Source organism: Streptomyces sp. NPDC050085 (assembly GCF_044460595.1).
In the GTDB taxonomy this organism is placed as follows: Bacteria; Actinomycetota; Actinomycetes; order Streptomycetales; family Streptomycetaceae; genus Streptomyces.
Genome location: NZ_JBITJZ010000007.1, coordinates 338,336 through 391,810, shown reverse-complemented (window position 1 = coordinate 391,810; position 53,475 = coordinate 338,336). Strand labels below are relative to the sequence as shown.

The following is a 53,475-nucleotide window of genomic DNA, read 5'->3' as shown; positions in this document are numbered from 1 at the left end:
GTTCCTCACCGACGCGGCGCTCGACACCATCGGCCCGAGTCTCGGCCGGATGGCCGCCGGCTTCGTGCTCGCCGCCCTCCTCGGGATCGCGCTGGGGGTGGCACTCGGCCGCTCCCCGCGGGTGTACGCCCTGTGCGATCCGGTGCTGCAGTTCGCGCGCGCCGTGCCGCCGCCCGCCCTGGTCCCGGTCTTCGTCGTGGTCCTGGACTTCGGTACGCCGATGCAGGTCACGTCGATCGTGTTCAGTGCGGTGTGGCCGGTGCTCCTCAACACCGCGGAGGGCGCGCGGGCCACCGATCCGCTGCGCCTGGAGGTCGCCGCCGTGCTGCGGCTCACCGGGGCCGAGCGCCTCTGGTACGTGATCGTGCCGTCCGCGCTCCCCCGCATCTTCGCCGGACTGCGGCTCAGCCTGTCGCTCGCGCTGATCCTGATGGTGTTCTCGGAGCTGCTGCCGGGCACGGAGAACGGGATCGGCTTCACGCTCACCGACGCCCAGTCCCGGTCGGACCTGCTCACCGTGTGGGCGGCGCTGACGCTCCTCGGCGTCCTCGGCTTCGTACTCAACACGTGCCTGCTGGCGCTGGAGAAGCGGCTGCTCGGCACACGGAGGACGGCATGACGACAACGACGGTCCTGGAAGCGGTCGTCCGGCTGCTGCGCGCCACCGGCATGACCACCGTCTTCGGCAATCCGGGCTCCACGGAACTGCGCATGTTCCGCGACTGGCCCGACGACTTCACCTACGTCCTCGGGCTCCAGGAGTCCACGGCGGTCGCGATGGCCGCGGGGCACGCGCTCGGCACGGGGCGCGCCGCGTTCGTCAGCCTGCACTCGGCGGGCGGGGTCGGACACGCGCTCGGTGCCGTCTTCAACGCGTACCGCGACCGGGTGCCGCTGGTCATCGTCGCCGGTCAGCAGGCACGCTCCCTGATCCAGCTGCGGCCCTTCCTCGGCGCCGACGAACCGGACCGGTTCCCGCGCCCGTACGTGAAGTTCGCGCGGCAGCCGGAGCGGGCCGCCGATGTGCCCGCCGTCCTCGCCGAGGCGCACCGCATCGCGATGACCCATCCGCGCGGCCCGGCGTTCGTGTCCGTTCCCGAGGACGACTGGGACCACGCGGCGCAGCCGGTCGAACCCCGCGCGGTGCACGGCGGGTTCACCGCGGAGCCCGCCGCGCTGGCCGCGCTCGCCGCCAGGCTCGACGCCTGCGCGCGGCCCGCACTCGTCGTCGGCCAGGGCGTCGAGGACGAGGCCGCGCTGCCCGAGGCCCTCGCGCTGGCCGAGCGGATCCGTGCGGGGGTGTGGATCAGCCCGCTGTCGGGCCGCTCGGGCTTTCCCGAGTCGCACCCGCTCTTCCAGGGCTTCCTGCCGCCGGTACCGGGGCAGTTGGCCGAGCGCCTGGAGCCGTACGACGTGGTGGTCGCGCTCGGCACCCCCGTGTTCACCTACCACGTGGCCGACGACGGCCCGCTGCTCGCGCCCGGCACCGAGCTCTTCCACCTGGACTGCGACCCGGCGCAGGCGGCGTGGCTGCCCACGGGCACGAGCCTGGTCACCACGCTGCGCCCCGCGCTGGCCCAACTGGCCGCGCTGGTGGGCCCGTCGGACCGCGAACCACCACCGCCGCGCGGCACGCCCGCGCCCGTCGCCCCCGCCGACCGGCTGACTCCGGAGCTCGTCCTCGACCAGCTCCACCGGCGGCTCCCCCACGACCGGGTGCTCGTCGAGGAGGCCCCCAGCCATCGCGCGGCGCTGCACGCGCGCGTGCCGATCGATCTGCCGGGCGGCTTCCTCACCGCGGGCAGCGGCGCGCTCGGCTGGGGCCTGCCGCTGGCCGTCGGGCGCGCGCTCGCCGACCGGCGGCGCGTGGTCTGCGTCCTGGGCGACGGCTCGGCGCTGTACTCGGTGCAGGCCCTGTGGACGGCGGCCCGGCACCGCGCACCGGTCACGTTCGTGATCCTCGACAACGGCGGCTACGGGGCGGTGCGTGCGCTCGGTCGCCGCATCGGCATCCCGTCGGTGCCGGGCACGGACATCGGCGGCATCGACTTCGCGCACCTCGCCGCGTCGTTCGGCTGCGCGGCCGACTTCGCGGACCGCCCGCAGGACCTCGGCAAGGCCCTGGACCGCGCGGTGACGTCGCTCGGCGACGACGACGGCCCGCACCTGCTGCACCTGCGCGTCACCGGGACCGAGGGCGTGCTCTACGAACCCTGGGCGGGGTGACGTCACGGCATGCTCCGACTCGACTCCGTCAGCCAGTCCTACGGCGAGCGCCGCGTCCTGCACGACGTGTCCCTGACCGTCCCGGACGGTCAACTCCTGTGCGTCGTCGGCCCGTCGGGCTGCGGAAAGTCGACCCTGCTGCGGACCGTCGCCGGACTGCTGCCGGTGCGCGCGGGCACCGTCACCGTCGACGGCACCGTGGTCACGGGCGTCCCCGACCGGCTCGCCGTCGTCTTCCAGGACTACGGCCGCTCGCTGCTGCCGTGGCTCACGGTCCGCGACAACGTGGCGCTGCCGCTGCGCCGCCAGGGCCTGCGCCGGGCCGAGCGGCACGCCGCGGCCGAACGCATCCTGGAGCGCGTCGGACTGCGCACCTCGACGCGCAGCCACCCCTGGCAGCTGTCCGGGGGCATGCAGCAGCGGGTCGCGATCGCCCGCGCCCTGGTCGTGCGGCCCTCGCTGCTGCTCATGGACGAACCCTTCGGCTCGCTGGACGCGCAGACCCGCGAGGACCTGGAGGACCTGCTCCTGGAGGTGCACCGCACCGACGGCACGACGATCGTGTTCGTCACGCACGACATCGACGAGAGCGTCTACGTCGGCGACCGCGTCGTCGTCCTCTCCCCCGGCCCCGACTCCCGCGTCGTCCGCGACCTGGCGGTCGAACTCCCCGTGAAACGCGACCAGATCGCGACGCGCGGCCTGCCGGAGTTCGTCCGCCTGCGGGCCGAGGTCGGCCGGGCGGTACGCACCCCGGACCGGCCCTGACGCCTCACGACAGATCGGACCGCCCCCACCAGGAGGGCTTCACCGGCACACCGTCGTCGTACCGCGCGACGGGCTCCGACGGAACGGTGTCCTCCGGTTCCGGCTGCGGCTGCGGCTGCGGCTGCGGCTCCGACTGCTGCTCCGGTACGGGCGCGGGCGCAGGCGCCGCGGAGTCCTCGACGAGCTCGGCCAGCGTGAACCGCGTGGTGAAGGACTGCCACGCGCCGTCGACCACGAGCAGGAACCCGTCGCCGTGCCGGTACAGGCGACGCCGTTTCGGACTGAGCGGGTGCGTCGGCCGGTACGCGGACGCCTGCCGCCGCAGCTCGGCGAGGGCGTCCTCGCGGGCACCCCGCACGTGGGCGAGCACCCGGCCCTCGATGTGCTTGCGGTCCCCCGACCCCACGGTCGTCTCGACGACCAGCCCCCAGTCCGCCATGCCCGCCCCTCCACGCCGTCGACCCACTGCTCCCGACCACCTTCGCATCCGGCTGGAACCCGCGGGGGGCCGCGGAGTTGATGGGCGGGCACTTCGCACGCCGGTTCCGCGGATAAGCTGGTCGGCGGGCCGTGACTGGCGCTGGGGTGGAGTACCACCGGGGAGCGGCCTGACATCGGTCGGATGCCGCGCGCCTGGGCGACTCGTTCGACCCCGGGAGTACCCCATGACCCACCCGTCCCCCACCGCCCGTCCCATGGACGGCACCGCGCTCGCCCGGCGCATCACCGAAACGGCCGCCGCCGACGCCGCGGAGCTGCAGCGGCGTACCGGAACCTCGCCGTGCCTGGCGACCGTGCTGGTCGGTGAGGACCCCGCGTCCGTGACGTACGTACGCATGAAGCAGCGGCGCTGCGAGAAGGCCGGGATCCGCTCGCGTCACGTGGCGCTGCCCGCCACGACGACGACCGAGGAGCTCGTGGCCACGATCACCGGGCTCTCGCAGGACCCGGACGTGCACGGCATCCTGCTCCAGCACCCCGTGGGCCCGGGCATCGACGAGCGGGCCGCGTTCGAGGCGATCGCCCCGGACAAGGACGTCGACGGGGTGACCATGCACTCCTTCGCTGCCATGGGGTTCGGCCTGCCCGGCTTCGTGTCCTGCACCCCCGGCGGCATCATGCGGCTGCTCGACGCGTACGACGTGGACCTCACCGGCAAGCACGCCGTGGTGGTCGGCCGCAGCGCCATCCTCGGCAAGCCCGCGGGCCTGCTGCTGCTCGGCCGCGACGCCACGGTGACGTACTGCCACTCGCGCACCGCCGATCTCTCCGCGCACGTCCGGGCGGCCGACGTGCTGATCGCCGCGGTCGGCAGGCCCCGCTTCATCCGGGGCGCCGACATCAAGCCGGGCGCCGTGGTGATCGACGCCGGCTACAACCCGGGCAACGTCGGCGACGTCGACTTCGACTCCGCCGTCGAGCGGGCGAGCCTGATCACGCCGGTGCCGGGCGGTGTCGGCCCGATGACGATCGCCGTACTGCTCGAGCAGACGGTACGGGCGGCACGGCAGCAGCTGGGGGTGTGAGCCCGCCGGAGCGAGGGACCGTGTATCGCGGGCGTATCGAAAACGGCATACGCCGTCGCAACAGCCCTCCGTCTCCAATGGGTTCATGAACCACGAGGTACCCCTGTCGCCACCGCCCCGCCGCACGCACGCGATCACGCTCTTCGGGCCGGCGCTCCTCGTCCTGGCGGGCGCCCTGTTCGTCGTACGGGGGCCGCTCATGATGGCCGCTCCGCAGTGCGTGCAGGGGCGGTGGCACGGCTGCTACGACACGTTCAACGGAGTCGTGCTCATGACCGTGGTCGCCGTGCCGCTGTCCGCGCTGCTGGTGTGGCTGCTGGCGCGGCGTCGGCGCGCCGCCGGTGTCCCGGACGCGACGCGGCGGTCGCTGGCCGAGGTCGGCATGGTCCACGGCACGGTGCCGTTCCTGTGGCTGACCCTGATGCCGGGATCGGCGCCCGGCACGGCCCCGCTCCGGGTGAGCCTGGTGCCGCTGCGGGACCTGGCCACGATGGGGACGCTCGGCATTCTCGGCAATCTGCTGGTCTTCGCGTCACTGGGCTTCTTCGCCCCGATGCGGTGGTCGGCACTGGCGTCCTTGCCGCGGATCGTGGCGCTCGCGGCGGGCTCCTCGATCCTGGTCGAGACCGCCCAGTCCGTCCTGCGTCTGGACCGGGTGTCGTCCGTGGACGACGTCCTGGTCAACACGGCGGGCGCCGTGCTGGCCGGTCTCGCGTCGCGCCGCTGGTGGCGCACGTCGTCGCCCACGTCGGCGACGTGTGCCGCTGCTTGACCTCCTCCCCCGGCGCCCACCGAGGCGCTCCTGCGGCTCGGCGGGAACTTCCGGAAGTCCGTGGGCAGAAGCAGTGGTTCGCACGTGACGCCGCTGATTCGCGCCATATTGTCGATCACGAAGACTCCGGGTGATGCTGTGGGCATCCATTCTGAGGAGGCGATGGTGCTCGGACGGGGCACAGGGTTGTTCGCGGGTGTCATGGCCGTGCTCTGCGTGGTGCTCATCGGCCCCAGCGCGCCCGGCGGCGCCCTCATCGGCAAACCGCTGCCGGCCGGCGCCGTCCAGGCCGTCGTCCCGAACCGGGTCATGACGTGGAACCTCTGCAACCCCTGCACGGACAGCGGGTTCAACCTCGGCCGGGCGGCGGACATCGCCACGTACGCGCCGCAGGTCATCGGCATGCAGGAAGCGTGCGTGCGGGACGTCGAGGAGATCCGGGGCTATCTGCGGAAGTTCTACGGCCTCGACTACCACGTCACGTACGGGTCGGTCCTGCAGAGCCTCGGCCGTTGCGGTGGCTGGCCCTGGAACCCGGGCGGTTTCGGACAGGCGATCCTGTCCGCTGCGCCGATGACCGACCGCGTCACCGCGGAGTATCCCGACGGCGGGTCGGAGGACCGCGGGTACATCGCCGTCACCACCGAGGTGGACGGCCGGCCCGTCCGGGTCTTCAACACCCACCTCGCCCAGCGCCGCCAGGAAGCGGTCCGGGCCACGCAGGTCGACGTACTGGCGCCCGAAGTCGCCCGGCACGAACGCGCGATCGTCCTCGGCGACTTCAACGCCGTGCCGGACACGTCCGAGCTCGACAAGATGTGGACGGTGGCCGCCGACGCGGACCCCGACTGCGGCCCCGCCGCGGTCGGTACCTGCGAACCGACCACCGACTGGGAGAGCAAGTTCGACTACGTCTTCCTGCGCGGCATCACCGCGCGCGCCGCCCATGTGCATCCCAGCGACTACTCGGACCACCATCAGTTCTACGCCGACCTGGACGTGTCCCGGCCCGCCCGCTAGATCGGGTCGTCCGTGAGCCAGCGCGCCGCGACCGTGGTCGCCGAGATCCGTCCGCAGCGGCCGCAGTCCACTATCGCCCGCGGCGGATGCTCACGGAACGGCGCCGTCTGCTCCGACAGCCACCGCGGGACCGTGACCTTCTCCCGCAGTCCGGCCTGAATGGCCAGCACCCGTACGTCCTCGTCCTTGCAGTACAAGCAGCACGGCCCCGCTATGTCTGCTGCCATGGGGAGCGCTCCTCACCTGGGGAGTCTTCACACTAGGTGGCCCTACGGCGGAGCGCTCGGCAAGGAGTCCGGGGCCGGTACGTCGCGCATGCGGCGCAGCGGCGAGAAGAACACGAACCAGCCGGCCGCCCAGGAGCCGATGAACGCCACCCAGAGCGCGGGCCGCACCCCGATCAGGGTGCCGAGCGCCCCGCCCAGGACGGCGCCGAGCGGCAGGGTGCCCCACACGACCCAGCGGACGGCCGCGTTCATCCGGCCCATCAGCTCCGGCGGCGTCACCGACTGCCGGTAGCTGAGCTGGGCGACGTTGTAGACCATCCCGGAGAAGTACGCGATGCCGCAGCCCAGCGGGAAAAGCAGCACGCCCCAGCCCTGCCACGCGGCCGCAGCGACGACCTCCGGGGCGTCGAAGACCAGCATCGACACCCAGATGATGCGGGCCGTGCCGATCCTCCTGGCGAGCCGGCCGGCACACACTCCCCCGGCGATCCCGCCGAGCGCCGCGCCCGCCATGATCAGCCCGGTCAGCGCGGGACGCACATGAAGGACGCGGACGAGGAACACCATGGACAGCGCCGTGGACATGCCGCCGAACAGGTTCGCGGTGGCCGTGCACGCCACGATCCTGCGCAGGATGACGTGCCCGAAGACGAACGTGAGGCCCTCGGCGATCCGACGCCGCATCGTCTCGTCCGGCGCCCGCGCGGGCGGCGGCTCCTCCCGGGCCCTGATCCCGAGCATCGACAGGGCCGAGACCGCGTAGGAGGCCGCGTCGGCGGTCATCGCGCCCGCGGCCCCGAACAGGGCGACCAGGCCTCCGCCCAGACTCGGCCCGCCGAGCTGGGCGAACGCCTGGGTGGTGCCGAGCTTGCCGTTGGCGTCCATCAGGTCGTCGCCGCGGACCAAGGACGGCACGTAGCTCTGGTACGAGACGTCGAAGAACACCGAGCACACGCCCGCCGTCACCGCGACGACGTAGAGCTGCGCAAGCGTCAGGGCGCCGAATGCCGCTGCCAGCGGGACCGAGCCGATGATGACCAGTCGCAGGACGTTGCAGGCGATCATGATCGAGCGCTTGGCGGCGCCGTCCACCATCGCGCCGGCGGGCAGCGCGATCAGCACGAACGCCAGCGTGGTGGCCGCGGTCAGCAGTCCGACCTGGAGCGTGCTGGCGTCGAGCGCGACGACCGCGAGCAGCGGCAGCGCGACCTCGGTGACCGCCGTTCCCGTCTCGCTGATGGTCTGGCCGCTCCACAGCAGCATGAAGTCCCGCTGCCGCCACAGGCCCGGCCGGCCGGTCCCCGAAACGACCTCCGGCACGTCCTTCGCCACTTCCGTCACCGCCGCGCCCCCCTCCCCGTCACTCAGCCCAGCGCGACCGGCAGCTTCGCGTCGCAGCCGGTCAGCAGCGCCCGCTCCCGCTCGGTCGGGGCGCGCCTGCCGGTGCCGATGAGCAGGGCGTTCTTGTCGCTCAGCTCGGCGGGCAGCGGTCCGCCGGCGATCCGCTCCAGCAGCGTGCGGGCGCCCGCCAGGGACGCGGCGGGCGGTTCGCCGGCCGCGGGGCGATGGGCGACGAGGTCCAGGTGGTGCAGTGTCCATTCGAGTACGTACGCGGACAGGTAGTCGGCGACGGTCAGTGTCTTGCCGGCGGTGCTGACGCGCGCGGCGGGGTCGGCGAGCTCCGCGGCCCGGCCTGCGGCCGCACCCAGGTCGTCGAAGTGGAACTTCAGCCAGCGCGGCTCGCCGTACGCGGCGGCGAGCCGCGGCACGAGTGCGTCGGGCGGGCCCTCACCGCCGTCGGGTTCGTCGTCGATCCAGTAGCCGGCCGCGTCCGCGGTGGGTGCGCCGTCGGCGGGCGTGACCAGGGTGATCAGTACGTCCTGCGCGCCGATGACCAGGTGGCAGACGAGGTCGCGCACGAGCCAGCCGGCGCAGCCGGAGGGCCGGTCGAAGTCCTCGTCGGGGGTGTCGGCGACCGCGGTGCGCAGGGCCGTCCATGAGCTCGGGAAAAGATCCACGACGGCACGGTAGTGGCAGCCGTACGGCCTTGTCGCGGGAGTAATGCCGCCCTAAAGCACACCTTTGACAGCCCATAACTCAGCCTTATGACCCCATAGATGCGACCCGCCTGCCAACTAAGGCTTGCCTTACTTTAAGATCGCTTCAGCACGTCGACGTCATTCGAAGGGAAACTGCACATGCCTCGCCCCCTGCGGGTCGCCATTGTCGGAGCGGGCCCCGCCGGCATCTACGCCGCCGATGCCCTGCTCAAGTCCGCAGCGGCCGCCGATCCCGGCGTCTCCATCGACCTGTTCGAGCGCATGCCCGCCCCCTTCGGCCTGATCCGCTACGGCGTCGCACCCGACCACCCGCGGATCAAGGGCATCGTCACCGCCCTGCACCAGGTGCTCGACAAGCCCCAGATCCGGCTGTTCGGCAACGTCGACTACCCGCGCGACATCGACCTCGACGATCTGCGCAGCTTCTACGACGCGGTCGTCTTCTCCACCGGCGCGAGCGCCGACCGGGCCCTCGACATCCCGGGCATCGGCCTCGACGGCTCGTACGGCGCGGCGGACTTCGTCTCCTGGTACGACGGTCACCCCGACGTGCCGCGCACCTGGCCGCTCGACGCGGAGAAGGTCGCCGTGCTCGGTGTCGGCAACGTCGCGCTCGACGTCGCGCGCATCCTGGCCAAGACCGCCGAGGAGCTGCTGCCCACCGAGATCCCGCCGAACGTCCACGAGGGGCTCAAGGCCAACAGGGCCCGGGAGATCCACGTGTTCGGCCGCCGGGGTCCCGCGCAGGCGAAGTTCAGCCCCATGGAGCTGCGGGAGCTCGACCACTCCCCGAACATCGAGGTCATCGTCAACCCCGAGGACATCGACTACGACGACGGCTCGATCGCGACGCGGCGCGGCAACAAGCAGGCCGACATGGTCGCCAAGACCCTGGAGAACTGGGCGATCCGCGACATCGGGGAGCGCCCGCACAAGCTCTTCCTGCACTTCTTCGAGTCGCCGACCGAGATCCTCGGCGAGGACGGCCGGGTCGTCGGTCTGCGCACGGAGCGCACCGAGCTCGACGGGACGGGCAACGTGAAGGGGACCGGCGCCTTCACCGACTGGGACCTCTCCGCGGTCTACCGCGCGGTCGGCTACCTCTCGGACGAACTGCCCAAGCTGCCCTGGGACATCGCCTCGGGAACCGTGCCCGACGAGGGCGGCCGGGTCATCGAGGAGTCCGGCGGCCACCTGCAGTCCACGTACGTCACCGGGTGGATCCGGCGCGGTCCGATCGGCCTGATCGGTCACACCAAGGGCGACGCCAACGAGACCGTCGCCAGCCTGCTGGACGACCACGCGGGCGGCCGTCTGCACACGCCCGCGTCGCCCGCGCCCGAGGCCGTCGACGCCTTCCTCGGCGAGCGCGGTGTCCGCTTCACCACCTGGGAGGGCTGGCACCGGCTGGACGCCGCCGAGAAGGCCCTCGGCGCACCGCAGGGCCGCGAGCGCGTCAAGATCGTGGAGCGCGACGAGATGCTCGACGCCAGCGGGGCCTGAGCACCCCGCCGCAGGTCAGGCGATACCGCCGTTCGCGTACAGGACCTGGCCGTTGATCCAGCGGCCGGGTCCCGCGAGGAACGCCACCGTCTCGGCGATGTCCGCGGGGGTGCCGAGGCGCTCGAGCGGGGACTGCGCGGCGAGCCGGGCCACTGTCTCCTCGTCCTTGCCGTCGAGGAACAGGGTCGAGGAACAGGGGCGTCGCTGTCGGCCCCGGCGCCACCGCGTTGACGGTGATGTCGCGGCCGCGCAGCTCGCGGGCGAGTACGAGCGTCATCGCCTCGACGGCGCCCTTGCTCGCCGCGTAGGGCGCGTACGCGGGGAACGCGAGACGGGTCACCGAGGTGGAGAAGGTGACGACGGCGCCGCCGGCGCGGACCCGGCGCGCCGCCTGCTGGGCCACCACGAACGTGCCCCGGATGTTGGTGCGGTGCATCCGGTCGAGCGCGTCCGGATCGAACTCGGCCACCGGGCCTGCGTCAGGGTGGGCGCGTCATCCGGGGACGTTCGGAACAGCCGGAGCAGCCGGAGCAGGAGGCCGCACACGGCGGAGCGAGTACGGCGGGGGCGGGGGCGCAGGCCCGCCGGCGAGGTGCGCGCTGACGCGCTGGACGCGGCCGGCACGCTGCTGCTCGACCGGGGCATGGGCGCGTTCACCTTCGAGGCCGTCGCCGAGGCGGCGGGCGTCAGCAAGACCACGCTCTACAAGTGGTGGCCGTCGAAGGGGGCGCTCGCCCTGGACGGCTATTTCCACGCCGTCGAGTCGGCGTTGACCTTTCCCGGCACCGGCGACATCGAGGCCGATCCGACAACGCAGTTGCGCGCCGACGTCGATCCCCGGGTCCTGGTCGACCAGCTCTGGGACGCCTGCTGCCACCGGCTGCTGCTGCCGGACCTGCCGGTCACCGAGGAGTTCACCCGAAGTCTGATCGACACCCTCATGCGGGGCGTACGCGCCTGAAGTCCGGAGCCCGGAGCCCGGAGCCCCAGAAAACCTCAGGCCCGCTCGTCCACGTACGGAGTGAGGCGGCGATAGGCGGCGCGCGCGTGCAGGACCCGCCCGGCGACCGTGCCGACCACCGCCGCGCTCAGCAGGCACGCCATCCACCCGGCGTCCCGGTGTCCGGCCCAGGACAGCTCGCCGGTCGGCTCGGTGCCGAGCACGTTCAGGCAGGTCCAGCAGAGGAACGCGGTGCCGGGCGCCGCGATGAAACGCCCCCGCATCCCCAACAGACCGGCCAGCAGGGAGAGTACGAGGAGGGCGAGGCCCGTCCGGTCGAGGACCCCGAGCACGTCGAAGAGTCCGACGAGGGCGAAGGCGCCCACGTACGCGGCGGTCCACACGAGCGGTGTCGCCCAGGGCTGCGGGACCTGCCGGGCGCCCCGGCCGACCCATCTCCACTCCACCACGGCAGGCTCCCTCCCACGCGCCGCATCGGACCCGGGCGCCCCGGCCGGTCCCCTCGGCCGGCGCCCCGTCGCAACCTAGTCGGTGGCCGCCCCGGCCCGCCGCGGCAGCTTCCAGTTCGGGCGGGGGAAGTGGCAGGTGTATCCGTCGGGGTAGCGCTCCAGGTAGTCCTGGTGCTCGGGCTCGGCCTCCCAGAAGTCGCCGAGGGGTTCGACCTCGGTGACCACCTTGCCCGGCCACAGGCCGCTGGCGTCGACGTCCGCGATGGTGTCCAGGGCGACCTCGCGCTGCGCCTCGTCGGCGTAGTAGACGGCCGAGCGGTAGCTGCGGCCGATGTCGTTGCCCTGGCGGTCCTTGGTGGTCGGGTCGTGGATCTGGAAGAAGAACTCCAGCACGTCCCGGTAGCCGGTGACCGACGGGTCGTAGACGATCTCGATCGACTCGGCGTGGTCGCCGTGGTTGCGGTACGTGGCGTTCGGGGTGTCGCCGCCGCTGTAGCCGACGCGCGTGGACAGCACGCCGGGCTGCCGGCGGACGAGGTCCTGCATGCCCCAGAAGCAGCCCCCGGCCAGCACGGCCTTCTCGGTTTCCTTGGTCATGCGACGCTCCCTGGACACGGTGGTAAGGCCGTTCCATTCTGCCGCGTCGCACGGGCCGGAGGCGAGGCGGGTCCGTGCCTCACGCGTCACAGGATGTGGATGCGCTCCAACTCGCCGTCCGGCGTACGGATCATCAGCTCGTGCCCCTTGGCCCGCTCGCGCTCGACGAATCCGAGCAGCAGCACGGCCCGGTTGATGACGTCGGCCTTGCTGACGCGCCCGGTCTCGGCGAGTTCATTGACCGCGACGACGGCCGGGGGCACCAGGGTCACGGACATGCGCTCGCTGGCGGGGTGTTCGGGGTGCGCGGCTGCCATGGTGCTGTCTCCTGTCGTACGACGGGTACGGGATCCCTTCGAGTGAATCACATCCACACCACTAGCGCACCACATCTGCACCAAAGCCCTTGCGCCGGGCTCGTCATTTGCGGTGGAGCAGTCCGTTCAGGTCGGAGAAGTCGATGCCGCCCGCGACGGCCTCGTAGGTCCCGGATCCGAGCAGTTCCTCGGCGGCGCGCCGCGCGGCGGCGTAGGCGGCCTGGGCCACGGCGGAGCCCAGGCTGACGCGGGCCGCTCCGGCCCTGCCCAGGTCGGCGACCGACGGGGCGCCCGGGCCCGCCATCACGTTGAGGGGTACGGGGATCGCGTCGGCCAGCGCCGCGATGACGTCGAGGTCGACGACGCCGGGCACGAAGATGCCGTCCGCTCCGGCGTCGACGTAGGCGCGGGCCCGCCGCTGGGTCTCCTTCAGCCGGTCCCGCTCCGCGCCGAGGCCGAACAGGTAGGTGTCGATGCGGGCGTTGAGGTAGAGGTCGACGCCCTCGGCCGCGGCGGTGCGGCGCGCCGTCGCGAGGCGCGCGGCGAGTTCGGCGGGCGGGCGCCGTCCTCGATGTTGACGCCGACGACTCCGGCGGCGATGACCTGCCGGACGGTCTCGGCGACGGCCGCCTCGTCGTCGCCGTAGCCGCCCTCGATGTCCGCGGTCACCGGGACGTCGACGGCGGCAACGATCCGGGCGATCGCGGCCATTGCCTCGTCGCGGGTCAGGGCGTCGCCGTCGGGACGCCCCAGCGACCAGGCGACGCCCGCGCTGGTGGTGGCGACGGCGGGGGCGCCCGCGGCCTCGACGATGCGGGCGCCGGCCACGTCCCAGGCGTTGGCGAGGGCGAGCGGGCGGGTGGTGCTGTGCAGGTCACGGAAGCGTCGTACGGCGTCGTCGTGGTGCGCAGCCGTCGTCGTGGTCGTCATGAGAGGAGTCAACACCGGTCCTCGCCGGGGTTCTGGCAGGAATCCGACATGTACGTGGACAGGCAGACAGATGGAGAGGTGGACAGGCGGACAGGCGGACAGGCGGACAGGACGAGGGGGACGGGCCGGAACCCGTGCGGCTACCCCTGAGTAGGATCTCGGCTGTCGTGCTCCACTCCGTTCCAGTGTCGCCGGGAGGCCCCGTGCCTGCGTCCGTCCGGATCCAAGTCGGTTCTGTCGTCGAGGACTTCACACTGCCCGACGAGACGGGCACGCCGACCTCGCTGTCCTCCCTGCTCGCGGACGGACCGGTGGTGGTGTTCTTCTATCCGGCCGCGATGACGCCGGGCTGCACCGCCGAGGCGTGCCACTTCCGGGATCTGGCGGCCGAGTTCGCGGCGGTCGGCGCGCGTCCCGTGGGCATCAGCTCGGACGCCGTGGACCGCCAGCGCGAGTTCGCGGGGCGGCACACCCTCGGCTTCCCGCTGCTCTCGGATCCCGAGGGCGTGGTGCGCGGGCAGTTCGGGGTGGCCCGCGGGTTCGGTCCGCTGCCGACGAAGCGGGCCACCTTCGTGATCGGGACCGACCGTCGCGTCGTGGAGGTCGTCCGCAGCGAGTTCCGGATGAGCGCGCACGCGGACCGGGCCCTGGCGGCGCTGCGCACGGCCGCCCGTTAGCGCCCGCGCTCCGCTGCACAGCCCCCATCCGGGCCTTTGCCTCAGAGGCAATGCTTTCGCCATAACCTTCAACAGTTTGTTTATGATCAGCGGACCCTGCCCCGCCCTGCCCGGAGTCCGTATGTCCACGCCCCCGCCCGCCGAGCGCCCGCACCCGCTGCACGTCCTCAGGGCCACCACGTTCGCGATCGGCGCCCTGCTCCTGCTCGTCGCCGTGGGCGTCCTGCTGCACCAGCCGCTGCTCATACCCCCGCTGGCCGCCAGTGCCGCGCTCGTCCACGGGGCGCCCGGTCTGCCCATCTCGCAGCCGCGCAATCTCGTCGGGGGTCAACTCCTGTCCGCCGTCATCGGGTTCGGCACCCTCGCGGTGGCCGGGAGCAACGGCTGGGCCGCGGCCGTCGCGGCGGGGCTCTCGCTCGGCGCGATGATGCTCACGCACCTGTCGCACTCCCCCGCCGCGGCGACCGCCGCGATCGTCGTGCTGCAGGCGCCGCACCCGCTCCCGTTCCTCCCGCTGCTCGCACTGGCCACCACCCTTCTGGTGGCGATCGGGCTGCTGCCGGGACGGATCGGCGGGCATCCGGTGCGCTATCCGCTGAGCTGGTGAACGCGGCCGTCCTCCGGCGCGCGCGGTGGCGGGGTCAACCGCCGTGCACCACCGTGTCGTTCACGCCAATCGACGGCCCTTTTCACGCTTCCTTCGAGCCGCAACGTCGCGTTAACCCACCGATCACCTTTGCACAGCTAATCTTCTTCTTGACCTTCGGTTGACCAACCGTTGGCTCGGGCTTGACGCGTGAGGGTATGAAGGGAGGGCGCATGTTCCAAGGTGGGACGGTACGTATGCGGGTCGCCTTCGTGCTCGCCGCCCTGTTGACCCTCCCTCTGCTCTCGTGCGCGCACACGTTCACTCCCGCACACGCGTCCGAGCGCGGGCAGGTGTCCGCGTCCGGTGGGCGCGCGCCCGCCGCCGCTCCCGCCGACCGTACGCATCCTCAGGACCCGGTCGACGCACCGCGCGGCCGGCACTGCCGACGCGCGGGCCCCGCAGGCACCCAACTCCCGTGCCCCGCACCGCTGTCACCAGGGCAGCGGCCCGCCGTCGCCCATCCGTCGAGCCCGTCCGCCGACATCACCGGCCGCCCGGGCAGATCCGTTCCGGATCACACCCCGGCCGCTCTTCAGGTCTTCCGCTGCTGACAGGGACTCCGCAGTCCCTTCTGTCCTGCCGGTCCGACGCGTCCCCCACGACGCGCCAGGAGGAATCACCATCATGCAGCCCCTCATCGACCACGCCCGCAGCTTCGGCCGACGCCCGGAGGAACTCGCTCCGCTCGCTCGAGGCCAGTGGCCCGAGGTCCTGTTCATCACCTGTTCCGACTCCCGGGTGGTGCCCGCCCTGATCACGGGCGCCCGTCCCGGGCAGCTCTTCGAGCTGCGCACCGCGGGCAACATCGTGCCCGCCCACCCCAGCGGCCTCCCCAGTGGTGAGGCCGCCACCATCGAGTACGCCGTCGACGTGCTCGGCGTCCGGGACATCGTCGTCTGCGGGCACTCGCACTGCGGCGCGGTCGGCGCGCTGGTGCGCGGCGACGACCTCGACGCGGTGCCCGCGGTGCGCGACTGGCTCGCGCACGCCGCCGACCTGCCGGAGCACCACGACGCGGCGGACCCGACGGTCGCCGCACCCGTCCAACAGCACGTCCTCACGCAGCTGTTGCGGCTGCGCTCGTACCCGTGCGTCCAGTCGCGGCTCGCCGACGGGCGCGTACGCCTGCACGGCTGGTACTACGAGGTGCACACCGGCGTCGTCCGTACGCACCGCACGGACACCGACACGTTCGAGGCGCTGTGAGCGCCGCGCCGGCCGGGATCCCGCGGATCACCGCCAAGTACCCCCATCTCCGGGCCGACTTCACCGCGTCCCTCGTCGTCTTCCTGGTCGCCCTCCCGCTGTGCGTGGGCGTGGCGGTCGCCTCGGGCGTGCCCGCCGAGCTGGGCCTGGTGACCGGGATCGTCGGCGGCGTCGTCACCGGCCTCATGCGCGGCAGCAGCCTCCAGGTGTCGGGCCCCGCCGCCGGGTTGACCGTCCTCGTGTACGAGGCGGTGCAGCGGTTCGGCCTGCCGGTGCTCGGCGTCGTCGTGCTCGTGACCGGACTGCTGCAGCTCGGCATGGGCGCACTGCGCCTCGGCCGCTACTTCCGTGCCATCTCGGTGTCCGTGGTCGAGGGCATGCTCGCCGGCATCGGCCTGGTGCTGATCGCGGGCCAGTTGTACGCCGTCCTGGATGCGAACGCACCCGAATCGGGGCTCGGCAAGATAGCGGGGCTGCCCGAGGCGGTGGCCGGTTCGCTGGACAGCTCCGCCTCGCTCGCCTCCCTGGCCCTCGGGGCGGGCACGGTCGCGCTGCTGGTGCTGTGGAGGCGCGCACCGCGGCGGCTGCGGGTGGTCCCCGGCCCGCTGGCCGCGGTAGCACTGGCGACAGGTGTCACCGTCCTGCTGGACGCACCCGTGGCCACCGTCGAGGTGAGCGGACTGCTCGACGCGATCCAGCCGCCGTCCCTGGACGCCTTCGGCGAACTCGTGGGCGTCGGCCTGCTGGGGACGGTCGTGGCGTTCACGCTCATCGCGTCCGCCGAGTCGCTGTTCAGCGCGGCCGCCGTGGACCGGATGCACGACGGGCCCCGGACCTCGTACGACAAGGAACTGCTCGCGCAGGGCGCGGGGAACACGGTGTGCGGGCTGCTCGGCGCGCTGCCGATGACGGCGGTGATCGTGCGCAGCGCCGCCAATGTGCAGGCCGGGGCGCGCACCAAGGCCTCGCGGGTGCTGCACGGCGTGTGGCTGTTGCTGTTCGCGGCGCTGCTGCCGGGCGTCCTCGCGTACATCCCGCTCCCGGCGCTCGCGGGGGTGCTGGTGCACGCCGGGGCCAAGCTGGTGCCGGTGCGGGCGCTCGTGACGCTGTGGCGCGAGCACCGCGGCGAGGCGCTGATCCTGGTGGTGACGGCGGTGTCGATCGTCGCGGTCAGCATGTTCGAGGGGGTGCTCGTCGGGGTCGCGCTGTCCGTCGTGAAGACGGCCTGGGACGCCTCGCACGTGAAGCTGGAGGTCATAGACAAGGGGGCGGGCCCGGTGCAGGCGTACCTGTCGGGCAATGCGACGTTCCTGCGGCTGCCGAAGATCCTGGACAGTCTGGAGGCGCTGCCGCGGGACCGTCCCGTCGAGTTGCATCTGACGGGCCTGCACCATCTGGACCATGCGTGCCGTACGGCGCTGGAGAGCTGGGCGCAGCGGCACAGTTCGGCCGAGACGGCTCCGGTGAAGGTCACCACGCAGTGAACCCCGGACACTGAGCCCCGGACACTGAGGTCCGGACACAGAGGCAGCAACGGACCCAACCACCGTGCTCTGCGCGGTGGTTGGGTCCGTTTCGGCTACTCGTCGAGCACGGCCGCGACGGCCTCCACCTCGACGAGCTGGTCACGGTAGCCGAGCACCGTGACGCCCATCAGGGTGCTCGGCACGTCGTGCTCGCCGAAGGCGTCGCGCACCACCTGCCAGGCCGTCACCAGGTCCTCCTGCCGCGTGGACGCGACGAGCACCCGGGTGCTGATGACGTCCTGCAGGTCCGCGCCCGCGGCGTCGAGGGCCGTGCGCAGGTTCTCCACGCACTTGGCCGCCTGGCCCGCGTAGTCCCCGGCCGCGGCGGTCGAACCGTCCTTCTCCAGCGGGCAGGCCCCGGCGAGGAAGACGAGCCGGGCCTCGGCCGGAGCCGTGGCCGCATACGCGTACTCGGCGACGTCGGACAGGGCGGCGGAGCGGATGAGCGTGACGGCGCGAGGCACGACCTGGGCATCCCTTCGGACGGGAACGACGGACGGTGAAGCCCGGTCATGCTGTCACGGTTGCCCGGGCAGCGCTCCGCAATTCGACGCCGCGGGCTCGCCCGCGAGCCGGTCGGTGAGCCAGTTCACGGCGCTCCCCTGGTCGGTGAGCAGCGGTGCGAAGTGGTTGAGCAGCGCGCGCCCCACGTCCGGCAGCCGTACGGCCTTGTACGTGACCTGCGCACCGCGCCCGCACCAGTCGACGGCCAACTGGCGTGCCTGGCCGTGCGGGACGAGGTTGTCGCTGACTCCGGTGGCCACCCGCACCGGGCTCGCCGGCCTCATCGTGCCGATGCGCTGCTCCGCGAGGAACGCCTGCAGCCTGGGCTCTGCCTGGATGATGTCCGCGAGGGACGTGCCGTCCTTCGTCCAGGACGTGCTGCGCGCGGAGGAGTAGGCGAGGAGGGCGTCGCCGACGCACCGGGTCGAGAGGTCCTCGAGCGCCGCCTTCCCCTTGTCGTTGAGGTAGGCATCGGCGATGGGCCTGAGCTCCGGGTCGGACTGCAGGAATCCGTTGAGGGACCAGCCGAGGGCGCCCGCGAGATCGCTGCCGTCGATGGCCTTCGTGGTCTGTGTCAGATCCGCGGGCGGCGCGCCCGCGTACGTACCGGAGAGGGTGACGTCGGGCGCGTAGGCGGGCTGGAGTTCCGCGGCGGCCGCGGTCGCTCCGCCGCCCTGGCTGTAGCCGAAGAGCCCGACGCGGGAGGCGGTGGTGACCGTGGCGCCCTTGAGGGTGCGGGCGGCGCGGACGGCGTCGAGGACGGCGTGTGCCTCGTCGAGCCGGTTGACGTAGGTGTGCAGGCGGTCGGTGGTGCCGAGGCCGATGTAGTCGGTGACGACGACCGCGACGCCCTTGGCGAGGAAGCGGTAGATCGCCAGGTCCTCGTAACCCACCGACACCGTCTGCCCGTTGAGCCGCAGCGGGTGTTCGAGGCCCATCGAGGCGGCGCACTGGTCGCCCTGGCCCATGGTGCCGGGGGCGAGCGCGACGAGCGGGCGCGGGCCCGTGCCGCGCCACTTCGCCGCGGGCTCGAGGTAGGCGCCGGTGGCGGCGGCCGGGCGGCCGCCGGAATCCGTGGTGCGGTACATGATGCGGGTCGCGGTACCGGGCAGCGGGCCGTGCAGCGTGGGCAGGCTCAGCGCGAGGGGCAGGGGTTCGCTGCGCACCAACGCGCCGTTGGTGTCGGGCAGTTCGGCGGGCGGGTTGTAGAACGCGGGGATGGTGACGCCGCGCGAGACCTCGTGGTCCGTGCCGGTCGCCGCGGCGGCGGGCAGGGCCTGTGCGCCGAGGCAGGCGGCGACGGTGACGGCGGCGGCCAGCAGGCGGGTGGGGGCGGGCATGGCAAACCTCCTGAGTGCAGGCGGAGTTCGCGCTCCGTACCTGGCGTTCAGCGCGGACGACGGCCGGTGTGCGGGCAGGCCGACGAGGCGTGCGGGCGGTCGTCCCACCGCCCCCACGCGCCGCCGGGACCGTATCCAGCACCGCGTTACCGCCGGTAGCACTCGGAGGTTACGATCCAGTAACTTGCCGTTCCTGCAGGCTGGTTCAGGCGTTGACGTCGAACGGCACACCCGAGGGCAGCGCGGCCGCGAGATGACTCGGGAAGCTCGCGTCCTTCAGGCCGAAGTTGGCGCTGCCGAAGTCGTACGCGCTCAACTTGTCGCGCAGGCCCGCCGGGTAGCCGTTCCAGCCGACCAGCGCCGGGAACTGCCAGGTCCCGCGGTGGTTCTCCGGCGGCTCGTCGTTCGCGGTCGCCGGGCGGAAGCAGTGGGTGCTGATGCCGTCCTTGTGGTAGACGACCTTCGGGTGGGTGCCGTCCCAGCGGATCTGGTCGCGGGAGTAGATGTTGAACTTGCCGTGGGCGGACGTCGCCACGTACTGCGCGGTGCCGTCGTGCACCCAGACGACGACGTGCTCCCAGTCGTGCCGGTGGCCCCCGAGCCCGCTGCCGGCCACCGCCTGGTCCTTCTCGAAGTACAGGCCGTACAGGACGGCGCACCAGCCGTTGTTGCACTTGGAGCGGGCGTAGCCGTTGGTGTTGTCGAGGTCCGGGGCGTCGTGGCACTGCCCGTTGAGGGCGCCGCTCGGGTTGAGGCCGCCGTTGACGGTGCCGTCGGGGCCGATGGCCGGCGTCGGGTAGCAGCCGTCGGTGTCGTAGTCGTAGGCGGGCTGGTACGTCTGCTCGGTCGCGTCGGCGTTGGCCGGCAGCGCGGCGGGCGGGGCGGCGAGGGCGGAACCCGCGAAGGCCACGACGAGGGCGAGGGCGCCGCCGGTCGCGAGGGCGGATCTGCGGAGGACTCTGGTCGGATTCACTGGCTTCTCCTGCGTCACTGTGGGGGCATGCCAGTGATGTCATGCCCGCGCCATCCGCAAGGGACGCGTACGTGCAACATGCGTGAACCGCAAGGGAATTGAGGGCGCGCGACGCGGGACGGATGGTTACGATCACCGCATGTCCACCCTCGTGCCGGTGACCGTCGTCGACGCGTGTCTGCGTGCGGGGCGCGGCGGCAGTCCGACCGCGGTCGTCGACGCCACCGGGCTCGCGGATGCCGAGCGGCGGCGCGTGCCGGTCCTCCTCGGGACCTCGCACGCCGTGTTCCTGCGGGCGGACGACGCCCGGGACGAGGTCGGCGTGCGCTTCTTCACGGCCACAGGGGAACTGCCTGCGTGCGGGCACGGCACGGTCGCCGCGCTGGCGGTGCTCGCCGGGCGTGCCTGCGCCACGGAGTACCGGACCGTGCTGCGCACGCGCACGCACGCCTTCGCGGGGCGGGCGACCCGGACGGCGCTCGGCATCGACGCGTCGTTCGAGACCGCGGCGGTGCGCGTGCGCGAGCCGGTCGCGCGGGAGCGGCGGCTTCTCCCGTCCGCCCTCGGCCTGGCCGCGGACGTACTCGCGCCCGGGATGTGCGTCGCCGCGCTCGGCCGGGAGCGGGTGCTCGTCCCCGTCGTCTCGCGTGCCGCGCTCGACGCCGTCGCGCCCGATGCCCGGCGGCTGCGGGAGGTCTGCGACCGGCTCGGGCTGCTCGGGGCGTACGTGCACACGATGCCGGACGCGGACGGGCGCGCGGCGGCCCGGATGTTCGCGCCGTCGATCGGTGTCCCCGAGGACGTCGCGAACGCCAACAGCACCGCGTGCCTCGCCGCGCGCCTGGGCCCGCTGGGCGTGCGGGACATCGCGGTGGACATGGGCGACGGGCTCGGCCGGCCGGCCACGCTCACCGCGGGGGTACGTTCGTCGGCCGCGGGTCCGCTCACCCACGTCGGCGGGGCGGCGCGCGTCGACCGGGTCGTTGCGCTCGACCTGTCGTAGTCGTCGGGGTCCGGAGAGGTTCAGAGAGCTCAGAGAACTCAGAGAGTTCAGAGAGCTTCAGATCCGGGCGCGCAGAGCGAGGGCGAGGCGGTCGGCCTCGTCGGCCGTGACCTGCTCCTCCTCGGGTCGGCGCAGCAACTCGAAGACACCGGGCCCTCGTTGGGCCACCGTGAGCCGTTCGGTGCGGGGCACGACGTGGAAGTGGACGTGCGCGAAGCCCTCCGCCTCCGCGAACTGGACAACGTACGTCTTGGCGCATCCGGTCACGTCGCGCAGCGCGCGGGAGAGCCCGACCTGCCAACGGCCCAGCGTCGCGGCCTCGGCGTCGGTCAGCTCGTGCACGGCGGTGACATGGCGGCGGGGCAGCAGCACCAGCCAGCCCGGCAGGGCGCTGTTGTACGCGTGCGCGACGCGCCAGTGCGCGTCGCAGGCGATGCGTTCACGCGGCGGGAGTTCGGCGAAGCGGGCCTCGGCATCGCAGGCGTGGCAGAAGGGTGTCATGGGTCCACGATCCACCCCCGGTTCCTGCTTAGGGTGCGGCCATGAGCGAGAGCATGGCGGCGAAGGCCGGATCGCACGCGGACGCGGACGTGTTGCGCGAGCGCTTCAAGGAACGGATCTACGCCTCCCTCTCCCTGCTCGCCGTCCTCGTGGGGCTGGCACAGGGCGGGCACCCCACGCACGTGGGCGCCGCGGTCTCGGTCGCGGTCACCGCGCTGGGCCTGTGGCTCGCGACCCTCGTCGCCGATCTGCAGGCCCATCCCGTGGCGCACGGGCGGATGCCCCGGCTGCCGGAGATCCGGCACACGTTGTTCACCAGCAGCCCGCTGCTGACGAGCGCGGCGGGCCCACTGCTCCTGATCGGCCTGTCGGCCGTCGGTGCGCCGGAGCTCACCACGGCGTTGTGGATCTCGGTGGGCAGCGAGGTCGCCGCGCTGGCCGGGTGGGGATTCGCGGGCGGGCGCCGCGTCGGCGCGGGCCTGCTCGGCTCGTCGGTCGCGGGCGTGCTCAACGCGGTGATCGGGGCGGGCGTGGTCGCGGTGAAGCTGCTTGCGGGGCACTAGGCCCCTTGATCCGCAGGGTGGTTGACGCGGGTGGTGGGTTCCCGCAGTTCGAGTGCGGCGACCGGACAGTGCTGCCGGCGGGCCTACGGCTCGTACAGGGGGATGAAGTGAATGACCGCTTCCTCGTACGGGTGCGCATCGCGGACCGCTTGCTGGACGGCGCGGGCCTGGTCCGCGTCGCAGACCGATTCGATCCTGCACTCCTCACCGTGCTGGACGACGCCCACCTCGCCGTCGTACGGCTGCGAGCCGGGCAACGGCTGCCAGTTGCCGGTCACCCGCCACACGCTGGAACACCGCGCATACGCGCCGACCCGGCCCGCCCCTGCCCCGTGGAGCGCCTCGATCACTGCATCGGCATGGCTCTCCGGGACGGATATCTCGATCTTCAAACGCACCATGGCCGGACCCTAACAACCCACCGACCAGCATTTTCCGCTGCGCCGGGCCCCGCCCGCCTGGCAGCATGATCGGATGACGACGGTGATGCGGGTGCGGGCAGAGGTGCGGCGGCTCGATCTGGGGTATTTCGTGCGGCCGGCCTCCGAGGTGGGCGGGCCCGCGCCGCGCGTGGAGCCCGTGCTCGCCTATCTGGTGCGGTACGGCGACGAGGTCCTGCTGTTCGACACGGGGATCGGCGACGCGGGTCCCGAGACCGAGGCTCACTACCGGCCGCGGCGCAGACCGTTGCGGGCCGCTCTCGCCGCCGCGGGCCTCTCCCCCGCCGACGTCTCCATGGTGGTCAACTGCCATCTGCACTTCGACCATTGCGGCGGCAACCCGCTGTTCGGGGGCACCCCCATCGTCGTACAGGCGGCGGAGTTGGCGGCCGCGCGGGGCGGCGACCACACCGCGGAAGCGCTCGTCGACTTCCCCGGCGCGTCGTACGTGGAGCTCACGGGCGAGGCGGAGCTGCGGCCCGGCATTCGTGTGGTGCCCACGCCCGGACACACGGCGGGGCACCAGTCGCTGGCCGTCCGGCAGAGCGACGGGACGGTGGTGCTGGCCGGGCAGGCGCACGACTTCGCGTCCGAGTTCGCCGCGGACCAGCTGGCGCTGCGGGCTGCCGCGGACGGGGTCGAGCCGCCCCTGCCCGACTGTCGGCCGTGGCTGGAGCGGATCCTCGAACTCGACCCGCGCCGCGTCCTGTTCGCGCACGACTGCTCGGTGTGGGAACCCGCCGAGGGGCGCTGAGCGGACCGCGTCTCACGCGTCGGCGGGCAGCCCCAGGACCTCGCGGACCGTGCGGACCACACCGTCCTGCGTGTTCGACGGGGCCCGGTGGCGGGCCCGGCGCGCCACCTCGGGGTGGGCGTCGGCCATCGCGTACGACCAGTCGGCGGCGTCCAGCATCTGCAGGTCGTTGAGGTAGTCACCGAACACCATGGTCTGGGCGGCGGTGATGCCGAGTTCGCGCTGCAGCCCGCGGACGGCGACGCCCTTGTTCGCCGTGGGGTTCATGACGTCGATCCAGTGCTCGCTGGAGACAACGACCTGGTGCGAGGCGGTGAGGGGTGCGAGGGCGGGTGCGGTGGTCGTCTCGGCGTGGCCGAAGTCGAAGAGGGCGACCTTGATGATGTCGTCCTCGACGGCACCGGCGTCCTCGACGATCTCGTGCCGGTGGTAGTACTTGCGCACCTCGGTCATGAACGCCTCGTCGGAGCGCTCCACGTACGCCGACCTCTTGCCGCAGACGACGACGCCCGCGTCGACGCCGTCCTCGACGAGGCCGCGCACCGCCTTCACGATCCAGCCCGCGACGCCGGGGTCCAGCACGTCGGAGCTGATCTCGGTGCCGCCGCGCACCACATAGGTGCCGTTCTCCGCGATGTAGACCATGCCGCCGTCGTCCACGGCGGCGAACTGGTCGGCGAGGGTGGCGTACTGGCGGCCGCTGGCGGGGCAGAAGACGATGCCGCGGCGGTTCAGTTCCGCCAGGAGCGGCCACAGGGTGCCGGGGATGCGGCCGTCGCCGTCCAGGAGCGTGCCGTCCATGTCCGTGACGACGAGGCGGATGTCGGGCCGGTGGTGCGTGGTCAAGATCGTTCCTCGGTGGAAGTGGACGGGACCGGCGGGGGCGGGGCCCTGCCGCCCATTGTAGTAAGGGTCCCTGCCCATTACGTCCCTTGATCACCACGGGGGACGCGGCCTACCGTGCGGCCACGGGACCGGCGGTGAACGACCACGTCAGGAGTGCTTCATGAACCAGTTCACGGTGGACGGCGCCGTTCTGCGGTACGACGACCTCGGTCCGGCCGACGGGACCGCGGTCGCGCTGGTCCACGGGCATCCCTTCAACCGGACGCTGTGGCGGCCGCAGGCCGAGGCGCTGGCCGGGGCCGGGTACCGGGTGCTGACGCCGGACCTGCGCGGGTACGGCAAGAGCGAGGTGACACCGGGCCGTGTGCTGCTCGCCCGGTTCGCCGACGACGTCGCCGCCCTGCTCGGCCACGTCGGGGTCGAGCGGGCCGTGGTCGGCGGGGTCTCCATGGGCGGGCAGATCGCGATGGAGTTCCATCTGCGGCATCCCGGGCGCACGCGCGCCCTCGTCCTGTCCGACACGTCCGCGCCCGCCGAGACCGCCGAGGGCCGGGCCTTCCGGAACGGGCTCGCGGACCGGCTGCTCGCCGAGGGCATGGGCGGATACGCGGACGAGGTCATCGACAAGATGCTCGCCGCCTACAACGTGACCGCGATGCCGCAGGTCGCCGAGCAGGTCCTCGGCATGATGCGGGCCACCGACCCGCGGGGCGCGGCGGCCGCGCTGCGCGGGCGCGCCGAGCGGCCCGACTACCGCGACAGCCTCGCCGCGGCCCGGGTCCCGGCGCTCGTCGTGGTCGGCGCCGACGACGTGTACACGCCGGTCGCGGAGGCCGAGTCGATCGCGGCCCTCGTGCCGGACGCGACACTCTGCGTGATCGAGAAGGCCGGGCATCTGCCGGGCGCCGAGCAGCCCGAGCGGTTCAACGCCGCGCTGCTCGCGTTCCTGCGCACCCACTGCCCGGTCGCGTAGGCCCCGGCGGTGACGCGCTCGGCGGCCGACCGGCTGCTCGACGTGCTCGGCGCGTTCGACCAGGCGCATGCGGCCCTGACCCTGACCGAGGTGGCCCGGCGTGCCGGTCTGCCGCTGCCCACCGCGCACCGGCTGGTCGGCGCGCTCGCCGCGTGGGGTGCGCTCGAACGGGACGACGCGGGCCGCTACCACGTCGGGCTCCGGCTGTGGGAGATCGCCGCGCTCGCGCCCCGCGGGCTCGGCCTGCGGCAGGTCGCGCTGCCGTATCTGGAGGACCTGTACGAGGCGACGCACGAGAACGTGCATCTCGCGGTGCGCGACGGCCGCGAGGTCGTCTACATCGAGCGCCTGTCGGCCCGTTCGGCCATCGGCGTGCACTCCCAGGTCGGGGCGCGCTGGCCGCTGCACGCGACGGGCGTCGGCCTGGTACTGCTCGCGCACGGCGGCCTGGAGCTCCAAGAGGCGTACGGCGACGGGGAGTTGGCCGCGTTCACGCCGTACACCGTCACCGATCCCGAGCGACTGCGGCGGATGCTCGCCGACGTACGGCGCAGCGGTGTCGCGGTGAGCGACCGTCAGATCACCGACGACGCGCTGTCGGTGGCGACCGCGGTGCGCGGGCCGCGCGGCGACGTCGTCGCGGCGGTGTCCGTCGTGGTGCCGGCCGCGGGGGCACGGACACCCGCTCTGATTCCGGCGGTGCAACTGGCCGGTCGTGGCATCTCTCGGGCCCTGGGCTGGCAACCCGTCTCGCCCGCGCCCCGGGCTTCCGCCTGACGGAAGTCCCGTTGTGGGCGGTGACCGCCCGTCACCAATCTGGGGGCGACGCGCGGCGACGGTGCCGCGCGGTGACAGGAGGGACGCCTGCCATGTCCACACCCCCGGCCCGCTCGGACTTCGCCCGCAACCAGTGGTACGTCGCCGCCTGGTCGTCGGAGGTCGGCCGCGAGCTGCTCGGCCGCACGATCCTCGGGGAGCCGATCGCCTTCTACCGCACGGAGGCGGGCGATCCGGTCGCCCTCGCGGACCGCTGCGTGCACCGTCGCTTCCCGCTGTCGGCGAGCGGCCTCGACGGGGACCGGGTGGTGTGCGGCTACCACGGGTTCACCTACGACACGACCGGCACCTGCGTGTACGTGCCCGGGCAGAAGCGCATTCCCCGTACGGCGCGCGTGAGTTCGTACCCGGTGGCCGAGGTCGACGCGATGGTGTGGGTGTGGATCGGGGACCCCGAGGCGGCCGACACCGCCGCGATCCCGCGCGCACCGCACCTCGCCGAGGACGGCTGGGTGACCGTGCAGGGCATGGAGCCGATCGACGCGGACTACCTGCTGCTCGTCGACAACCTGATGGACCTGTCGCACGAGACGTACCTGCACGGCGGCTACATCGGCACGCCCGAGGTCGCCGAGACGCCGATCACCACGGAGGTCGACGAGGCGGCGGGCATCGTGCGGGTGTCCCGGCACATGAAGGACGCCGCGTGCCCGCCGTTCTACGCCCGCTCCACGGGGATCGAGGGGCGCATCCAGCGACTCCAGGACATCGAGTACCACGCGCCGTGCCTGTACCTGCTGCACAGTCGCATCAGCCCGGCGGGCGCCGACGCTCCCGTGTTCCGTACCGAGATCACGTATGCGATCACGCCCTCGACGCCCGGCACGGTCTACGACTTCTGGGCGGTGTCCCGGAACTTCGCGGTCGGGGACGACGAAGTCACCGCGTTCCTGCGGGACTTCAACCACACGGTGGTGATGCAGGACGTCGACGCGCTCAACCTGTTGCAGCGCACCCTGGACACCGAGACCGCCGGCTACCAGGAGCTCAGCATCAACATCGACACCGGCGGTCTCGCCGCCCGCCGCATCCTGGGGAAGCTGGCCGCCGGATGAGCGGCGACGTGTTCCGCATCGACTGGCTCCCGGGGACCGACCTGCTCGACGGGCGCTGCCACTGCGGCGCCCGGCACACCTGCCAGGACCCGGTCGCGATGTGGGAGTGGATGCTCGCCCACCCCGATCACGCCCATCACCACGATCACCCCGATCACTCCACCACGGAAACGGAAGAGGACCGCGTCTCGTGACCGCACCGTTCGAGCTCGTCGTCGCCGAACGCCGCCAGGAGGCCGCCGACGTCGTCTCCCTGCTCCTGCGCCGCCCGGACGGCGCTCCGTTGCCCGGGTGGGAGCCGGGCGCGCACATCGATCTGCTCCTGGGCACGGGCGCCGAGGGCCTGGAGCGGCAGTACTCGCTGTGCGGGGGCGACGACCGCTCCTGGCGGATCGCCGTCCTGCGGGAGGCCGCGGGGCGCGGCGGTTCGGCCCGGGTGCACGCCGAACTGCGGCCCGGCAGCCGGGTGTCGGTGCGCGGCCCGCGCAATCACTTCCGGCTCGAGGACGCACCGGCGTACCGGTTCGTGGCGGGCGGCATCGGCATCACGCCGATCGTGCCGATGCTGGCGGCGGCCGGGCAGTGGTCCCTGTTCTACGGGGGCCGGTCGCGTCAATCCATGGCGTTCGCCGGGGAGTTGGCCGACCAGTACCCGGCCGAGCGGCTGCACCTGCGGGAGGGACCGCTCGATCTGGCGGCCCACCTCGCCGATCTGCAGCCGGGCGAGCTCGTGTACGCCTGCGGCCCGGAGTCCCTCCTGGCGGCGGTCGAGGCGCTGGTGCCGCCCGGGGCGCTGCGCACGGAGCGGTTCACTCCGGCCGCGGTGGACACCGGTAGTGACCGTGCGTTCGAGGTCGAACTGGCCCGTTCCGGCCGTACGTTGACGGTGGCCCCGGACCGCTCGATCCTCGCCACACTGCGCGACGCCGGGGTCGAGGTGCTCTACTCCTGCACCGAGGGCACGTGCGGCACCTGTGAGACGGACGTGCTGGCGGGCGAGGTGGACCACCGCGACAGCGTGCTGACCGAGCAGGAGCGGTCCTGCCACGACACGCTGATGGTGTGCGTGTCGCGGGCCAGGGGTGAGCGGCTCACGCTGGATCTGTGACCGCCGCGACCGGCGCCGTGCCGCGCGCCGCCCGGTGCAGCAGCGTCGCGGCGACGAGCCCACCGGTCAACACGGCGGCCGCGCCCACGAGTTGACCGGTTTCCAGGGCCGAGCCGAACGCCCGCGTCACGGTGCGGCGTTCGGCGGCCGAGTCCGCGGCGGCGAGGGCCGCGGGCAGGGAGGCGGCGGCCAGCGGGGCGAGGGCGGAGAAGCGGGCGCTGAGCACGGCGCCGAGGACGGCGACGCCGAGGCCGCTGCCGAACTCGGTGACCGTCCCCTCGATCCCGGCGCCTGCGCCCGCCTTCTCGCGGGGGATCGAGCCGAGCACGGCGACGGCCATCGCCGGGTTGGCGAACGCGCAGCCGACGCCCATCAGGACGAGCCCGGTGAGCAGCCCGCCGTACCCGTCCACGACGCGCCCGGCGACGGCCACCGCGGCGAGCCCGCAGGCCAGCAGGGTCATGCCGAGGGCCACGGCACCGGGGATGCCGAGCCGGGCGCTCAACCAGGCGGACACGCCGGTGAAGTTGAGCAGGACGACGGTCAGGGCGAACGGCGCGGTGCGCAGGCCCGCCTCCAACGGGCCGTAGCCGAGCACGAATTGGAGCTGCTGTGTCAGCAGGTAGAGGGCTCCGCCGCTGCCGAAGGTGATGAGCAGGGCGCCGAACACGGCTCCGGTGAAGGTCCGGTCGCGGAAGAAGCCCATGTCGAGCATCGGGTCGGGGAAGCGGCGTTCCCAGCCGACGAAAGCGACGAGGGCGAGGGCTCCGGCGGCCGCGCCCACGCGTACGTACGGCGACGTCCAGCCGTGCTCGGGCCCGGACACGACGGCGTACACGAGCGCGGTCATGGCGAGGGTCGACAGCAGGGCGCCGAGCAGATCGGGGCGGTGGCTGCGCTCGGCCCGGCTCTCCGGGACGAGGAGGGCGACGGCGCACAGGCCGAGGGCGACGACGGGCAGGTTGACGAGGAAGAGCGCGCCCCACCAGAAGTGGTCGAGCAGGACGCCGCCGACGAGGGGGCCCGCGGCGAAGCCGAGGGCGTTGACGGCGGCCCAGATGCCGATGGCGCGGACCCGCTCGTCCTCGTCGAAGACCTGGACGGCGACGGCGAGCGTGGTGGTGAGCAGCAGGGCGCCGCCGACGCCCATGCCCGCGCGGGCGGCGGTCAACTGGGCCGCGCTCTGGGCGAGTCCGGCGGCGAGCGAGCCGGCACCGAAGACGGCGAGGCCGGTCAGGAGCAGGCGCCTGCGGCCGTAGCGGTCGGCCGCGGCGCCCGCGGTGAGGAGGAGTCCGGCCTGCACGAGGACGTACGCGTTGATGATCCACTGGATGTCGGCGGTGGTCGCGCCGAGGTCGCTGGTGAGGGTGGGGACGGCGACGTTGAGGATCGTGTTGTCGAGGATGACGACGAGTTGCGCGAGGCAGATCACGCCGAGGATCAGCCAGCGGCGTGGATCCCGGGGCCCGGCGGGGGCGAGTGCGGGCGGCTGCTCGGCGGCGGGCGTCGCCGTCATGCGGGCTCCTTCGGGGACGGGCGCGGCCCAACGAGGAAGCGACCCCGCTGGTTAGGTAACCCTAACCTGACGGGTGTCCGGGTCCGCACTGCCCTCGAGCGCTCCGCCCCGCCCTACAGCGCCCGGTGCATGACATGCAGCCCGACCCGGCCGTGACGCGGGTGGTCGAAGGCGTCCGGCACGGTGCCGAGGATCGTGAAGCCGAGCGAACTCCACAGCCGTACGGCCGGGTTGGTCTCCACGACGGCGTTGAACACCATCGCGCGATAGCCGTCCGCCCGGGCCTCGGCGAGGACGTGCTCGGCCAGGGCCCGGCCATATCCGTGGCCGCCGCGGTCGGGGTCCACCATGAATCCGGCGTTGGCGACGTCCGCCGCGGCGCCGCCGTAGTTGGCCTTCACAGAGGCGCTGGCGACGATCGTCCCGGCGTCGTCCTCCACGACGAACACGCGCCGGCCCGGACCCGTCCACAGCGCGCGGGCCTCGGGCTCGGCCGTGTCGGTGTCCCAGGTATAGGTCTCGCCGGCTCGCACGATCCGCCGCCAGAACGGCCAGATGCGCTGCCAGTCGTCGTCCCGGGCGTCTCTGATCATCATGGGCCGGAGTCTGGCACGGGGCCCTGTGCCGCCCCTCCCTCACGGTCGTCGAGGTGGTACTGCGCCAGCCCATGACCGAACGACCAGTCGATCGAGGCGTTCTCGGTGAGCGTGACGAGGATGTTCCGGGGCTCCGTACCCGTGTACGCGTGGGCGAGCTCGGCGATCCGCCGGTACAGGGCGCGCTTCTGGCCGGGCGGGCGGCCCGCGCGCAGCGTGATCCCGACGAACACGACGTCGTCGTCGCGCTCCACCCCGAGGTAGTCGTCGTACCGCAGGGTGCTGCGGACCCCGTCGTGGGCGGTCAGCACCTGGAACAGGTCGTCGGGCGGGAAACCCATGGTCTCGCCGAGCGCGTCGTGCACGGCGCGCCCCAGGGCGTGCAGCCGGGCGCTGTCGGCGGTGAGGGCGTCGATCCGGACCAATGGCATGGGGGCGAACTCCTCGATCTTTGCGGTGCAGGAGGCGGTGCAGGAAGCGGTACGGAAAGCAGTACGGAAGCAGTACGGGAAGCAGTACGGGAAACGGTTCGTACATACTAGTAGTTACAGTGGAGAGTGTGGCGAGGATGACATGGGCGCACCCCGGCTGGCCCTCGCCGGGCGGCGCCGCGTAGGGTCCCCCTTTGTCCCGAACGACCAGGTGGCGTCCACGCCACTCAGAGCAGGAGCAACGCACCGTGCCCGCACCGTCCACCGCCCCGGCGCCCATCTACGACCGTCTCGTCGACGAGCAGGGCGACGTCCTCGCCGACGTACGCGAAGCGGCGCAGCAGACCGAGCGCACCGCGGAGGACGTCCTCGACTTCGGGCACGCGCGGGACGACTCCGCACAGACGGGCTGAGCCCTCCCCCTCCTTCCGCCAGGTCACCACCCTGCGCACGCCTATTGACTCGTTTTCGAACTCGTCGGTAGCTTCAATCGTCAGCGCTGAACTCTCCTGTCTCATACGGAACTTGGCCATGAGCCGAGCCGGTTTCGAAGGAGCACCAGATGGCGATTCGCGCGTTCAGGAAGCGGCTGGCGGCCGTCGCCGTGGCGACGGGAGCGGCAGCTCTCGGCCTCGGCGCACCGGCGCAGGCGACACCGCAGCCCCTCCCCTATGTCGCGCTGGGCGACAGCTACAGCGCCGCTTCCGGGGTGTTGCCGCTCGACCCGTCCGCGAGCCCGCTGTGCGCCCGCTCGACGGCGAACTACCCGCACGTGATCGCGCAGCGCACCGGCGCCGCCCTCAAGGACGTGACCTGCGGCGGGGCGCAGACGAAGGACTACGCCGGGTCGCAGTACCCGGGCGTGGCCCCGCAGCTGGACGCGCTGGGCGCGGACACCCGCCTGGTGACGATGACGATCGGCGGCAACGACAACAACACGTTCATCAGCACGATCCTGGCGTGCGCGTCGGCGGGGGTCGCCACCGCCGGCCAGGGCCACCCCTGTTCGTCGCTGTACGGGAGCAAGTTCGCCGACGACATCGACGGCAAGACGTATCCGGCGGTGAAGGCCGCGCTGCAGGCCGTGCGGAACAAGGCGCCGCAGGCGCGCGTCGCGATCCTCGGCTACCCGTGGATCATGCCGGCGACGGCGCAGGCGGGCTGCTTCGTGAAGATGCCGATCGCGTCCGGCGACGTCCCGTACGTGCGGGACATCCAGACCCATCTGAACGAGGCGGTGCGGCGGGCGGCGGCCGAGACCGGGGCGACCTACGTCGACGTGGCGGCGGCGTCCGAGGGGCACGACGCGTGTCAGGCGAGCGGGACGCGCTGGGTGGAACCGGCATTGTTCGGCACCAACTTCGTGCCCGTGCACCCGAACGCCCTCGGCGAGGCCGCCCTGGCGGACCTCACGATCGGCGCGCTCGGCCTGGGCTGAGTCCCGCACGAGGTCCGGCGGCCGTGGCCGCCGGACTTCCCTCACACAAAAGTGATCTCCGGGTGGCGCGCCGAGGGCCCGTCGAGCAGGCCGCTGTCCCGGCCGCGCAGGTGCCGGTCGAAGAAGGCGGTCAGATACGCCCGTTGGGCCGCGACCGCGCGCTGCGCGGGGACCGTACCCACCCAGTCCACGAGGGTGCGGTGCGGCAGGCCGAGGCGGGCGGCGATCTGCGGAAGCAGGGTCGTCGCGTCCGTGTACGTAGCGTGGTGCGCACCCTGGAGGGACAGGTTCCGGCGCCATCCGGTGCTGTGGCGCCACAGGGCGCGCCAGGAGGGCACGGTCGTGCGGTCGTTTCCCTCGCTGCCCATCACCAGCAGCGGCCGGTCCGTGCCGTGGGCGGCGACGCCGGACAGGTTCCCCTCGTCGTGGTCGTCCTGGACGTACGCGAGGACGCCGTCGAGGTTCGCCGCGGCCGCGAGCCGCCGGTCGTCGTGCAGCGCCTGGAACGCGGCGAAGCCGCCCGCGGACTGGCCGAACGCCCCGATCGGCGCCCGGCACAGGGCTCCCTCGTCGAAGGCCCGCTCGACGACGTCGAGGACGAAGCGCAGGTCGGCGACGCGGACCGCGGTGGTCTTCTTCAGCAGTGCGGTGACCGCCGCCGGGCCCGCCTGCTGCGCGGCGGTGAACTCCTGCGGCAGCCTGCTCGTCTCGATCCGCCCACCGGGGAACTCGACGGCCGAGACGTCGTAGGGGTGGTCGACCGCGATCACCACGTACCCCCATGAGGCGAGTTCGTCGGTGAGCGTGGTGCCGAGGGTGCGCGGGTCGAGGACGCCGGGCGAGTAGAGGACCACCGGGTGCGGTGTGCGCCGGTCGAGCGGGGCCCCGGCGTGGGCGAAGGTGCGAGTGGCGGACCAGTCGACGCGGCCCGTGGGCAGGCCCTCGAAGTTGTTGAGCCGGTCGAAGGCCGCCGCTTCCCCTGCCGTCATCTGCGCAGCGCGCCGATGTCCCGCCGCGGAGCGGGCCGGATGACGTACGTCCACCATCAACTCCCGTGCGGGGCCGCCCGTCCAGGGGTCGCGGCGGGAGGTGTCGACCAGGCGCAGGGCCGTGGTGCCGACCGGGTACGGGCCGGTCGGCGCGGGCAGCCGCATCCGTACCCGGTCCGGCGCCGCCGCCGCGGGTGTCGCGGTCAGCGCCAACAGGGCGGTGCCGGCGACGAGGAGGGAGCGGCGGGACGGGCCGCCGGGTGGTGCGGGGATCTCGTGAGCGTCCATGGCCCAAGCCTGGCCGGGCGGGGAGGGGCCGCACCATCCGGTGAACCCGCAGGACCGGTTGGGGGGCATCCCCCAGAAGCGTCCCCATGCGCGTCCTTCGACGGTGCCCCCTGAACGGCGCACTCCGACAGGGGGCGGCGGCGTCCGCCGCCCTAGTGTGAGGCGTCGGGATCAAGGAACGACTGGGCGGAGGCCCCGTGGACGGCGAGCGCAGCACCCCCCGTGGCAGACGGCACCTGTGGATCGCGGGCGCGGCCTCGCTCGGCCTGGTCGGGGCCGGGCTCGGGGCGTGGGCGGCGTTCGGCGGGGAGCAGGCGCCGCGGACCGGGCCGATCTCCGCGTCGGAGGTCCGCTCGGCGGCGGACGACTTCCTGCACGCGTGGGCCGACGGCGACGTGGACGCGGCCGCCGACGACACCGACGACGCGAAGGCCGCGGGCGCGGCACTGCGGGAGTACCAGGACGGTGCCCATCTCGCCGCGCAGGACCTGAAGCCGGGTACACCGGACGGGACGCGGGTCCCGTTCTCGGTGCGCGCCGAGTTCCGCTACGAGGGGGCCCGTGCCCCGCTGACGTACGACAGCGCGCTCACGGTGGTGCGCAGGCCCGGGGACGGCGAGGCCGTCGTGCGCTGGCAGCCCCAGGTGCTGCACCCTCAACTCACCGAGGGGAAGCGGCTGTTGGCGCAGGAGGCCGGGGCGGCTCCGGTCACCCCGATCGACCGGGACGGGCACGCGCTCGACACGCGGGCGTTCCCCTCGCTCGGGCCCGTCGTGGACGGGCTGCGGCGGGCGTACGCGAAGACGGCGGGCGGCAGGCCGGGCGTCGAGCTGCGTCTCGCGTCCTCGGCGAAGGCGGGCAGCGACGCGGAGCCGCCGACCGGGACGTCCCTGCTCTCGGTCCCGGAAGGCGCGCCCGGCCGGCTCGCGACCACCATCGACCCGCGGGTGCAGAAGGTCGCCGAGCGGGAGGTCGCGCTGCGCCCGGACGCCTCGCTCGTCGTCCTCAAACCGTCCACCGGGGAGATCCTCGCGGTCGCCAACTCCCGTGCGGGCGGCGAGGACACGGCTCTCGAAGGGCGGCTCGCGCCCGGCTCGACCATGAAGATGATCACGGCGTCGCTGCTCCTGGAGAAGAAGATCGCCGACCCGGACAAGCCGCACCCGTGCCCGAAGACCGCGTCGTACGGCGGCTGGCAGTTCCACAACGTCGACGACTTCGACATCGCCGGCGGCACCTTCCGGACCAGTTTCGCGGCGTCCTGCAACACCGCCTTCATCACGCAGGCGGGCCGCATCGCCGACGACGACCTGTCGCGGCAGGCCCGGGACGTCTTCGGCATCGGGGAGCACTGGTCGGTCGGCGTCCCCGCGTTCGACGGGTCCGTGCCGGTCGAGCACGCCGCGTCGAAGGCGGCCCAGATGATCGGGCAGGGCCAGGTGCGGATGAACCCGCTGACGATGGCCTCGGTCGTCTCGACCGCCCGGACGGGGCAGTTCCGGCAGCCGTACCTCGTGGCGCCCTCGGTCGACCACCGGAAGCTCGCGACGGCGCGCCGCACCCTGGACCGGGGCGCGCACGCGCAGTTGAAGGACCTGCTGCACACGGTGGCGACCGCCGGTTCGGGGGCGGGTTCGATGCTGGGGCTGCACGGCGACATCGGGGCGAAGACGGGCTCGGCGGAGGTCATCGGGCAGAAGGAGCCCAACGGCTGGTTCGCCGCCTGGCACGACGACCTCGCCGCGTCCGCCGTGATGCGCCGCGGCGGACGGGGCGGGGAGTCGTCGGGACCGCTGGTGGGGGCGGTCCTCAGGGCGGTCGACCGGGGCGAGTGACCGGCCGGGCGGCTCAGCCGGCGAGCGCGGCGAGTTCCGTCCCCGCGAGCAGGAAGGCGCCCACGCCGAAGTCGGCCGTGCTGTCGTACGTGATCGGCTGGCTGGACTCGGGGCGGTCGCCGACCTTCTGTACGTAGCCGAGGACGCCGTCGGCGTGTACGGCCTTGGTGACGAGGCCCTGCCAGGCACGGGCGGCGACGGGCTCCAGCGCCGCGCGGTCGACGAGTCCGGTGCGGATCGCGTACGCGGTGCCGTACAGGAAGAAGCTCGTGCCGCTCGTCTCGGGGCCTGGCAGATGGGTGGGGTCGGCGAGGTTGACGTTCCAGAAGCCGTCGGTGCGCTGGACCGCGGCCACCGCTTGCACCAGGCGGGTGAGCGTGGCCCGGTATTCGGGGACGTAGGGATGTGAACCCGGCAGCGCCTTCAGGGACTTGACGTGGCCGCCCGCGACCCAGCCGTTGCCCCGGGACCACAGGACCGGCTTGCCCGAGGGCGCGACGATGCCACCGGGCAGGAAGCGTTTGTCGCGGTACCACAGGCCGCTCGCCGCGTCGTAGAGTCCGGGGCCGCCCTCGGCGTACTTGGTGTGGGTGTAGAGGCGGTGCAGCTTCTCCGTGTAGGCGGTGTCGGCGCGCAGGACGCCGAGGCGGGCGAACGGCGCCATCGCCATGTGCAGGGCGTCGTCCCACCACCAGTCGTCGTTCTTGTCGACCTGGTCGGTGTACGTCATGCGGTGCAGGTTCGCCTCGAGGGCGGCTATCTTCGCCTGCTCGGGTTCGGCCTCGTACAGGTCGAGGTAGGCCTGGGCGGCGCACTGGTTGTCGGCGTGCCGGGTGGTGACGCCGCCGTTGAGTGCGTAGTCGTGCTTCTCCGCCCACGTGCGCGCGTACGTGAGGTGGCGGGTGTCGCCGGTCAGGCGGTGCAGGGCGAGCAGGCCGCTGAAGAAGGTGGCGTTGGCCCACAGGTTGTCACCGGGGTCGGTGTGCGCGCCGATCCAGTGGTCGGCGACGCGGCGCAGCACCGCGACGATCTCGGCGCGGGTGGGCAGAGCGGCGGGGCGGGGCGCCGCGTGGGCGGCGGGCGCGGTGAGCGCGGCGGTCGCCGTGAGGGCGGCGGCGCCGGCTAGGAAGTGGCGTCTGCGCATGTGGGGCCTCGTCTCGGTGGGGCGGGTGCGGGTGGGGGCGAGTGTGGGTGGGGGCGCGTGCGGGTGGGGCCAGTACCGTTGAGGCGCGTGCGGGTGGAGGTGCGTGCGGGTGGAGGTGCGGGTCAGGCCGATCCCGTCGTCAGGTGGACGACGTTCGAGGCCGGGCCGTAGCGGAACGACCGGACGCGGTACTGCGCGCGGCGCTCGTCGGGCAGCGTGGTCAGGCCGACGGTGTCGATGCCCGGGGCGACGACGGCGACGACGCGGAAGGCGGCGGCGCCGCGGGGGCGGTCCTCCAGGAGGAAGCCCGCTTCGTCGGCGGAGCGGTCGCCCCAGTGGAACTCGATGCCGTCGGCGGCGCGGACGGTGGCCGACAGGCCCGCGGGTGCGGCGGCTGCCGTGCCGGTGCGCGCCGGGTCGGGCGCCGGTCGGCCGGTGGTGCGGGGGCGCGCCCACGGCCGGTCGTCCGGGCTCGCCCGGCCACCGGGCAGGTTCACGGTCACGGCCCTGGACGCGGTGCCGAGGTAGGGGCGCAGCCGGTAGTAGAAGGTGGTGTGGGGGATCAAGTCCCGGTGGTGGTACGTGTGTTGGCCTGCGGGCAGGTACTGGAGCAGGGTGTACGGGCCGTGCGGTGCGGTGGCGAACTCCAGGGCCTGGCCCGCCGCACCCTGCTCGCGCGTCCGCCAGGTCAGGTCGATGTCGACGGGCGAGACGCGGGTCGCGGTCAGCTCGGCCGGCTCGGCTGCGGGGTGCGCCGTCGTGCGGTCGGCGGCGCAGCCGGTCGGGCCGAGCAGGCACAGCAGAGCCATCATCAGGAGCCACAGGGGGCGGCGGGCCGGGAGCACGCGGCCTACTTGTGCCAGAACTTGACGTTGCTCCAGGTCACCGAGATCGGCCCGGCGCCGCTGCTGGTGCGGTAGGCGCCGAACTTGTCGTAGTAGCTGCCCGAGGCGCTGGCGACGGTGTTGCGCAGCGAGCCGTTGATGTAGGTGCGGTGGGTGCCGCCGACCTGGTTCACCGTGTTGACGCGGACGGTCGCGCCGACCGTGGCCGCGCCCGAGTCGACGGTGGCGCCGCCCTCCACGCTGTACAGGCGGCCGCCGCGCTCGACGGCGAGCAGGAAGAACGGGCCCTGGTTCCCGCTGGTGTCGCGGAAGGTCTGCTTCAGGCTGAGGCGGCTGCCGCCCATGCTGTTGATCTTGAAGTAGCCCTCGAACTGGTGGGTGCCGCCGGTGTAGGTGGCGTACCGGCGCTCGGCCCGCTGTTCGCCGCTGCCGTCCGAGCAGCTCAGGGTGAACGTCAGGCCGTTGACGTCGCCGCAGCCGCGCTCCTGGGTCGTGTAGGTCGGGGAGTCGGAGGTCCAGCCGCCGGGCTCGACCTCCGCGTGCGCGTAGGGGGCGGCCATCAGCAGCCCGGTCGTCGCCGCTGCCGCCAGGACGACGTGTCGCTTCATCGACATGTGTGCCTCACATCCTGTTCCGATGGTTCGGGTCAACTCGGCCCAGCCGGGCCGGAATTCAGGTCTGTGAACACCGCGTCTCCATATGAACCGCGGCACGGAGCAGTAAAGGACCAGACCATGCTCACGTCAAGGGTGCCTTCGCATCCTCGTATGCTCGGGGGCACGGACGACGGATCGATCTTGGAGTGACGCAGGCAGTGACGCAGGTGACCCAGGTGACCCGGCACGTGTGGTCGGGTGCGGCCCCGCGCCGGACGTGGAACCGTTTCGTGGCCTCCGACCCAGGACTGCTGCGGCTGATGGCCGGATTGCGGACCGTCGCCGCCATCGGCCTCGCGCTCGCGGTGCTCGCACTGCTCGGCACCGATGTCACGCACATGGTGGCCGGCGCGATGGCCGCGATGGTCGGCACGTTCGCGATTCGCGAGAAGACGGTGCGCGGACAGGCCCTCACGCTGGCACTCGGCGTGCCGACGGCCCTCGCGGCGGTCTCGCTCGGTGCGCTGCTGCACAGCCTGGTCGTCGTCGGCGACGTGTTCTTCGTGGCGCTGATCTTCGGCGCCGTTTACAGTCGCAGATTCGGCGACCGGGGCACGGCGCTCGGCCTGATCGGTTTCCAGGTCTACTTCGTGTCCCTGTTCGTGAACGCGACGGTGGATCAACTCCCCACTCTCTTCGGCACGTTGGCGATCGCGTTCGCCTGCAGCGCGGTCGCCAGGTTCGTGCTCGTGCCGGAGACGCCGCAGCGGGTTCTCGGGCGGCTGCGCGAGGCGTTCCGGGCCCGGCTCGCCCAGTTGGTCACCGCGCAGACACGGCTGCTCGACGCGCCTCCCGAGGAGCTCGACGACGTCCTCGACGAGCTGCGCCGGCACACCGCGCGCCTGCACGAGGCCGCGCTCATGATCCAGGGCCGGCTCGAGGACGGTGCGCGCGACGAGGCGACGGCCTCACTGATCCAGCGCCGCGTCGCGGACGCCGAGGTCGCCGCCGAGCGCCTGGGCATGCTGCTGCTCAACGCCCGCAGCACCGAGCGCGCCGACACGCTGACCCTGCACCTGCCGGGGGCGCCGGTGCCGGCCGGCGGGCGACTGCTGCACCTCGACGGCGCCGACGAGGCGACCGCCACGCTCCGGCGCGATCTGGGCGCCCTGCACCTGATGGTGTCGCGGCCCGCGGACGAGAACCGGGGCACCGCCGTCGCCCACGTCCGCAACCGGCTGCTCGGCTACCGCGACGAGGAGCGCATCCCGCCCGGCGCCACCCTCGCCACACAGGACGTGTTCCGCGGCATCGGTGAGGCCGCCCGCGCGGTGATGGGCCTCAGGCTCGCGCTCGACGGGCCGCAGGACGAGTCCGACGACTCCCCCGCGACGACGCGTTCGCGCGAGGAGTTCGACGCGGAGGACGTGTCCATCATCGGGGCGGAGAAGGAGGCCGAGGAGGCGGCGGACGACCCTGCGGGGCTGCGCCGGCCCACCACCCGCGCCGCCTTCCAGGTCGCCGTCGGCTCGGCGCTCGCCATCGTCGGCGGCGAGTTCCTGTCCAGCCAGCGCTGGTACTGGGCGGTACTGACCTGCTGGGTCGTCTTCCTCAACACGGCCTCCACCGGCGAGATCGTGGTCAAGGGCTACCGGCGGCTGCTCGGCACGGTCCTCGGCGTCGTCGCCGGAGTGGCCCTCGCCGGGGCGGTGGGCCATCACACCTGGCTCGCGTTCGTCCTGGTCCTGCTCTGCGTGTTCGCGATGTTCTTCACCGCTCCCCTGTCGTACGCGCTGATGTCGTTCTTCGTGACGGCGATGCTGGGCCTGCTCTACACCCTGCTGAACACCTACAGCCTCGACGTGCTGGTGCTGCGCATCGAGGAGACGGCACTGGGTGCGGCCTGCGGCATCATCGCGGCCATGCTCGTCCTGCCGGTACGCACGGACAGCCGTACCGACGAGCTGCTCGCCACCGTCCTCGAGCGGCTCGGCGACGTCGTGGCGGGCGCGGTGGAGCAGCTCAGCGGCGGCCCGGCGGCCGACCTCCTCGACAAGGCGCGGGACTTGGACACGGCGCTGGAGGAACTGCGGGCGTCCGTGCAGCCGTTGACGCATCCGATCACCCCGCTGCGCGAGCGGCGCCAGACCGCCCGCTACCTGGTGGCGCTCCTGGAGACGTCCGCGTACCACGCCCGTTCGCTCGCGGCGACCGCCGAACTCGTGCCGTACAGCAAGCGGGTGGGCGCCGATCCGCGCCTGGGCCGCGCTGCACGCCGCATCGCCCACAACATCGATGTGCTCGTCGCGCACGTGAACGAGACGGACACGACGGGCAGCGTCGAATCGGGTGCGAGCATCGCGGCGATGCTGGAGACCGACGGTCTCGGCGTCCCGGCCGCGAACACCGTCACGTTCCGCGTGCTGCGCCATCTGCAGCGCCTCGACGAGGGCATCACGGGTCTGGCCAGGCCTCTGGAGGTGCCGGTGGGGCCACGCACGCAAGGGAGTTGATGATTGACTGGCCCGACAGCCGTGCCCGGCTCAACACCCTTGCTTCAGGAGGCACTTCATGTCGGACCAGGGTTCCGGATACGCCGCCGCGTCAGAGATCCGCAACCGCATCGACACCACCACGCCCCACTCGGCGCGTTTTTGGAACTACTTCGTGGGCGGCAAGGACAACTACGAGGTGGACCGGGAGATCGGCGACCAGATCAAGCAGATATTCCCCGGCCTGGTCGACGTGGCGGTCACCAGCCGGCACTTCCTGGGCCGGGTGGTGCGCCATCTCGCCGTGGAGCGGGGCATCCGCCAGTTCCTCGACGTCGGCACGGGCCTGCCCACCGCCGACAACACCCACGAGGTGGCGCAGCGCGTCGCGCCGGACGCGCGCATCGTGTACGTCGACAACGACCCGCTGGTCCTCACGCACGCGCGGGCCCTGCTGACGAGCACGCCCGAGGGCACGACCGCGTACCTGGACGCGAACCTGTCCGACCCGGACGCGATCCTGTCCGCCGCGGGGCAGACGCTCGACCTGTCGCAGCCGGTGGCCCTGATGATCCTCAACACGCTGGGGCACTTCGCCGACCAGGAGCAGGCACGGTCACTGGTGGCCCGGCTCATGTCCGGTCTGCCGTCCGGGAGTTACCTCGCGATCTGCGACGGCACGGCGACGAGCGAGCCCATGATCGCCGCGTCCGAGGCGTACAACAAGAGCGGCGCCGTGCCCTACCACGTACGCACCGTCGCCGACCTGACGGGCCTGTTCGGCGACCTGGAGCTGGTGGAGCCCGGCGTCGTACGGGTCACGGACTGGCGGCCGGACGCGGACGCGGCCCCCTTCGAGGGGCCGGCCGTGGACGCGTACGGCGGCCTGGGGCGCAAGGCGTGACCCTGCGCCCCTGAGAGCCCGTCTTCGCCCCGTGGACCTACTGCCCGGCCCAGCGCTTGATCGTCGCGGTCGCGGCGTCGCGCTGGTCGGCGGGCAGGGCCGAGATGCGGGCACCGTGGTTGGAGCCCGGCACCACGTACTTGTACGAGTCGCGCCTGCTCGGCGTGAACTGCTCGGCGCTCCACGGGTCGTTCTGCCCGTACACGAACAGCATGCGCTGCGACGTGGTGCGCACCCACTGGTCGACGCCCTTGATGACGGCACCGTTGTAGGAGGTGCGCATGTCGGCGGGGAGCACGGAGTTCGGCTGGTAGATGTCCGGGTAGTGGCGCACGCCCTTGAGGTTCTTGAACTTCAGGTCGGCCCAGCCGAGTTGGGCGGCGGCCTGCCGGTAGTACGGGCCCGTGCTGTTCGCGCCGAGCGTGGAGTCCTCGTAGATGGACAGGCCGTGGTCGAGGGACCACTGGTACAGCGCGTCGTCGGAGACCGTCTTCGCGTCGGGCACGGTCGGGCAGTTGTCGACCGTGCCCGACTGCCAGAAGTTCCAGACCTGGTCCAGGACGGCGAACTCGTAGGCGCGGTCGGTGGTGCCGAGGGTGTTCGTGAAGGTGTACCCGGCGTCCTTCGCGGTCTTCTCGAACTTCGGCAGGAGCGCGTCGCGCCGGGCGAGCATCTCGCGCTGCACGGCGGCCAGCGCGTCGCGGCACTCCTGGGTGCCGACCGTCTTGAAGAAGCGCTCGTAGCCGCTGTCGTCGTTGTTGTTCGCGTCGTTCGGGGCGACGTACGCGACGACGCCGTCGTAGTCCTGCGGGTAGAAGCGGTAGTGGTACGTCGCGGTCATGCCGCCCTTGGAGCCGCCGGTGGCGAGCCACTTCGAGGACTTGTCGTACAGCGGTCTGATCGCGGTGACGATGGCGTGCTCGTCGGCCGCCTCCTGCTGCACGGTCATCTTCTGCCAGGGCGTGCCGCCGGCCGGGACGGACGGGCCGAAGAAGCGGTGCTCGACGCTGAGCTGTCCGGCGCCGAGGATCGTGGTCGGCTCACGGGTCGACGAGGACAGGCCGTAGCCGCCGGTGTAGACGACGACCGGCTTGGCCGTGGACTTGTGCCAGAGCGTGAACCGCTGCTGGAAGGTGCCGAGGGCGGGCCGGTCGTGGTCGATGGGCTGGGTGATCGACAGGTCGTAGAGCGGGAAGCCCTCCTTGTCGGTGACACCGGTGACGGTGACGCCGGGTATCGCGCGCAGCCGGTCCTCGAAGGACGCCGGGGCGCTGTTCGAGGCGGCGGCAGGGGCCGCGGTGGCGGCGAGGGCGCCCGCCGTCAGGGCGGCGGACAGCAGCAGCGTGGGCAGGGTGCGCAGGCGCACGGGGCCTCCCGGGGCGAGGGGTGAGTGGATCACGCGTTCGTGAGCGCGACCCTAACTCGGCTCGCCCGCCGGGGAGTTGGGTTCGGGATCTTACTGTCCCGTTACTGTGCCCCTGCCCTTCGACGGCCGTCCGGACACGGCAGGAGCCGGGACCCCCGCCGCTGTGGCGGGGGTCCCGGCTCCATGTGCGCGAGGGGGCCGGGTCAGAGCTGGCCGGCCTCGGAGATCGTGATCTTCGCGGCGGTGGCACCGCTGCGCGAGCCGAGGGACTCGATCTTCTTCACGAGCTCCATGCCGTCCTCGACCTCACCGAAGACGACGTGCTTGCCGTCCAGCCAGTCGGTGACGATGGTGGTGATGAAGAACTGCGAGCCGTTGGTGTTCGGGCCCGCGTTGGCCATCGACAGCAGGCCCGGCTTGGTGTGCTTGAGCTGGAAGTTCTCGTCGGCGAACTTCTCGCCGTAGATGGACTTGCCGCCCGTGCCGTTGCCGGCGGTGAAGTCGCCGCCCTGGAGCATGAACTGCGGGATGACGCGGTGGAAGGACGAGCCGGCGTAGCCGAAGCCCTTCTCGCCCGTGCACAGCGCGCGGAAGTTCTCCGCGGTCTTCGGGACGACGTCCTCGAAGAGGTTGAACGTGATGCGCCCGGCGGGCTCGTCGTTGATCGTGATGTCGAAGTAGGTCTTGATTGCCATGCCGCAATCCTTTCATCACGAGCGCCGGAATGCCGATTCGGCCCGGGAAAGCGCTCGTGTCGGTACGATCCGCGACCGCGTCGCTGCGCTGCGTGACCGGCTCAGACCCGAAGGCGGTCCCTGGCCTGCACCCCGTCGGCCAGCGAGCGGACCCCGTACGCCTTGCCCAGGCCGTGGGCGGGCATGTCGAAGTAGATCGTCTCGTACGAGCCGCCGGGCACGGCGTACGTCTCGTGCCACAGGCCCACGTGCCCGCCGCTCTTGCGGACGTACCGGTTCAGCCGGGCCCACCAGGGCTGGTGGCGCTTGTCGGACGCGGCGGCGTACGCGAGCAGCTTCTCCTTGGACTCCCAGTACTGGACGACGTAGTACGTGCGCGGGCTCGCGGTGCCGAGGAAGAAGTTGAGCAGACCCAGGCCGCGGTCCTTGCCCAGCTCACGGAGCATCATGGGCATCGCACAGGCCACCGGGAGCCAGCGGTGCACAGCCCAGAAGTGATTGATCCGCATGCCGATGAGAAAGACGACGACGTCCGACTCGACGGCCGCTGTGGTCCGTCCTGTCTGAAGCTTCTGCGCCACAACTCCCCCTGTTTCACGGTCTGTTCGCGTGATTGGATAGTGGCACTTTCCAAGAAGGGGCACAAGAGATGCGGCTGGCGGAACTGAGCGCGAGCAGCGGGGTGCCGGTCGGCACGATCAAGTACTACCTGCGCGAAGGACTGCTGCCGCCGGGGCGGCGGATCAGCAAGACACAGGCGGACTACGACGAGGCGCACGTGCGGCGGCTCAATCTGGTGCGCGCCCTGATCCAGATCGGCGGGGTGCCGGTGGCGACCGCCCGGGAGGTGCTCGCGCACGTCGACGACGAGACCCTCGGTACGACGTTCCGCCTCGGCGCCGCGATGTGGGCGCTGCCGCAGCCGCCCGAGGCGCCTGCCGACGATCCCCTGGTGCGGGAGGTGACCGAGGTGGTCGACCGGTGCCTCGAGGCGGTGGGCTGGGAGCACGCGCGGGAGATCGGCGCCCTGTCCCCCAGCTACCGCTGGCTGGTCACCACCGTCACCACGGTGGTCCGGCTCGGGTACGCGAGCGACCCCGAGGTCCTCCTGGCGTACGCGCGGCAGATGGACGAGGTGGCACGGCTCGACATGGAGCGGATCGAGGACCTGGAGGGCGACGCGGAGAAGGCCGAGCTGGTGGTCGCGGCGGCCGTGCTGTTCGAGCCGCTGCTGCTCGCGCTGCGCCGCCTCGCGCAGGAAGAGCATTCCACGCGTCGATACGGCTTGTGAGAGCGGCCGTACGCCTGCCTACGATGGCGCCCTGGCCCCGGACTCTCGGCGGTGGCCATGGACCGGGAGGGACCAGGGATGATCATCTTCGGTACGCGGGGCTATGTCCTCCAGCTCGCGATACTCACGTTCGTGTGCGGCAACTGCGGCAATCCCTCGGCGCACACGCTGCGCAAGTACGTCACGAAGTTCACGCTGTTCTTCATCCCGCTGTTCCCGATCTCCACCAAGTTCCGTACGCAGTGCACGTTCTGCGGCATCGAGCACCAGGTGCCCAAGGAGCAGGCGGAGGCCATGCTGGTGCCGGCCGCGGCGCCGCAGGGTGGTGCCGCGCACCCGCAGCAGCACCACCAGGGCTGACCCGCGCTAGCTCCGGGGCGCGTCGCCGAAGTCGGGGATGCGCAGGCGCTCTCCGTCGCGCTGCGCCGAGGCGTGGGCGACGATGCCGGGCAGGGTGTAGCGGGCGGCCGTCCAGGCGTTGACCGGCGGCTGGCCGCCGGTGGCGACGGCGGTCACGAAGTCGTCGACGAGGAAGTGGTGGCTGCCCTCGTGTCCGTTCGGCATGTGGTCGAAGACGCGGGGCAGCCGGGTGCGGTCGTGGACGGGCGCCGAGCCCGAGGTGAAGGCGGCGCGCAGCTCGGGCGCGATGTGGGCGAGCGAGGCGTCGTCGGGGGCCAACGTCGGCCTGGGTTCCAGGAGTTCACTGATGTCGGTGACCCCCTTCTTGTCCTGCCAGAAGCTGACGGTGGCGAGCTGTTCCATGCTGGCGTCGGTGCCGAAGAAGCGGAAGCGGGACTCCCGGATGTGGGAGGGGTAGCCGACCCGGCGGAACTCGTTGGTGCGGAACGAGCCGCCGCCCGCCACCTCGAACAGGGCGGTCGCGTTCGACACGTCGTTGCCGAAGCGGCTGACGTCCTTGTCGAAGACGCCGTCGCCGCGCTCGTCCGGGACGCCGATCGCGGAGACGCTGACCGCGTGCGTCTGCCAGGCGCCGAGCACGCCGCCCACCGAGTGGGTGGGGTAGAGCAGTGGCGGATAGCTGGCCGTCGCCTTCCAGTCGGCGCCGCCGCTGTACTGGTACGCCGCGTAGAACCCGAGGTCCATGTCGTGGACGTAGTCGCCCTCCGCGTAGAAGAGCCGGCCGAAGGCGCCGTCGGCGATCTGGTTGCGGGCGTGCACGGTCGCCGGGTTGTACTGGCTGGTCTCTCCCATCATGTACGTCAGTCCGGTCTCCCGGACGGCGTCGATGATCGCGCCGATCTCGTCCTCGGTGATCGCCATCGGCACGGCCGAGTACACGTGCTTGCCGGCGCGCAGGGCCTGCAGGACGAGCGGGCCGTGGGTCCAGCGCTGGGTGAAGATCGCGACGGCGTCGACGTCCGGCGAGGCGAGCATGGCGTCGTACGTGGGGAAGGTGGCCGTCAGCCGTTCGGCGCGGACGAGGTCCTCGGCCCGCTCCGCCAGCAGGTCGGTGGCGTACAGCGCTCCGACGCCCGGATGCGCGCGGAACAGCTTCGCGAATGAACCGGCGAACTGTCCTGCGCCGACGATGCCCAGCGAGAAGGTCACGGCGGACCCCTTTCAGGTGGCGGCTTGCGCGTGGCGGTGGATCCCCCGGCGTACACGTCGCAGGGAGGACCCTCGATTACTTTTGGGCCGGAACTATCTCCGCGTCAAGAGGCCCGCACACCTCACGATCGGGCCTCAACTCCCTGCCTGCTTCTTGACTTTGCTTCCGTCGCGGAACAATTCTTCCGGTCATGAGCACACCTGCGAAGGAGAGCTGGCCGCCGCTGAGCCCCGGCGAGCGGGCCGTCGTGATCGAGGTGCTCCGGCACGGTCCGCGCTCCCGCGCCGAGCTGGCCCGGCGGCTCGGGCTCTCCGCGGGCAGCCTGACCCGGCTGACCAAGCCGCTGATCGAGTCGGGACTGCTGGTCGGGGAGGCGGCACCGGCCCGGGCCCGGCAGGGGCGTCCCTCGCAGCCGCTCGACGTGGTGGCGGGCTCGCGGCACTTCGCCGGGTTCAAGATCACCGGCGACGCGGTCCACGGGGTCGTCACGACGCTGCGCAGCGAGGTCGTCGCACGGCGCACGGTGCGGCTCACCACGCACGAGCCGGGCCGGGTGGCGGACGTACTGGCCGATCTGACCCGGGACTTCCGGTCCGCCTTCCCGCGGCTGGCCGGGATCGGGATCGGCGTGGCCGGGCCGGTGCGCGAGCGGGGCTGCGTCGTGGACAACCGCTTCCTCGGCTGGACCGGGGTCCCGCTCGCGGAGCTGGTGGAGGACCGCACCGGCCTCGCGGTGGTCGTCGACAACGACGTGACGGCGCTCGCGGAGGCGCAGGCCTGGTTCGGCGCGGGGCGGGGCCTGGACCGGTTCGCGCTGCTGACCATCGGCGCGGGCATCGGATACGCGCTCGTCCTCGCGGGCCGGCCGGTGCGCACGAGCGGCGGCGGGCTCGGCGGCCACTGGATCGTCGACCCGTGCGGCCCGCTCACCCCCGAGGGCGAACGGGGCAGCGCCACCGCCCTGTTGACCATCCCCAGCATCTGCTACCAGGTCCAGGCGGCCACGGGGCGGCCCACCGGTTACGCCGAGGTCCTGGCCGCCGCGGCGGCAGGTGAACCGGCGGCCGCCCGGGTCGTGGGCGAGGCGGCCCGGGCGCTCGGGGTGATGGTGGCGCAGATCGCGGACCTGGCGCTGCCGCAGAAGATCCTGCTCGCCGGGGAGGGCGTCGGCCTGATGGACGTGGCGGGCGACGTGGTGACCGCGACGGTCCGCGCCCGGCGTCCGCCCGGCGCGGAACCGGTGATCCTGGAGACCGAGGTCTCCGACTTCCACGCGTGGGCGCGCGGGGCGGCCGTGCTGGCGATCCAGGTGCTGGTGCTGGGAGCGACGCCGGGCGGATAGGGGCGACCACGGCTCATGCGGACGCGCCTCAGGCAGGTGCCCTTCAGGCACGCACCCCTCAGGCGGACGCGCCCTCGGCGGGATCTTCGGCCAGGTCGCCGCGGAGGATGCTGTAGAGCACGCAGTCGCGCCAGCGGCCGTCGCGGAAGACGAAGTCCCGCAGGGTTCCCTCGCGGGTGAAGCCGGCCTTCTCCAAGGCCCGCTGCTCGGCGACGTTGTCCACGTCGGTGTCGGCCTGGATGCGCTGCACCTGGGTGTGCGCGAAGAGGTGGCGGACCAGCAGTTCCTGGGCGCGGGTGCCGATGCCGCGGCCGCGCGACTCGGGCAGCAGCTGGATGCCCACGACCCAGTACTGGCTGGTGCGCGAGGAGAACTGCTTGCGCCAGGCCACGAAGCCGTGCGCCTGTGCGCCGGACGCCACCATGAGCTGCCCGCCGTCCTCGCCGAGCAGTCCGTCCTCCTGCCAGCGGCGGCGGAACAGCGAGGGATCCTTCCAGCCGAACCACTGGAAGGGGGTCGCCACCTCGGGGTCGGTCAGAAACCGTTCGAGGACCGGCAGATCGTCCTCGTACACCGGTCTCAGTGCCACTTCAGGTCCTGCCTCGGTCATCCCCGACTCCCCTGCCCCGTGGCCCGGTTGACACAGGCCGGTTGATCAATGGAGCCCACCCTACGGGCACCGCGGGACACGGCAGGGGCGTGCGGGCAGGAAAAGGCCCCGTCGCCTCACAGGGGGGGAGGAGGCGGCGGGGCCACAGGCTCGAGCGCCCGGGGGGGGGTGGGGCTGCTTGAGCTGTCTCTCCCCTCTGATGCCCGGGATCGGCGGGGGCATGCATCACTCCTGGAGACTTTCGCGCGCGGTCCGGCCGCCGCGGCCCCGAAGCCGCAAAAGTCTCAAGCGGGAGTTCAATGACACAGTGGAAGGCATGAAATTCCTTCTCGAAGTCGACATGGGCGACACGGCATTCGACGGCGACGCGGCGAGCGAACTGGGCCGGATCCTGCGGTACTGGGGCGGCAACCTCCACCACTTCGCGCTGACCATCGGCGACAGCTCGGCGATCTACGACTCCCGGTACGAGGCAGTGGGCCGCTGGGAGATCGTCGCGGCGGATTGATGATGGCCGAAACCCTTCGATCTCAGACGAGTTGATGCTCTCGGGGAGCGACGGGAGGTGTACGGCACTCCTGGCTGGGGTCCTGCCTTCGCACCGCCGACCTCGGTGTTCGTACGGGCCGGCGGCGCGACCGAGGCCGTAGCACGGCATGGGCGGGCAGCGGCGACTTCGCGACGAAGTTACCGACGGGGTCAACTGCCCTACTTGTCCGACCTGTTCGGCACGCGGCATGACTAGCATGAGCGCTCGTAACGGTCCGGAAGATCGACGTCCCCTTCGACGCCCGACGACCGGATCCGCAGCCGACACGACCGGTCGGCGCGTCGCTTCCCGCACTCAAGGACCGAGGGACCGCGGAATGTCAGTGCCTGCACCCCCCAGCCCGCACGCGATAGCCCGGGCGGGGCGAACCTCGCTCGGCGTGGCGCTCGCCGTGCTCGTGGCGGCGGCGGCCGCGGCCGGTGCCGCGGCCGCTCTCGCCCCGCACGCCGCCCGCACCTGGGCCGTGTGGACGGCCCTGACCGCCTGGGTGTGCCTGGCCGTCACCGTGGTCGTGGCCCTGGCCCTCATCGGCCGGGCCCGGCGCGCCACCGCTCGCACGGCCCGGGAACTCGCCCAGGCACAGGGGCAGTTGACCCAGCAGGCGGCGGAGGCGGCGCACCTGGTGAACGTGACGCTGCCCGGCGTCGTGCGCCAGCTGCGCGAGACGGCGAGCGCGACCCCGGCCGCCACTCCCTCCGACCCCCATCTGCGCCGCGTCATGGAGGAGTTCACCGCGACCGTCGAGACGGCCGTACGGGAAGCGGCGCACGCGGCGGCCGAACGCGACGCGGCGCGCGGCGAACTGGAGCGGGCCGCGGCCGAGCTCGACCACCTCACCGGCGAGACGTTCCCGGCCGCCGTGGCGCGGCTGCGCGAGGGCAGCTCGGCCGAGACGGTCCTCGCCGAGCTGGCCCTGCCCGACACCCCGGTGTTGAGGGTTCCGGCCGAGACGTTCCTGCGGGAACTGGCACTGAGCGAGCGCCGCGCGGCCGCCGCCCAGGCCGCGTCCGCCAAGGCCCTGAGCCGCGTCCAGGCCAAGTCCGTCAGCATGCTGGCCGATCTGCGCGGGATGCAGGAACGGCACGGCGAGGAGGTCTTCGGGGATCTGCTGCGACTCGACCACTCCACGTCCCAACTCGGCCTGATGACCGACCGGCTGGCGCTGCTCATGGGCGGCCGCTCCAGCCGCGCCTGGAACCGGCCGATCGTGATGGAGAGCGTGCTGCGCGGCGCCGTCGGCCGGATCGCCGCCTACCAGCGGGTGCGGCTGCACTGCGCGACGGACGCGGCGATCGCCGGGTTCGCGGCCGAGGGCGTCATGCACCTGCTCGCCGAGCTGATGGACAACGCGGCGAACTTCTCGCCGCCCATCGACGAGGTGCACGTGTACGTCGAGGAGCGTTCGGCGGGGCTCGTCGTGACGATCGAGGACAGCGGCCTGAAGATGGCCGACGCGGCCATGCGCCGTGCGGAGCAGGCGGTGTCCGGGCAGGTCACCGACCTGGCGTCGCTGCAGGGCACCCGGCTCGGGCTCGCCGTCGTGGGACGGCTCGCCGCGAAGTACCGCATCGACGTGAACTTCCGCCCGTCCTCGCGCGGCGGCACCGGCGTCGTCGTCCTGCTGCCGCCCCAACTCCTGGCCCAGCAGCGGGACATCATCGCGCAGCCGCTGCCCGCCGCCCGGCCCGCCCCGGCGGAGACGCACGAGCGCGCCGCCGACTCCGAAGGGCCCGGCTCCCCCGCCGTCGCGGACACGCCGGTCCCGCAGCCCGCCGCGGCGACGCCCAACGGGCTGCCGGTGCGCCCGCCCGGCCGGACCATGGCCGCTGCCGAACAGGGCCGCGAGCGGTCGGCCGCCGAGGCCGACACCGAACGTGCCGAGCGGCCGGCCCGGGACGCGGGCGCCCGCTTCGGCGCCTTCCACCGTGCCCGCAAGGCGAAGGACGGCGACCGGCCCGAGTAGGCCGCGCCGCCCGAAGGACCCCCAACCCCCGCTCTACACCGTGAGATTGGAGGCACGGGCGGTGTCCGGCAGCGCCGGAGTCAGCCCCGCCCGACCCCGCCATGCAGACGACTGACACCAGCCTGACCTGGCTCCTGGAGAGCCTGCTGGAGCGCACTCCCGGCACCCGGCACGCGCTCGTCCTGTCCCGGGACGGACTGAAGCTGTGCTGGAGCGAGCACCTGAACCTGGACCGGGCCGACCAGCTCGCGGCGATCTGCTCCGGCATCCAGGCGCTCGCGCAGGGCGCATCGGTGGAGTTCGGCGACGGGACCGGCGGCGTACGGCACTCGATGACCGAGTTCCACGGCGGGCTGCTGTTCATCGTGGACGCGGGCGAGGGCGCACACCTCGCGGTCGTCGCGTCCGAGGACGCCGATCCGGGCGTGGTCGGCCACCAGATGACCGAGCTGGTGGAGCAGATCGGGGAGCACCTGCGGGCCGAGCCGCGCACGCCCGCCGCGGGGGGCGGCGCCTCGTGACGCCGCGCCGGCCGGTGGACACCGGCGCCCCGGACCGGCTGTACACGGTGACGGGGGGCCGCAGCCGCGCCGACGACACCTCGTTCGACCTGGTGACGCTCGTGGTCAGCGAGTGCGAGCCCGTCGCGGGGATGCAGTCCGAGCACGTACGCATCCTCGAGCTGTGCCGGCATCCGACGGCCGTCGTGGAGCTCGCCGCCGAGCTGCAGCTGCCGATCACCGTCGTGCGCATCCTGCTCGGCGATCTGCTGGCCGGCGGCAAGGTCACCGCCCGTCATCCGCGCGCCGCGGCGTCCGTCGCCGCGCTCCCCGACTCCGCCCTTCTCAAGGAGGTGCTCCATGGGCTCCGCAACCTCTGACCTGCCCGTGCGCCGCACGCCGCTCGGCGCCGCCGCGGACACCGGCCTCAAGATCGTCGTGGTCGGCGGGTTCGGGGTCGGCAAGACCACCCTCGTCCGGTCGGTGAGCGAGATCAGGCCGCTGAACACCGAGGAGGTCATGACCCAGGCCGGTGTGGGCGTCGACGAGACGACCGGGGTGGCCGCGAAGACCACGACCACGGTCGCCTTCGATTTCGGCCGCATCAGCCTCAACGACCGCATGGTGCTGTACCTGTTCGGGGCGCCGGGGCAGGAGCGGTTCTGGTTCCTGTGGGACCGCCTGTTCTCCGGGACGCTCGGCGCGGTCGTCCTCGTCGACACGCGCCGGATGGACGACTCCTGGTACGCGATCGACCGCCTGGAGCACCACGGCACCCCCTTCGTGGTGGCGGTCAACCGGTTCGACGACGAGCCGGTGCGGCACTCGCTCGACGAGATCCGCCAGGCCCTGGCCCTGCCCGAGCACGTACCGATGGTCGACTGCGACGCCCGGGTCAGATCGTCGGGCAAGGACGTCCTGATCACCCTCGTGGACCACCTCTACACACGGGCCATGGCCCGGGAGACGACACCGTGACGGAACAGAAGACCCCACCGGCCGGCTGCCCCGCGCACGCGGGCGCGGTCCCGCTCAGCGGTCTGCAGTACCAGCAGACGCCGTCGCAGCTGTACCGCGCGCTGCGCCGGGAGCACGGCCCGGTCGCGCCCGTGCTGCTCGACGGGGGCGTCCCGGCCTGGCTGGTGCTCGGCTACTCCGAGGTCAGCTACGTCACCGCGCACGACGAACTGTTCGCGCGGGACTCGCGGCGCTGGAACCAGTGGGAGCACATCCCCGAGGACTGGCCGCTGATGCCGTTCGTCGGCTACCAGCCGTCGGTGCTGTTCACGGAGGGGCCCGAGCACCAGCGGCGGGCCGGGGTGATCACGCACGCCCTGGAGCAGGTCGACCAGTTCGAGCTGGCCCGCGACTGTGCGCAGATCGCCGACCGGCTGATCTCCGTGTTCGCGGGCAGCGGCCAGGCGGAGCTGATGGCGGCGTACGCGCACGCGCTGCCGATGCGCGCGGCGGTGCAGATGTGCGGCATGCCCCAACTCGGCACGGACACCCAGGACTTGGTGGACGACCTGCGGATCTCTCTGGACGCCGCCGAGGGCGACGACCCGGTGGCCGCGTACGTCCGTGTGGGCGAGCGGATCCAGCGCCTGGTCAAGGACAAGCGGGAGCGTCCCGGCGCCGACGTCACCTCGCGGATGATCCTCGATCCGGCGGGGCTGACCGACGAGGAGATCGTGCAGGACCTGATCTCGGTGATCGCGGCGGCGCAGCAGCCGACGGCGAACTGGATCTGCAACACGCTGCGGCTCCTGCTGACGGACGAGCGGTTCGCCCTGAACGTGTCGGGCGGGCGCCTGAGCGTCGGCGAGGCACTCAACGAGGTGCTGTGGCTGGACACGCCGACGCAGAACTTCATCGGCCGGTGGGCGGTGCGCGACACGCAGCTCGGCGGGCGGCAGATCCGGGCGGGCGACTGTCTGGTCCTCGGGCTCGCGGCCGCGAACACGGACCCGCAGATCTGGCCGGAGTCGCAGGTGGGCGCGGAGAACGCGGCGCACCTGTCGTTCAGCAACGGGGAGCACCGCTGCCCCTACCCCGCTCCCCTGCTGGCCGACGTCATCGCGCGCACGGCGGTGGAGACGCTCCTGGACCGGCTGCCCGACCTCGTGCTCGCGGTGGAGCCGGAGGAGCTGACCTGGCGCCCCTCGATCTGGATGCGAGGCCTCACGTCGCTGCCGGTGAGCTT

General features: G+C 72.5%; 60 protein-coding genes, 2 pseudogenes and 1 riboswitch (2 of these 63 only partly in view). Of the genes and pseudogenes, 35 read left to right on the top strand and 27 right to left on the bottom strand.

Translation table 11 applies throughout. The features are described 5' to 3' along the window. The 3 genes in view from ACIBUY_RS27140 to ACIBUY_RS27130 are tightly spaced (at most 9 nt apart) and all read left to right on the top strand, a layout consistent with a single transcriptional unit that may run on beyond the window. On the top strand, positions 1–619 hold the 3' portion of the coding sequence (locus ACIBUY_RS27140) for an ABC transporter permease (protein WP_399153985.1). It extends 170 nt beyond the left edge of the window; 619 of the gene's 789 nt are visible here — the last part of the coding sequence; the start codon falls outside the window, past its left edge; the stop codon is at positions 617–619. After that, positions 616–2,226 (top strand): benzoylformate decarboxylase, encoded by a 1,611-nt coding sequence (mdlC, locus tag ACIBUY_RS27135; protein WP_365571949.1) that lies wholly within the window; start codon positions 616–618, stop codon positions 2,224–2,226. Before ACIBUY_RS27140 ends, mdlC begins: the two co-directional genes overlap by 4 nt. Positions 2,227–2,235: 9 nt before the next feature. Then, on the top strand, positions 2,236–2,994 hold the full coding sequence (locus ACIBUY_RS27130) for an ABC transporter ATP-binding protein (protein ID WP_365571952.1): 759 nt from the start codon (positions 2,236–2,238) through the stop codon (positions 2,992–2,994). Between the two features lie 4 nt (positions 2,995–2,998). Here ACIBUY_RS27130 and ACIBUY_RS27125 read toward each other — a convergent pair whose 3' ends face one another. Next, a complete protein-coding gene (locus tag ACIBUY_RS27125) occupies positions 2,999–3,433 on the bottom strand; it encodes a hypothetical protein (RefSeq protein ID WP_399153984.1) in 435 nt (144 codons plus the stop codon). Positions 3,434–3,554: 121 nt separating this feature from the next. Then, positions 3,555–3,640: riboswitch (ZMP/ZTP riboswitch) on the top strand. Between the two features lie 19 nt (positions 3,641–3,659). Here ACIBUY_RS27125 and ACIBUY_RS27120 point away from each other — a divergent pair. From ACIBUY_RS27120 to ACIBUY_RS27110, 3 genes are all read left to right on the top strand, one after another. After that, positions 3,660–4,520 (top strand): bifunctional 5,10-methylenetetrahydrofolate dehydrogenase/5,10-methenyltetrahydrofolate cyclohydrolase, encoded by an 861-nt coding sequence (locus ACIBUY_RS27120; protein ID WP_399153983.1) that lies wholly within the window; start codon positions 3,660–3,662, stop codon positions 4,518–4,520. An 85-nt stretch (positions 4,521–4,605) separates the two neighbouring features. Next, the gene (locus tag ACIBUY_RS27115; RefSeq protein ID WP_365571958.1) at positions 4,606–5,292 is read left to right on the top strand and encodes a VanZ family protein; all 687 of its coding nucleotides are present in this window, start codon (positions 4,606–4,608) and stop codon (positions 5,290–5,292) included. Positions 5,293–5,454: 162 nt separating this feature from the next. Next, positions 5,455–6,312, top strand: coding sequence for an endonuclease/exonuclease/phosphatase family protein (locus tag ACIBUY_RS27110; protein ID WP_399154048.1), 858 nt, complete (start codon positions 5,455–5,457; stop codon positions 6,310–6,312). On the opposite strand, the gene ACIBUY_RS27105 is transcribed toward ACIBUY_RS27110, so the two are convergent. Genes ACIBUY_RS27105 through ACIBUY_RS27095 form a run of 3 tightly spaced genes read right to left on the bottom strand, consistent with a single transcriptional unit; the run spans position 6,309 to position 8,557 of the window. Continuing rightward, positions 6,309–6,539, bottom strand: a complete 231-nt coding sequence (locus ACIBUY_RS27105) for a hypothetical protein (protein ID WP_365571961.1) — start codon at positions 6,537–6,539, stop codon at positions 6,309–6,311. The genes ACIBUY_RS27110 and ACIBUY_RS27105 overlap by 4 nt on opposite strands. Before the next feature lie 42 nt (positions 6,540–6,581). Continuing rightward, a complete protein-coding gene (locus ACIBUY_RS27100) occupies positions 6,582–7,880 on the bottom strand; it encodes an MFS transporter (protein WP_399153982.1) in 1,299 nt (432 codons plus the stop codon). A 23-nt stretch (positions 7,881–7,903) separates the two neighbouring features. Beyond that, on the bottom strand, positions 7,904–8,557 hold the full coding sequence (locus ACIBUY_RS27095; RefSeq protein WP_399153981.1) for a maleylpyruvate isomerase N-terminal domain-containing protein: 654 nt from the start codon (positions 8,555–8,557) through the stop codon (positions 7,904–7,906). A gap of 180 nt (positions 8,558–8,737) precedes the next feature. Between ACIBUY_RS27095 and ACIBUY_RS27090 the strand changes: the two genes are divergently transcribed. Then, on the top strand, positions 8,738–10,102 hold the full coding sequence (locus ACIBUY_RS27090) for an FAD-dependent oxidoreductase (protein ID WP_399153980.1): 1,365 nt from the start codon (positions 8,738–8,740) through the stop codon (positions 10,100–10,102). Between the two features lie 15 nt (positions 10,103–10,117). Here the strand turns inward: ACIBUY_RS27090 and ACIBUY_RS27085 are convergent. Further along, positions 10,118–10,574 (bottom strand): annotated as a pseudogene (locus ACIBUY_RS27085) (SDR family oxidoreductase); the annotation flags it as partial. 120 nt (positions 10,575–10,694) lie between these two features. Here ACIBUY_RS27085 and ACIBUY_RS27080 point away from each other — a divergent pair. Beyond that, positions 10,695–11,063 carry a TetR/AcrR family transcriptional regulator gene (locus tag ACIBUY_RS27080; protein WP_399153979.1) on the top strand — a complete coding sequence of 123 codons (369 nt, stop codon included), beginning with the start codon at positions 10,695–10,697 and terminating at the stop codon, positions 11,061–11,063. A 35-nt stretch (positions 11,064–11,098) separates the two neighbouring features. Here the strand turns inward: ACIBUY_RS27080 and ACIBUY_RS27075 are convergent, their stop codons facing one another. The 4 genes and pseudogenes from ACIBUY_RS27075 to ACIBUY_RS27060 all read right to left on the bottom strand — a co-directional run bounded on the left by ACIBUY_RS27075 (position 11,099) and on the right by ACIBUY_RS27060 (position 13,356). Then, positions 11,099–11,512 (bottom strand): hypothetical protein, encoded by a 414-nt coding sequence (locus ACIBUY_RS27075; RefSeq protein WP_365571973.1) that lies wholly within the window; start codon positions 11,510–11,512, stop codon positions 11,099–11,101. Positions 11,513–11,587: 75 nt separating this feature from the next. Further along, on the bottom strand, positions 11,588–12,109 hold the full coding sequence (msrA, locus tag ACIBUY_RS27070; RefSeq protein WP_365571976.1) for a peptide-methionine (S)-S-oxide reductase MsrA: 522 nt from the start codon (positions 12,107–12,109) through the stop codon (positions 11,588–11,590). Positions 12,110–12,195: 86 nt separating this feature from the next. Beyond that, positions 12,196–12,426 carry a hypothetical protein gene (locus ACIBUY_RS27065; RefSeq protein ID WP_365571979.1) on the bottom strand — a complete coding sequence of 77 codons (231 nt, stop codon included), beginning with the start codon at positions 12,424–12,426 and terminating at the stop codon, positions 12,196–12,198. A 103-nt stretch (positions 12,427–12,529) separates the two neighbouring features. Next, a pseudogene (locus ACIBUY_RS27060) lies at positions 12,530–13,356 on the bottom strand (isocitrate lyase/phosphoenolpyruvate mutase family protein). Between the two features lie 203 nt (positions 13,357–13,559). On the opposite strand from ACIBUY_RS27060, the gene ACIBUY_RS27055 reads away from it, so the two are divergent. The 5 genes from ACIBUY_RS27055 (at position 13,560) to ACIBUY_RS27035 (ending at position 17,372) form a co-directional block, all read left to right on the top strand. Further along, positions 13,560–14,033 (top strand): peroxiredoxin, encoded by a 474-nt coding sequence (locus ACIBUY_RS27055; RefSeq protein WP_365571985.1) that lies wholly within the window; start codon positions 13,560–13,562, stop codon positions 14,031–14,033. Positions 14,034–14,154: 121 nt separating this feature from the next. Continuing rightward, entirely contained in the window at positions 14,155–14,640 is a 486-nt protein-coding gene (locus ACIBUY_RS27050) for an HPP family protein (RefSeq protein ID WP_365571988.1), read from the top strand. 212 nt (positions 14,641–14,852) lie between these two features. Next, positions 14,853–15,233, top strand: coding sequence for a hypothetical protein (locus ACIBUY_RS27045; RefSeq protein ID WP_365571991.1), 381 nt, complete (start codon positions 14,853–14,855; stop codon positions 15,231–15,233). Positions 15,234–15,306: 73 nt separating this feature from the next. Further along, positions 15,307–15,888 carry a carbonic anhydrase gene (locus tag ACIBUY_RS27040; protein ID WP_365571994.1) on the top strand — a complete coding sequence of 194 codons (582 nt, stop codon included), beginning with the start codon at positions 15,307–15,309 and terminating at the stop codon, positions 15,886–15,888. Between the two features lie 26 nt (positions 15,889–15,914). After that, entirely contained in the window at positions 15,915–17,372 is a 1,458-nt protein-coding gene (locus tag ACIBUY_RS27035) for a SulP family inorganic anion transporter (RefSeq protein ID WP_399154047.1), read from the top strand. 95 nt (positions 17,373–17,467) lie between these two features. Here ACIBUY_RS27035 and ACIBUY_RS27030 read toward each other — a convergent pair whose 3' ends face one another. The 3 genes from ACIBUY_RS27030 to ACIBUY_RS27020 form a co-directional block, all read right to left on the bottom strand. Further along, a complete protein-coding gene (locus tag ACIBUY_RS27030) occupies positions 17,468–17,878 on the bottom strand; it encodes a RidA family protein (protein WP_399153978.1) in 411 nt (136 codons plus the stop codon). A 54-nt stretch (positions 17,879–17,932) separates the two neighbouring features. Continuing rightward, positions 17,933–19,258: a lipase family protein gene (locus tag ACIBUY_RS27025; RefSeq protein ID WP_399153977.1), complete on the bottom strand. Its 1,326-nt coding sequence runs from the start codon at positions 19,256–19,258 to the stop codon at positions 17,933–17,935. A gap of 205 nt (positions 19,259–19,463) precedes the next feature. After that, entirely contained in the window at positions 19,464–20,231 is a 768-nt protein-coding gene (locus ACIBUY_RS27020; protein ID WP_399153976.1) for an NPP1 family protein, read from the bottom strand. A gap of 139 nt (positions 20,232–20,370) precedes the next feature. On the opposite strand from ACIBUY_RS27020, the gene ACIBUY_RS27015 reads away from it, so the two are divergent. Next, positions 20,371–21,234 carry a PhzF family phenazine biosynthesis protein gene (locus tag ACIBUY_RS27015; protein WP_399153975.1) on the top strand — a complete coding sequence of 288 codons (864 nt, stop codon included), beginning with the start codon at positions 20,371–20,373 and terminating at the stop codon, positions 21,232–21,234. A 57-nt stretch (positions 21,235–21,291) separates the two neighbouring features. On the opposite strand, the gene ACIBUY_RS27010 is transcribed toward ACIBUY_RS27015, so the two are convergent. Continuing rightward, complete coding sequence (locus ACIBUY_RS27010) at positions 21,292–21,735, bottom strand: HIT family protein (protein WP_399153974.1); 444 nt, start codon at positions 21,733–21,735, stop codon at positions 21,292–21,294. A gap of 41 nt (positions 21,736–21,776) precedes the next feature. Between ACIBUY_RS27010 and ACIBUY_RS27005 the strand changes: the two genes are divergently transcribed. Beyond that, complete coding sequence (locus ACIBUY_RS27005) at positions 21,777–22,298, top strand: hypothetical protein (protein ID WP_365572012.1); 522 nt, start codon at positions 21,777–21,779, stop codon at positions 22,296–22,298. A gap of 83 nt (positions 22,299–22,381) precedes the next feature. Here the strand turns inward: ACIBUY_RS27005 and ACIBUY_RS27000 are convergent, their stop codons facing one another. Next, positions 22,382–22,699 (bottom strand): hypothetical protein, encoded by a 318-nt coding sequence (locus ACIBUY_RS27000; protein ID WP_365565776.1) that lies wholly within the window; start codon positions 22,697–22,699, stop codon positions 22,382–22,384. Between the two features lie 73 nt (positions 22,700–22,772). On the opposite strand from ACIBUY_RS27000, the gene ACIBUY_RS26995 reads away from it, so the two are divergent. Continuing rightward, the gene (locus ACIBUY_RS26995) at positions 22,773–23,492 is read left to right on the top strand and encodes an N-acyl homoserine lactonase family protein (protein ID WP_399153973.1); all 720 of its coding nucleotides are present in this window, start codon (positions 22,773–22,775) and stop codon (positions 23,490–23,492) included. 12 nt (positions 23,493–23,504) lie between these two features. Here the strand turns inward: ACIBUY_RS26995 and ACIBUY_RS26990 are convergent, their stop codons facing one another. Continuing rightward, entirely contained in the window at positions 23,505–24,338 is an 834-nt protein-coding gene (locus ACIBUY_RS26990) for a Cof-type HAD-IIB family hydrolase (protein WP_365565779.1), read from the bottom strand. 160 nt (positions 24,339–24,498) lie between these two features. Between ACIBUY_RS26990 and ACIBUY_RS26985 the strand changes: the two genes are divergently transcribed. The 5 genes from ACIBUY_RS26985 to ACIBUY_RS26965 all read left to right on the top strand — a co-directional run bounded on the left by ACIBUY_RS26985 (position 24,499) and on the right by ACIBUY_RS26965 (position 28,311). Beyond that, positions 24,499–25,311: an alpha/beta fold hydrolase gene (locus ACIBUY_RS26985; RefSeq protein ID WP_399153972.1), complete on the top strand. Its 813-nt coding sequence runs from the start codon at positions 24,499–24,501 to the stop codon at positions 25,309–25,311. A gap of 9 nt (positions 25,312–25,320) precedes the next feature. Beyond that, positions 25,321–26,088, top strand: coding sequence for an IclR family transcriptional regulator (locus tag ACIBUY_RS26980; RefSeq protein WP_365565783.1), 768 nt, complete (start codon positions 25,321–25,323; stop codon positions 26,086–26,088). A gap of 92 nt (positions 26,089–26,180) precedes the next feature. Then, the gene (locus tag ACIBUY_RS26975) at positions 26,181–27,203 is read left to right on the top strand and encodes an aromatic ring-hydroxylating dioxygenase subunit alpha (protein ID WP_365565784.1); all 1,023 of its coding nucleotides are present in this window, start codon (positions 26,181–26,183) and stop codon (positions 27,201–27,203) included. Next, positions 27,200–27,397 (top strand): hypothetical protein, encoded by a 198-nt coding sequence (locus ACIBUY_RS26970; RefSeq protein WP_365565786.1) that lies wholly within the window; start codon positions 27,200–27,202, stop codon positions 27,395–27,397. Before ACIBUY_RS26975 ends, ACIBUY_RS26970 begins: the two co-directional genes overlap by 4 nt. Continuing rightward, complete coding sequence (locus tag ACIBUY_RS26965; RefSeq protein ID WP_399153971.1) at positions 27,394–28,311, top strand: PDR/VanB family oxidoreductase; 918 nt, start codon at positions 27,394–27,396, stop codon at positions 28,309–28,311. The genes ACIBUY_RS26970 and ACIBUY_RS26965 overlap by 4 nt, the downstream gene beginning before the upstream one ends. Here the strand turns inward: ACIBUY_RS26965 and ACIBUY_RS26960 are convergent. The 3 genes from ACIBUY_RS26960 to ACIBUY_RS26950 form a co-directional block, all read right to left on the bottom strand. Beyond that, entirely contained in the window at positions 28,295–29,827 is a 1,533-nt protein-coding gene (locus ACIBUY_RS26960) for an MFS transporter (protein ID WP_399153970.1), read from the bottom strand. The two genes, ACIBUY_RS26965 and ACIBUY_RS26960, sit on opposite strands and share 17 nt — an antisense overlap. Positions 29,828–29,940: 113 nt before the next feature. Further along, a complete protein-coding gene (locus ACIBUY_RS26955; protein WP_399153969.1) occupies positions 29,941–30,423 on the bottom strand; it encodes a GNAT family N-acetyltransferase in 483 nt (160 codons plus the stop codon). After that, a complete protein-coding gene (locus ACIBUY_RS26950; RefSeq protein ID WP_399153968.1) occupies positions 30,420–30,854 on the bottom strand; it encodes a tautomerase family protein in 435 nt (144 codons plus the stop codon). Before ACIBUY_RS26950 ends, ACIBUY_RS26955 begins: the two co-directional genes overlap by 4 nt. 248 nt (positions 30,855–31,102) lie before the next feature. On the opposite strand from ACIBUY_RS26950, the gene ACIBUY_RS26945 reads away from it, so the two are divergent. Then, a complete protein-coding gene (locus ACIBUY_RS26945; protein ID WP_365565794.1) occupies positions 31,103–31,267 on the top strand; it encodes a hypothetical protein in 165 nt (54 codons plus the stop codon). 149 nt (positions 31,268–31,416) lie between these two features. Beyond that, positions 31,417–32,292, top strand: coding sequence for an SGNH/GDSL hydrolase family protein (locus tag ACIBUY_RS26940; RefSeq protein ID WP_399153967.1), 876 nt, complete (start codon positions 31,417–31,419; stop codon positions 32,290–32,292). A gap of 41 nt (positions 32,293–32,333) precedes the next feature. On the opposite strand, the gene ACIBUY_RS26935 is transcribed toward ACIBUY_RS26940, so the two are convergent. After that, a complete protein-coding gene (locus tag ACIBUY_RS26935) occupies positions 32,334–33,569 on the bottom strand; it encodes a hydrolase (RefSeq protein WP_399153966.1) in 1,236 nt (411 codons plus the stop codon). A gap of 197 nt (positions 33,570–33,766) precedes the next feature. Here ACIBUY_RS26935 and ACIBUY_RS26930 point away from each other — a divergent pair, with 197 nt between their 5' ends. Further along, a complete protein-coding gene (locus tag ACIBUY_RS26930) occupies positions 33,767–35,404 on the top strand; it encodes a penicillin-binding transpeptidase domain-containing protein (protein ID WP_399153965.1) in 1,638 nt (545 codons plus the stop codon). Positions 35,405–35,417: 13 nt separating this feature from the next. Here the strand turns inward: ACIBUY_RS26930 and ACIBUY_RS26925 are convergent, their stop codons facing one another. The 3 genes from ACIBUY_RS26925 to ACIBUY_RS26915 form a co-directional block, all read right to left on the bottom strand. Continuing rightward, positions 35,418–36,548 carry a glycoside hydrolase family 88 protein gene (locus tag ACIBUY_RS26925; RefSeq protein ID WP_399153964.1) on the bottom strand — a complete coding sequence of 377 codons (1,131 nt, stop codon included), beginning with the start codon at positions 36,546–36,548 and terminating at the stop codon, positions 35,418–35,420. Between the two features lie 122 nt (positions 36,549–36,670). Then, a complete protein-coding gene (locus tag ACIBUY_RS26920) occupies positions 36,671–37,393 on the bottom strand; it encodes a fibronectin type III domain-containing protein (protein WP_365565803.1) in 723 nt (240 codons plus the stop codon). 5 nt (positions 37,394–37,398) lie between these two features. Beyond that, the gene (locus ACIBUY_RS26915; RefSeq protein ID WP_365565805.1) at positions 37,399–38,007 is read right to left on the bottom strand and encodes a hypothetical protein; all 609 of its coding nucleotides are present in this window, start codon (positions 38,005–38,007) and stop codon (positions 37,399–37,401) included. A gap of 302 nt (positions 38,008–38,309) precedes the next feature. Here ACIBUY_RS26915 and ACIBUY_RS26910 point away from each other — a divergent pair, with 302 nt between their 5' ends. Both ACIBUY_RS26910 and ACIBUY_RS26905 read left to right on the top strand, forming a co-directional pair. Then, positions 38,310–40,502, top strand: coding sequence for an FUSC family protein (locus tag ACIBUY_RS26910; protein ID WP_365566108.1), 2,193 nt, complete (start codon positions 38,310–38,312; stop codon positions 40,500–40,502). 58 nt (positions 40,503–40,560) lie between these two features. Then, positions 40,561–41,385 carry an SAM-dependent methyltransferase gene (locus tag ACIBUY_RS26905; RefSeq protein WP_365565807.1) on the top strand — a complete coding sequence of 275 codons (825 nt, stop codon included), beginning with the start codon at positions 40,561–40,563 and terminating at the stop codon, positions 41,383–41,385. Between the two features lie 37 nt (positions 41,386–41,422). Here the strand turns inward: ACIBUY_RS26905 and ACIBUY_RS26900 are convergent, their stop codons facing one another. The 3 genes from ACIBUY_RS26900 to ACIBUY_RS26890 all read right to left on the bottom strand — a co-directional run bounded on the left by ACIBUY_RS26900 (position 41,423) and on the right by ACIBUY_RS26890 (position 44,027). Continuing rightward, the gene (locus tag ACIBUY_RS26900; protein WP_399153963.1) at positions 41,423–42,751 is read right to left on the bottom strand and encodes a S28 family serine protease; all 1,329 of its coding nucleotides are present in this window, start codon (positions 42,749–42,751) and stop codon (positions 41,423–41,425) included. Between the two features lie 203 nt (positions 42,752–42,954). Further along, positions 42,955–43,446, bottom strand: coding sequence for a peptidylprolyl isomerase (locus tag ACIBUY_RS26895; protein WP_365565811.1), 492 nt, complete (start codon positions 43,444–43,446; stop codon positions 42,955–42,957). Between the two features lie 101 nt (positions 43,447–43,547). Further along, the gene (locus tag ACIBUY_RS26890) at positions 43,548–44,027 is read right to left on the bottom strand and encodes a DUF4188 domain-containing protein (RefSeq protein ID WP_365565813.1); all 480 of its coding nucleotides are present in this window, start codon (positions 44,025–44,027) and stop codon (positions 43,548–43,550) included. 68 nt (positions 44,028–44,095) lie between these two features. Between ACIBUY_RS26890 and ACIBUY_RS26885 the strand changes: the two genes are divergently transcribed. Next, complete coding sequence (locus ACIBUY_RS26885; RefSeq protein WP_365565814.1) at positions 44,096–44,737, top strand: MerR family transcriptional regulator; 642 nt, start codon at positions 44,096–44,098, stop codon at positions 44,735–44,737. A gap of 78 nt (positions 44,738–44,815) precedes the next feature. Then, positions 44,816–45,097 carry a zinc-ribbon domain-containing protein gene (locus ACIBUY_RS26880; protein ID WP_365565816.1) on the top strand — a complete coding sequence of 94 codons (282 nt, stop codon included), beginning with the start codon at positions 44,816–44,818 and terminating at the stop codon, positions 45,095–45,097. 6 nt (positions 45,098–45,103) lie between these two features. Here ACIBUY_RS26880 and ACIBUY_RS26875 read toward each other — a convergent pair whose 3' ends face one another. Further along, positions 45,104–46,306 (bottom strand): Gfo/Idh/MocA family protein, encoded by a 1,203-nt coding sequence (locus ACIBUY_RS26875; RefSeq protein WP_399153962.1) that lies wholly within the window; start codon positions 46,304–46,306, stop codon positions 45,104–45,106. 191 nt (positions 46,307–46,497) lie between these two features. Here ACIBUY_RS26875 and ACIBUY_RS26870 point away from each other — a divergent pair, with 191 nt between their 5' ends. After that, entirely contained in the window at positions 46,498–47,649 is a 1,152-nt protein-coding gene (locus tag ACIBUY_RS26870; RefSeq protein ID WP_365565819.1) for an ROK family transcriptional regulator, read from the top strand. Between the two features lie 58 nt (positions 47,650–47,707). On the opposite strand, the gene ACIBUY_RS26865 is transcribed toward ACIBUY_RS26870, so the two are convergent. Continuing rightward, positions 47,708–48,238: a GNAT family N-acetyltransferase gene (locus ACIBUY_RS26865; RefSeq protein ID WP_399153961.1), complete on the bottom strand. Its 531-nt coding sequence runs from the start codon at positions 48,236–48,238 to the stop codon at positions 47,708–47,710. Positions 48,239–48,575: 337 nt separating this feature from the next. On the opposite strand from ACIBUY_RS26865, the gene ACIBUY_RS26860 reads away from it, so the two are divergent. The 6 genes from ACIBUY_RS26860 to ACIBUY_RS26835 all read left to right on the top strand — a co-directional run. Then, entirely contained in the window at positions 48,576–48,767 is a 192-nt protein-coding gene (locus ACIBUY_RS26860) for a hypothetical protein (RefSeq protein ID WP_399153960.1), read from the top strand. Positions 48,768–49,125: 358 nt separating this feature from the next. Then, positions 49,126–50,772, top strand: a complete 1,647-nt coding sequence (locus tag ACIBUY_RS26855; RefSeq protein ID WP_399153959.1) for a sensor histidine kinase — start codon at positions 49,126–49,128, stop codon at positions 50,770–50,772. A 101-nt stretch (positions 50,773–50,873) separates the two neighbouring features. After that, entirely contained in the window at positions 50,874–51,293 is a 420-nt protein-coding gene (locus ACIBUY_RS26850) for a roadblock/LC7 domain-containing protein (RefSeq protein ID WP_365565824.1), read from the top strand. Beyond that, on the top strand, positions 51,290–51,652 hold the full coding sequence (locus ACIBUY_RS26845) for a DUF742 domain-containing protein (RefSeq protein ID WP_365565826.1): 363 nt from the start codon (positions 51,290–51,292) through the stop codon (positions 51,650–51,652). The genes ACIBUY_RS26850 and ACIBUY_RS26845 overlap by 4 nt, the downstream gene beginning before the upstream one ends. Further along, a complete protein-coding gene (locus ACIBUY_RS26840) occupies positions 51,633–52,250 on the top strand; it encodes a GTP-binding protein (protein WP_399153958.1) in 618 nt (205 codons plus the stop codon). Before ACIBUY_RS26845 ends, ACIBUY_RS26840 begins: the two co-directional genes overlap by 20 nt. Further along, a protein-coding gene (locus ACIBUY_RS26835) for a cytochrome P450 (RefSeq protein ID WP_365565829.1) crosses the window boundary here: on the top strand, positions 52,247–53,475 show its 5' portion. It continues 19 nt past the right edge of the window; the window shows 1,229 of its 1,248 coding nt (coding positions 1–1,229); its start codon is at positions 52,247–52,249; its stop codon lies off the right edge, out of view. Before ACIBUY_RS26840 ends, ACIBUY_RS26835 begins: the two co-directional genes overlap by 4 nt.

Excerpts from the sequence above, each read along its gene's own strand:
- ACIBUY_RS27050 (WP_365571988.1), top strand. The coding sequence starts at position 14,155 with ATGTCCACGCCCCCGCCCGCCGAGCGCCCGCACCCGCTGCACGTCCTC.
- ACIBUY_RS26880 (WP_365565816.1), top strand. The coding sequence starts at position 44,816 with ATGATCATCTTCGGTACGCGGGGCTATGTCCTCCAGCTCGCGATACTC.
- ACIBUY_RS26910 (WP_365566108.1), top strand. The coding sequence starts at position 38,310 with ATGGCCGGATTGCGGACCGTCGCCGCCATCGGCCTCGCGCTCGCGGTG.
- ACIBUY_RS27120 (WP_399153983.1), top strand. The coding sequence starts at position 3,660 with ATGACCCACCCGTCCCCCACCGCCCGTCCCATGGACGGCACCGCGCTC.
- ACIBUY_RS26860 (WP_399153960.1), top strand. The coding sequence starts at position 48,576 with ATGAAATTCCTTCTCGAAGTCGACATGGGCGACACGGCATTCGACGGC.
- ACIBUY_RS27130 (WP_365571952.1), top strand. The coding sequence starts at position 2,236 with ATGCTCCGACTCGACTCCGTCAGCCAGTCCTACGGCGAGCGCCGCGTC.
- msrA (WP_365571976.1), bottom strand. The coding sequence starts at position 12,109 with ATGACCAAGGAAACCGAGAAGGCCGTGCTGGCCGGGGGCTGCTTCTGG.
- ACIBUY_RS27115 (WP_365571958.1), top strand. The coding sequence starts at position 4,606 with ATGAACCACGAGGTACCCCTGTCGCCACCGCCCCGCCGCACGCACGCG.
- ACIBUY_RS27045 (WP_365571991.1), top strand. The coding sequence starts at position 14,853 with ATGTTCCAAGGTGGGACGGTACGTATGCGGGTCGCCTTCGTGCTCGCC.
- ACIBUY_RS26985 (WP_399153972.1), top strand. The coding sequence starts at position 24,499 with ATGAACCAGTTCACGGTGGACGGCGCCGTTCTGCGGTACGACGACCTC.
- ACIBUY_RS27105 (WP_365571961.1), bottom strand. The coding sequence starts at position 6,539 with ATGGCAGCAGACATAGCGGGGCCGTGCTGCTTGTACTGCAAGGACGAG.
- ACIBUY_RS27110 (WP_399154048.1), top strand. The coding sequence starts at position 5,455 with ATGGTGCTCGGACGGGGCACAGGGTTGTTCGCGGGTGTCATGGCCGTG.
- ACIBUY_RS26970 (WP_365565786.1), top strand. The coding sequence starts at position 27,200 with ATGAGCGGCGACGTGTTCCGCATCGACTGGCTCCCGGGGACCGACCTG.
- ACIBUY_RS26915 (WP_365565805.1), bottom strand. The coding sequence starts at position 38,007 with ATGTCGATGAAGCGACACGTCGTCCTGGCGGCAGCGGCGACGACCGGG.
- ACIBUY_RS26955 (WP_399153969.1), bottom strand. The coding sequence starts at position 30,423 with ATGATGATCAGAGACGCCCGGGACGACGACTGGCAGCGCATCTGGCCG.
- ACIBUY_RS27015 (WP_399153975.1), top strand. The coding sequence starts at position 20,371 with ATGTCCACCCTCGTGCCGGTGACCGTCGTCGACGCGTGTCTGCGTGCG.
- ACIBUY_RS26895 (WP_365565811.1), bottom strand. The coding sequence starts at position 43,446 with ATGGCAATCAAGACCTACTTCGACATCACGATCAACGACGAGCCCGCC.
- mdlC (WP_365571949.1), top strand. The coding sequence starts at position 616 with ATGACGACAACGACGGTCCTGGAAGCGGTCGTCCGGCTGCTGCGCGCC.
- ACIBUY_RS27065 (WP_365571979.1), bottom strand. The coding sequence starts at position 12,426 with ATGGCAGCCGCGCACCCCGAACACCCCGCCAGCGAGCGCATGTCCGTG.
- ACIBUY_RS27125 (WP_399153984.1), bottom strand. The coding sequence starts at position 3,433 with ATGGCGGACTGGGGGCTGGTCGTCGAGACGACCGTGGGGTCGGGGGAC.
- ACIBUY_RS26925 (WP_399153964.1), bottom strand. The coding sequence starts at position 36,548 with ATGCGCAGACGCCACTTCCTAGCCGGCGCCGCCGCCCTCACGGCGACC.
- ACIBUY_RS27040 (WP_365571994.1), top strand. The coding sequence starts at position 15,307 with ATGCAGCCCCTCATCGACCACGCCCGCAGCTTCGGCCGACGCCCGGAG.
- ACIBUY_RS27090 (WP_399153980.1), top strand. The coding sequence starts at position 8,738 with ATGCCTCGCCCCCTGCGGGTCGCCATTGTCGGAGCGGGCCCCGCCGGC.
- ACIBUY_RS26870 (WP_365565819.1), top strand. The coding sequence starts at position 46,498 with ATGAGCACACCTGCGAAGGAGAGCTGGCCGCCGCTGAGCCCCGGCGAG.
- ACIBUY_RS27000 (WP_365565776.1), bottom strand. The coding sequence starts at position 22,699 with ATGGTGCGTTTGAAGATCGAGATATCCGTCCCGGAGAGCCATGCCGAT.
- ACIBUY_RS26940 (WP_399153967.1), top strand. The coding sequence starts at position 31,417 with ATGGCGATTCGCGCGTTCAGGAAGCGGCTGGCGGCCGTCGCCGTGGCG.
- ACIBUY_RS26950 (WP_399153968.1), bottom strand. The coding sequence starts at position 30,854 with ATGCCATTGGTCCGGATCGACGCCCTCACCGCCGACAGCGCCCGGCTG.
- ACIBUY_RS26840 (WP_399153958.1), top strand. The coding sequence starts at position 51,633 with ATGGGCTCCGCAACCTCTGACCTGCCCGTGCGCCGCACGCCGCTCGGC.
- ACIBUY_RS26855 (WP_399153959.1), top strand. The coding sequence starts at position 49,126 with ATGTCAGTGCCTGCACCCCCCAGCCCGCACGCGATAGCCCGGGCGGGG.
- ACIBUY_RS26995 (WP_399153973.1), top strand. The coding sequence starts at position 22,773 with ATGACGACGGTGATGCGGGTGCGGGCAGAGGTGCGGCGGCTCGATCTG.
- ACIBUY_RS26905 (WP_365565807.1), top strand. The coding sequence starts at position 40,561 with ATGTCGGACCAGGGTTCCGGATACGCCGCCGCGTCAGAGATCCGCAAC.
- ACIBUY_RS26885 (WP_365565814.1), top strand. The coding sequence starts at position 44,096 with ATGCGGCTGGCGGAACTGAGCGCGAGCAGCGGGGTGCCGGTCGGCACG.
- ACIBUY_RS26975 (WP_365565784.1), top strand. The coding sequence starts at position 26,181 with ATGTCCACACCCCCGGCCCGCTCGGACTTCGCCCGCAACCAGTGGTAC.
- ACIBUY_RS26850 (WP_365565824.1), top strand. The coding sequence starts at position 50,874 with ATGCAGACGACTGACACCAGCCTGACCTGGCTCCTGGAGAGCCTGCTG.
- ACIBUY_RS27010 (WP_399153974.1), bottom strand. The coding sequence starts at position 21,735 with ATGACACCCTTCTGCCACGCCTGCGATGCCGAGGCCCGCTTCGCCGAA.
- ACIBUY_RS27025 (WP_399153977.1), bottom strand. The coding sequence starts at position 19,258 with ATGCCCGCCCCCACCCGCCTGCTGGCCGCCGCCGTCACCGTCGCCGCC.
- ACIBUY_RS26960 (WP_399153970.1), bottom strand. The coding sequence starts at position 29,827 with ATGACGGCGACGCCCGCCGCCGAGCAGCCGCCCGCACTCGCCCCCGCC.
- ACIBUY_RS26935 (WP_399153966.1), bottom strand. The coding sequence starts at position 33,569 with ATGGACGCTCACGAGATCCCCGCACCACCCGGCGGCCCGTCCCGCCGC.
- ACIBUY_RS27005 (WP_365572012.1), top strand. The coding sequence starts at position 21,777 with ATGAGCGAGAGCATGGCGGCGAAGGCCGGATCGCACGCGGACGCGGAC.